Raw genomic sequence first — 57356 nt, forward strand, 5'->3', positions numbered from 1 at the left:
TTGTTGAAAAGTGTTATGTTTAGAATTAAGTCGGGATTTCTAAAGGTCACGTACATTCCAGACAATCTCACCACGTTCGTCATCCCACGTACTGTGATGACGCTTAAATCCTATCTTTTCTAGTACCCGGAGGGAAGCGATATTCCAAGCACCTACAGTCGACCAAAGTCTTTGGCGCCCAGTAGCAATCGCCGCGTCCAGTACAACAGATGCCGCCTCAGTCGCATAACCTTTACCATGAGCGCTGCGGAACAACTCGTATGCAATCTCCGGCTCTTCAAGTGTGGAACGACCGATAATCAAGCCGCAGTATCCGATGAAATCGCCTTCGTCTCTTCTTCGAATAGTGAGAAGGGAAATGCCATTTTCATCTGCCTTCTTACGCATCTCAATAAGCCGGTTACGAACGGAGTCGAGGGTCGGCATGTCCACACCACGTTCGCCAATTAATTTCCTCATCCAAACTGAATCGGATTCCTCCCACATACTCAGGTCAAGTCGTTCGGTTTTTAGCTGGAACTCCATAGTTTTAAATAAAGATGGCATAGTGGAACCTCCTAATTATGTCACTTAACTCATAATAGCTTCGCACCGCATCATGTTGAACCAATCGTTGATTCGCGAATTTATTTTCCTAACTCCCGCGAGAGTTTATAGCAACAGTATACAATAGTATTATTTTATGCATAAGCAATTCCTTTGCAAAATAGACCCTTTTCTCAAACTTTTCTTTCATTCTAAAGCCGTCCCGTTAAATACACAGGCTCCTACTATTTCTAAATGCATAAAATGGTAAGCGAAAGTATGGGGGGATACGATGTATAATTCAAATTATTATGATTGTTATAGGCAAAATGATAAGTTGATTAGTGATATTGAAAAAGCTATAAATGGAGAGTATAGCGCCATAAGCTGCTATGCAAAATTAGCGAATATGGCTCCAAATCAAGTAGAACAAAAACAAATTCTTGAAATTCGTAATGATGAAATAAAGCATTTCCACAACTTTGTACAAATTTATACGAACTTAACTGGCAGGCAGCCGAAACCACAAATTACTGAAGACTGCCCAAATACGTATTTACAAGGATTAGAGTTCGCTATACAAGATGAACAAAAAACAGTAGATTTTTATTTGGAAATTTCAGATGAGACATCCGATGTACATTTGAAAGAGTTGTTACGGAGAATAGCTGCGGATGAACAAAATCATGCAGTATGGTTTTTATATTATTTTGTAAAGTCGAAGTGAGCATTAAGAATGAACGGCTAATGTGGTGCATATATTAGAAATTATTTTAAAAGGCAGTGCAACAATTGAATGAAATATTTAAATGTAAGAAAAAGGAAACCGTTTCACTAATAGTGGAGCGGTTTTTTATGATGTACATATGTATCGACAAAATATAGTAATTACATTTCATATATAATGTATGAAAATGAATAAGTTAGGAGCAAGCATATGAAAAGAGGGATTTTTGTAGATATTCCAAATGAATACAGCAATGTACTTTGGAAAGTGTTAAACCCAATTGATATTACTGAATTTGATTGGCGAGTGAGGGATGAGGAGTCCTACTTAATAGCACGTGGTGAATTGGATGAGGCATTATTTCCAGAAGAACCAAGTGTAGTGGAAGGGTTAGCATTGAAAAAGTTAGTTAAAGACAACATATATTATCTTATTTTTGCAGATTTAAAAGCATATCCTAAAGGAGAAAAAACGATAGATATTGAAACATATGAAGAGTTTAAGGAAAGTAAGTGTGAGCTAATCGTATTAGCAGTGGATGCTCAATGCATACAAATTTATGCGAAAGATCAAAAAGCGATTGAATTGATGTATGAAAACGCACGGAATCAAGGATTTTATGTAGAATATATTACAGATGAAAATGATGGAAGGACTCGTTTGTCAGTATGGTAGCAATTTGAAAGGGGAAAGGCAATATGGAGAGCAATATAAGTAAAGAATATGCAATTCGAATTGCTACTGAAAATGAAAGTGATAGTATTATCATTTTATTAAAAGAAGTAGCACAATGGCTACAATATAAAGAAGTGGATCAGTGGCAGTATCTTTTAGGAGAGGAAGCTACGGCTGAAATACTAGAATGTATAAGAGAGAAATATACGCATGTTGTTATGAAAGAAGATGAAATAGTTGGTACGATTACAGTTTCTCCTAAACAAAATGAATGGGATGAATACATTTTTGGTAAAGAGGAAGTTTCTAATTCATTATATATTCATAGATTTGCGGTGAAACGAAAATATAAGGGGAATGGAATAGGAGAGAGGGTTTTACAGTGGATAGACGAGAATGTACAATGTGATAAAGAGTATTTGAAGTTAGATTGCGTTGGACATAATCGTACGCTGAATGATTTTTATAAAAGAAGTGGTTTTGAGTATGTTGGGAGTACAGATGGACTTAGTAAATTTCAAAAGAGAAGGGGCAAGTGAATGAATCAAATTCATACTGATTTAGTTAAAAGATTGATAGGGGAACAATTTCCTAAATGGGCACATTTAGAAGTGAAGCCTGTAAAGTTTAGTGGGCATGATAATAGAACGTTTCATCTAGGGGATGAGATGAGTGTAAGATTGCCAAGTGACGCGGCATATGCGCCGCAAGTAGAGAAAGAAAATAAGTGGCTACCTATATTAAGTAAGGAGCTTTCTTTACCGATTTCTGCACCAATTGCGAAAGGAAATCCATCTGAAGAGTATCCATGGCCTTGGTCTATTAATAAGTGGATAGAAGGAGATACTATTACGAAACAAAATGTCCGTGACCTAAATGAATTTGCGGCGGACTTAGGATCATTTTTAGTGGAATTGCAGGCTATTGATGCGAGTAATGGCCCAATAGCTGGAGCGCATAATTTTTACCGAGGCGGGCTTATATCTGTATATGATGAAGAGGCGAGAGTTGCTATTGAAAATAATAAGGATGTTTTTGACGAGGCATTATTAAAGCACCTTTGGAATGTAGCACTTAGTTCAACATGGGACCGTAAGCCAGTTTGGGTTCATGGGGATGTTGCACCTGGAAACTTACTCGTTAAGGACGGAAAGCTTTGTGCCGTAATTGATTTTGGTATTTTAGGAGTAGGGGATCCGGCTTGTGATGCAGCGATGGCATGGACTTTTTTTGATAAGAATAGCAGAAACGTATTTAAAGAAGTATTGCGCATAGATGAAGAAACGTGGAATAGAGCAAGAGGATGGGCACTTTGGAAAGCGTTAATTACATATGATGCGAATAAGACTAGTAATAAAATAGTGGCAGAAGAATCGCATCGTGTTATTCAAGTAATTGTGGATGATTATGAGAGGTAGTAGAAAAAGCCTATTTTAAAATAGGCTTTTTTTATATGATTAAATATTAGAAACTGAAAGAAGGAATCTAACATTAATATACAGAATATTTAGATAATGGGAGGTGTCGAATTTTGAGTGAAATTGAATTAAAAAGGAATGTAATTAAGACTAGGAGTGAGAAGGGGGGTATTCTCCGTTTTATACTCGCTAGTCTCGTTGGAGTGTTTATGTTTTTCGTCCCTGTTACGATAAACGGTGCATCGTCTATTATGATTGATCATATCGTATCGTGGATTAGGGCTTCGGTTCCAGGCGTAGTACCTTATTATGCATTATTTGTTATGGCAATTGGTGCGATTTATCCATTTTATACGAAGAAATGGAATGCATCTATCGTAGACATTTGTTTTTCTATTTTAAAAGTAGTTGGCGTTGTATTTGGCATATTATATTGTTTAAAAGTAGGACCAGCTTGGTTCTTTGCGCCAGATGTTGGACCGTTTTTGTATGAGAAGCTAGTCATATCAGTAAGTTTGCTCGTTCCAATTGGCTCGGCGTTTTTAGCGTTATTAGTCGGATATGGATTGCTTGAATTTATCGGTACATTTTGTCGTCCGATTATGAGGCCATTATGGAATACGCCGGGGAGATCGGCAATCGATGCAGTTGCGTCCTTCGTTGGAAGTTATTCGCTTGCTCTCCTTATTACGAATCGGGTGTATAAAGAAGGAAAGTATACGACAAAAGAAGCGGCGATTATCGCTACAGGATTTTCTACAGTATCCGCTACATTTATGATCATCATCGCAAAAACATTAGATATTATGCATTTATGGAATGTTTATTTTTGGACTACGCTTGTTGTAACATTCATCGTGACTGCTATCACCGTAAGAATCCCGCCCCTCAGTAGAAAACCAGATACATATGTAACAGAAGAAGGGTTCCCAGAGCCTGTTTATAAAGAGAAAATGTTAGAACGTGCTTGGGAAGGTGCATTAGAAGTATCAAATTCAGCACCGAGCATTATGAAAAATATTGCAGTGAATTTAAAAGACGGATTTATTATGACGATGGGAATTTTACCATCCATTATGTCAGTAGGATTAATTGGTATCGTCTTAGCGAAGTTTACGCCAATATTTGATTGGATCAGTTATATTTTCTATCCATTTACATGGCTATTACAATTACCGGAAGCAGACTTAGCCGCTAAAGCCGCATCAGTTGGTATTGCAGAAATGTTTTTACCGTCATTATTAGTAGTAAGTGCACCAATTGTGACAAAGTTTGTTATTGCAGTTGTTTCCGTATCATCTATTTTGTTTTTCTCCGCTTCCATTCCTTGTATATTATCAACAGATATTCCGTTAAAAGTATCTGAACTTATTATTTTATATGTGCAGAGAACGATTTTAACGTTACTTATTATTACGCCGATTGCTTATTTATTGCTTTAAAGTTTTAATAAGATAAAGTTATAAAAAAGAAGCCGTCTGTAAAAAGAGGGCTTCTTTTGTTTAAAAGCAGGATATTCTTATTTATTTTTCGTATATGACGTAACGCTTCTTAAGAAGATTCCTAGTCCCGCAAAAAAGAACCCTAAGCATAATAAGCTGCCTGGCGTTCCCCAAGTAATTTGATCTAGCATTTTTTATCCCCTCCCGTTTATCATTATATAGAATTTATTGGGAATTACCAAAAAATTCTTTTTTAAGGGTTACTGATGAGTCTTCCTACCTTCCTTATACGAGAAGAATATATTTGAAAAGAATTCTTCTCTCTATATTTTTATATTATTATAATACGTTTTTATTCTTATGATATAGTAACAACAAAGGGGGCTTAAAAATGGAAATTATTCACGAAAGAGCAAAGTTGCGGTTAATGGATAATACTGATGTCGAAACTTTGTTTTCGATTGTAGAAGGAAATCGGGATATTTGGGCGTATTTAATCTCTAAAATGGATAGTGTGCAAGATATGCAACAATACGTTCAAAAAGCGATAAAGGGTTACGGAAGAGGTACTCAAATACCTTTCATAGTCGTAGATCAACAGTCGAATAAGATTGTAGGAAGTACACGTTTATATAATATTTCAGTAGAAGATAAGACAGTTGAGTTAGGGCAAACGTGGTATCATCCGAGTGTACAACGTACGAGTATAAATACAGAGTGTAAGTATATGCTTCTCCAGTATGCTTTTGAAAAATTGCATATGCTGAGAGTGCAAATTAAGACGGATGCAAGAAATGAAAAAGCACAACGAGCAGTTGAAAGATTAGGCGCAGTAAAAGAAGGTGTGCTTAGAAATGAAAGAAAATTACCGAATGGTTATGTGAGAGATGCGGTGGTGTACAGTATTATCTCGAGTGAATGGCCAGGCGTAAAAGAACAATTGTTAGAAAAATTAGAGTTATATAAAGAAAAGTTATAATTCGTGTTTTGAAAGGTATATTGTTCGTGAGACATGAAAAATATACCTTTTTTCTTACAAAATGCTACTTTATTTTAATTCCTTTTGTTTCATCGTTCCCTTCTGAGAAAAAATTCGTTACAATGTAGTTGTATAGTAATAAACTTATGAATTTAAAAAATGTAATGAAAACCGCAAATGAAAATGAATTGATAATCCTCAATTTTAAATGAAAACCCTTTTATACATAAATAACAAGTAAAGTTCCTTCTTTTAAATAAACTCAAACAAAACGATTTGATATAAATGTTTTTTATAGAAGTATGGATGATGTACGGAGGCAATTACAAATGAAAGAAAATAAGACGAGTAAGAAAAGACGAATCTTTCAAGTATTTTTACTAATGATTTGTTCTGCTATTTTATATGTAAGTTATGCAGCTTACGATATTTGGAGTTATCGTTTTAAAGCAAATGATGACGTGAAAACGGATGCTGGTATCGTACTAGGAGCAGCTTCGTGGAACGGAAAACCATCTCCTGTATTTAAAGAAAGAATTAATCATGCGATTTCTTTATATAAGAATGGAAATATCAAAAAGATTATTTTTACAGGTGGTACAAAGTTCGAGGCAGAACTTGAGGAAGCACGTACTGCAAGAGTATATGCAATGAAACAAGGTGTAAAAGAGGAAGATATTTTAATTGAAACTAAATCCCTTTTCACTGAAGAAAATTTAAAAAATGCGAAGCAAGTTGGAATAGAGAACGGAATACGCACATACACGATTGTAAGTGATCCACTTCATATGAAACGCGCAATGAGAATTGCAAAACATATTAATATTGAAGCGTATGCTTCACCAACGCCGACATCAGCATATAAAACGTTAGACACAGAAATTCCATTCTTCTTTAAAGAATTATTCTCGTATATTGGATATGTAACCTCTTTGCCATTAAAGGCATTGAAAGGAGATTAACATAAGAAAAGAACCTATCCTTAAATAGGAACTTTTCTTATTAGTCAAAAACATTGTATTTTTATCGGAATAGTGAAACAATAGAGAGGTAGCTTCATATAATCATAATGAAAAAGTGAGCGGTTGATGAATCGAACATAAAGGAGATTATAGTATGGCACTCTCATTTGTTGAAACAGAAGAACAATCTTTCATTATTGCACAAATAAATAAATTGATTCCGAAGTTCATGGAAAGGGAGCATCAGCTAAGTGAATTGGGATCATTTCCGTATGAAAATATAAATGATTTGAAAGATATCGGATATACGAAATTAACGTTACCGAAGGAATTTGGTGGTAGTGCAATTTCTTTATATGACTTTGTTTTATTTCAAGAGAAAATCGCGGAAGGCTGCGGAGCTACTGCATTATCGATTGGCTGGCATCTTGGCATTGTGAAAGAGCTAGCGGAAAATCGCTCTTGGAATGATGAGATGTTCAAATGGTTTTGCGAAGAAGTACGTAATGGTGCGCTCTTTAACAGGGCAGCGACAGAACCGAAAACAGGGAGTCCGACGCGTGGCGGCAAACCAGAAACAATAGCGGTTCAACAAGGCGAGAAGTGGGTTATAAATGGAAGAAAAACTTTTACAACGATGGCACCAGTACTTGATTATTTTATTATTTCAGCAAGTATGGAAGGCCAAGAAGAAGTTGGTGAGTTTGTTATTCCAAGAAATACACCCGGTGTATCTATTGAAGAAACGTGGGATAGCGTTGCAATGCGAGGGACTGCTAGCCACGACCTTGTCTTACAAAATGTAGAGATAGAAAGTCGCTTTTTTACAGATATAAAAGGCGGGAAAGTAAAGCAAAAGGGTGTTGGCTGGTTGCTACATATACCAGCATGTTATTTAGGAATTGCACAATCAGCAAGAAATTATGCAGTTCAATTTGCGGAATCATACAAGCCAAACAGTTTAAACCATTCTATTAGTTTATTGCCGAATGTTAGAAGATTAGTTGGAGAATTAGAACTCGAGCTTATGCAAGCTCGCGTCTTTTTATATCAAATTGCGAAAAAGTACGATGAGGCAGAAGATAAACTATCACTGCAAGCAGAATTAGCAGCCGTGAAATATGCTGTAACAAATGCGGCGATATCTATAGTGGATAAATCGATGCGCATCGTAGGAGCAAAAAGTTTATCAGAAAAAAATCCGCTCCATCGTTACTATTTAAACGTCAGAGCAGGACTGCATAATCCACCGATGGATGATGCAACATTGTCTATGCTGGCGGATGCGGCGTTTCGGTCGTAGTTTTTAAATTTTACATTTTATTGTTTATGGATATTATAGTTGTTTTGAAAGCACGGGTTTGATTAGTAATCAAACCCGTGCTTTTTATGTGTATGAAGTACTTAGTTGAGATGTAGGTTTTTAATATAAATGATTATCATGGTTTTGTGATTGTTTCTTGTTGAAAAATTCTTATTGTAATGCCAGTTTGGAGGCTGTATAAACATTTTTCGTATTTAATCCCAAATTAATGGTCTTTCTAAGTTTACCATTCGTAAATATTGTAAAAATTGACCTGCATGGACCGCATCATGATAGGCAATTCGTAATAGCATATCGCCTAAATATCGTTGATAGCCAACATCGCTTCTATCAATAAGTCTTGAATCTAGATCGGCTATGCTTATTGATTGAACATATTCTATGAAGTCAGTAAAGTATGATTGTGCCAATTCAATTTCTTTTTTTACACAAGTAATCGGCTCGTCATCATACGGGATACGTATGTCGTTTATTGAACCGTTGTTTTTTATAATCATATGGTAGTAAAAAGTTGAACTCCATACATGACGAATCATCTCACCAAAAGACATAGCCTCAGGATCAGGCTTCCAATTAAGGAAATTATTAGGAAGAGAATTCCATAATTTTTCTGAGCGCCTTCTCGTTTCTTTCAAATTTAATATACTAAGATCAATTGCATTCATAATACATTCTCCTTTACTATTAAACTTAAAATAATTGTATCAATTTAATAGTTAGGGTATCATCGAAATATGAATGTATATCCGAATATCTCATATATAGCTAAACTAATTGCTGAACCTACAAGAGCAATCATATTAGATTGTCTAATGAATAATCAGGCACTACCTGCTAGTGAATTGGCTTATATGGCAAAAGTGTCACATCCAACAATTAGTTCGCATCTTTCTAAATTAGTAGAAGGGAATTTACTTACAGTTGAACAACATGGTAGACATCGTTACTATCGACTTGCTAATCAAGAAGTTGCAGAAGTGCTTGAAAAGTTAGGGACAATCGCACCAACAGTTCAAGTTCGTTCTTTAAAACAATCAGGTCAACTAAAACAAATTCGTTATGCTCGAACTTGTTATGATCATCTTGCAGGCAAACTCGGTGTAGAGATAACTGAAAAATTACTAGATAGGCAATTTATAATTTTAGAGGATGGAGAATACATTGTAACGGAACAAGGTAAGCAATGGTTTCTGAATTTTGGAATAAATGTTGATGAGGCAGATACAAAAAGGAGGGTATTTGCAAAACCTTGCCTTGATTGGAGTGAACGACGCTACCATATTGCCGGTTGGTTAGGATCTGCAATAGCAAAACTATTTTTTGAACAGGAATGGATTACAAAAACGGATAAGAATCGGGCTGTCCATCTTACAAAGAAAGGTGTAAAGTTATTGGAAGATCAATTAGGCATTGATATGAAAACTGAGGAAAGGAAAGCTTGAAATTAGAAAAGTCCGTCAAAATGACGGGTTTTTTCATTATGGTAGGAGTGTACATGAATAATAGGATGTTACCAATAATTGTTGCCAATAAAAAAATCTTTCTTTTCATTCTTCTTTTTTAAGTTTTAAAGGAGAAAGCTAGGCTTCTTATTTTTACTAATGTTATAATAAGAAAAAAGCACGAAAAGAGGTCATCTCATGCTAGAGGTTATTGCAACATGTTTAGAAGATGTAAAACGAATTGAAAGCGCTGGCGGGAAGCGGATTGAATTAATTTCATCTTATACAGAAGGTGGTTTAACACCGAGTTATGCTTTTATAAAAAAAGCGGTAGAAGCGGTAAGTATACCAATTCATGTTATGATTCGTCCGCATGCGAAGTCTTTTACATATACGGAAGAAGAAATTGAAATGATGAAAGAAGATATTATAGTTGCACAGAAGTTAGGAGCAGCTGGTGTAGTATTAGGCGTATTAAATGAACGAAATGAAGTGGATGAAGAGAAATTAGCGGACTTACTATCTGTTGTAGATGGAATAAATGTAACGTACCACCGTGCGATAGATGATATAGAAAATCCAGTAGAAGCGATGAGAACTTTAAAGAAGTTTCATAAAGTGACTCACGTTTTAACTTCAGGTGGACAAGGAAATATAGTAGAGAATATTCCGGTGCTTACAGAAATGCAAAAGGTAAGCGATGGTCAAATTCAGCTTGTAGCTGGAGCTGGCGTGACGAAAGAAAATATAAAGCGATTGCTAGATGAAACTGGAATTACGCAGGCGCACGTCGGTACAGCGGTAAGAGAAGGAAAATCATGTTTTTCTGAAATAGATCCTAATTTAGTACAAGAATTAGTTGGAATAATAAAATAAGTGCTTAAGAAAGAGGAGAAACGATGAAGGAAAATACGAAGAAAGAATTATTCTCATGGGCTAAAACGATAGGGTTTACCCTTGTATTAATTGCTATTATTCGCGGTGTTTTATTTACACCTTCTTTAGTACAAGGTGAATCGATGATGCCCACTTTAGAAAATAACGAACGAGTTCTCGTGAATAAGATTGGTTATAGTATAAGTGGATTAGATCGCTTTGATATTATCGTCTTCCACGGAAAAGAAGGTTACGATTTAGTAAAACGAGTAATTGGTTTGCCAGGCGATACAGTTGAGTATCAAAATGATGTTTTATATGTAAACGGAAAAGCGATGGAAGAACCATATTTAAAAGAGTTTAAAGAAAAAGCAGTAGGCCGTGTATTAACTCCAGACTTTACGTTAGAACAAATCACAGGGAAAACGAAAGTGCCAGAAGGCCAAGTATTTGTTTTAGGGGATAATCGTGAAGTTTCTAAGGATGGTCGCATGTTTGGCTTTATTTCAGAAGATGAAATTGTTGGAAAAGGACAAGCTGTTTTCTGGCCGTTGAAACAAGTAAGAGCGTTATAAAGTGTAGTGAAGTATGGGAGAGATATTCTTCCATGCTTTTTTATTTGCTTAAAATCTATTGATTGAATTGAAAGAATATTTTATAATTTTAAATTATATGTTTGTTTCGAAAAACGGAATTTAAGTTCCGTTTTTCGGAACGAAAGGGAGATAGAATGAGTATAAATAAAACGGCAGTTAAGACAATGGATATTTTAGAGTTGTTTTATGAGCATGAAGAGCTAAGTTTAACTGAGATGGTTCAGCTTACAAATATGCCGAAAACATCTGTTTATCGTTTAATTGGCTCGTTAGAAGAGATGGCGTTTTTACAAAAAAACGAAAAGGGGAAATATCGTTTAGGGGTCGTATTTTTACGGTTCGGTCAACTTGTTTCACACCGATTATCAGTAAGAAATATAGCAATTCCTTATATGAAAGAACTTAGAGATAGTTTAGGACAGGCAGTTAATTTAATAATTCAAGATGGTAATGACGCAATTTATGTTGAAAAGATGGAAGGTGTTCAGCCAGTACGCGTGTATACGGCAGTTGGAAGAAGAGCACCGCTTTATGCTGGTGCATGTCCAAGAATTTTACTATCGTATTTCTCTGAGGAAGAGAAACGGAGATACATAGAGGAAGTGGATTTAAAACAGTTTGCAGATGGAACAATCGTGGATAAGGAACAATTGTTAGAAGTGTTGCAAATGGCAAAAAAGGAAGGCTACACAATTAGTTATTCTGAGTTAGAAAATCATACAGCCGCGATAGCAGCACCCATTTTCGCGAGCGATGGAACGGTTGTAGCAGGCATTAGTATTTCAGGATTAGCAATTGAGTACAGAGAAAGTAACATTTCATATTTTATTGCGAAGGTGAAAGAAACAGCGCATCGCATTTCGAAAGAACTCGGCTTTTTGGCATAGAAAGAGGGAGTAGGATGAAATTTTCTGCGTTAGGGGATCAAGCAATTATTGTTACATTTGGTGAAGAAATTAAGATGGATATATATGAGAAAGTACAGCGGTTATTTCAAGCACTGCAGCAACATCCGTTTGCAGGAATGATTGAGTGTGTTCCATCGTTTACTTCATTAGCTGTTTACTACAATGTATACGAAGTATGGAAGAGAAATGAGAGAAGTGAAAGGTCATATGATTACGTTCGCCAGTATATAAAGGAACTGTGTGATTCTTATAAAGAAGAAGTAAAACAGGATGTGAAACATATTTCTATACCAGTGTGCTACGGGGAAGAATATGGACCTGATTTAGAAGAGGTCGCGCATTATCACGGTTTACAAGTAGAAGATGTGATTCGAATACATAGTGAAACTACATATTTTGTATATATGCTTGGTTTTACACCAGGGTTCCCGTATTTAGGAGGATTATCAAAAGAATTAGAAACACCTAGAAAAGAAACACCACGGTTACAAATCTCTCCTGGTTCAGTAGGTATTGGGGGAAATCAAACAGGTATATATCCGCTTGAAACACCGGGAGGATGGAATATTATCGGCCGAACTCCTATTTCATTATTTAATCCGGAAGAAGAAATACCAACATATATTCAAAGTGGTATGTATTTACGATTTATTCCAATAACGAAGGAAGAGTACGTATCACTTGAGGGGGTTAAAGAATGGATGTAGAAGTTTTGCATGCGGGAATGTTTACAACAGTCCAAGATTTAGGGCGATCTCATTATCAACAATACGGTGTGCCAGTTGGCGGGGCGATGGATCAAAGTGCACTTCGGATGATCAATATGTTAGTTGGTAATGAAGAGAATGAAGCGGGACTCGAAATGACGATTATGGGACCTAAATTGTTAATAAAGAAAACGACTTTACTTGCGATTGGCGGAGCAGACATGGAACCGTTGTTAAATGGAGAACGTATCCCATTATGGCGTCCCATTTTAGCGGAAGAAGGTAGTATGCTTTGTTTTGGAAAAGTGAAAAGTGGTTGTAGAGCGTATGTGACTTTTGCGGGTGGTATACATATTGAGCGTACAATGGGAAGCAAAAGTACGTACATACGTGCTGCGATTGGTGGTATAGAAGGAAGAATGCTGAAAAAAGGAGATTGTTTTCAAATTGGTACGTACTCAGAAATGGCGAATCGTTTCATTCAAGACTTACAAAAAGATGAGCGAATAAAAACGAAATGGGTAATTAGCAACAGCGTACTACCAAAGTATAAGAAACATCCTAAGCTTCGTGTCATAGCTGACTTTGAATACGATCAATTTACAGAAGAAAGTAGAAAGGCATTTTTTACGAAAGAGTATAAGGTATCTAATTATGCTGACCGTATGGGCTATAGGGTTGAGGGAGAAGTTTTAAATAGGATTGAAGAAAAAGAGATTTTATCGAGTCCTGTTACATTTGGAACCATTCAAGTTCCTAATGGCGGACAGCCGATTATATTAATGGCAGATAGGCAAACGACAGGTGGCTATCCGAGAATGGGAAATATCATTTCAGTAGATTTACCTCTTCTTGCCCAGCTAAAGCCGGGGGACTATGTTTCTTTTGAGAAAATTACGCTTGAAGAAGCGGAACAATTGTACATAGAACAAGAAGTAAATATGAATCTATTAAAGAAATTCATCGCTTTACGAAGCTGGAATTAGGAGGAATACATTGTGACTACAATCGATTTAAACTGTGATTTAGGAGAAAGTTTTGGAGCTTATAAAATGGGGAATGATGATGAAATTCTTCCGTTCGTTTCCTCTATAAACGTTGCTTGCGGTTTTCATGCGGGTGATCCGTCTATTATGCGTCAAACTGTTGAAAAAGCTTTGGAGTATAACGTAGCAATAGGGGCGCATCCTGGATTTCCTGATTTAATTGGATTTGGTAGAAGAAACATGAATGTTTCAGCAAGTGAAGTATACGATTATGTTTTATATCAAATCGGCGCATTAGACGGGTTTGTAAAAGTGGCTGGCGGGAAGATGCATCATGTAAAGCCGCACGGTGCCTTATATAATATGGCGGCGTCTAATCCGGAAATTGCAGATGCAATCGCAAAGGCAATTTATCATATAAATCCAAGTCTATTACTTTACGGATTAGCAAATAGCGAGGCGTTTATACAGGCTGCAGAAAAATACAATGTAACTCTCGTACAAGAGGCTTTTGCGGATCGTACGTATAAGCAAGATGGTACATTAACGAGCCGTACAGAAGAAAATGCGCTTATAAAAGATGAAGACGAAGCAATAAAGCAAGTACTTCAAATGGTGAAAGAAGGCCATGTAAATTCGATCAATGGAGAGAAAGTAGCAGTTCAGGCGCAAACGATTTGTTTACACGGTGATGGGGAAAAAGCAGTGCAATTTGCAGAAAGAATATACAGAACATTCGGACATGATGGTATTTCTATATGTGCACCGAAATAAAAAATGAGGGGAAGTGTTGGAATTGGTGAAATTAATCGGGATATTATTAGTGGCAGTGGGCTTTTTATTTAGATTAAATACACTTTTAGTAGTTATGGTTGCAGGTATTGTTACTGGTATGGTTTCAGGATTAAGTTTTTATGATGTGATCAGCATGTTCGGTAAATTTTTCATAGAAAATAGATATATGTCTATGCCAATTATATTAACTTTACCGGTAATCGGAATTTTAGAGCGTTACGGTTTAAAAGAAAGAGCCGAAGCACTTATAACGAAATCAAAAGGAGCAACAACTGGAAGAGTATTAATGTCATATTTTACGATAAGAGAATCATCAGCAGCACTAGGGCTTAATATTGGTGGGCATGCGCAAACAGTAAGGCCGCTCGTTGCACCGATGGCAGAAGGGGCTGCGCAAGGTAAATACGGTAAACTTCCTGAAAAATTAAGAGAAAAGATTAAAGCAAACGCAGCTGCTGCGGAAAATACAGCTTGGTTTTTCGGAGAAGATATTTTCATCGCAACTGGTGCTATTTTATTAATGAAAGGATTCTTCGATTCAGTAGGTATGCATGTTGGTGTATGGGATATGGCACTTTGGGGCATTCCGACAGCAATATCTGCACTTATTGTAAGCTGGATTAGATTTAGAAGGTTTGATAAATATATAGAGAAAACAATGAAGGCAGAAGGAAAAGAAGAGAAGGAGGCAATCTAATATGAACATCATCACAATGGATACAATCTATTATGTATTAGGGATAATTGTTGCTTTTATCGCTGTTCGTATCGCATTCGATCGTGAACATCCAAACAGATTCGGTTCTAGTTTATTTTGGGCATTGTTTGCAGTTACATTTTTATTTGGAAATGTAATTCCTTCGTTTTACGTTGGCTGTATCGTGCTCGCTATGGTCGTTTTAGCCTCGCTAAATAAAGTGACAAAATCAGAGGAAAAAGAAGTTCCAGTACAAGAACGTGTAAAACATGCTGAGAAATTAAAAAATAAAATTTTTATGCCTGCACTATTAATTCCTATTTTTACAATTATCGGTACGTTGACGTTAGGGAAAATTAAATGGGGAAATGTCTCTCTTGTTGATCCAGATAAAGTAACTTTAGTTGCATTAGCGCTTGGTGCATTACTCGCATTTGTCGCGGCGATGCGTATTACAAAATCGAAAATAACAACGCCTGTTCAAGAAGGAAGCAGACTATTACAAGCTGTCGGCTGGGCTGTTATTTTACCACAAATGTTAGCGGCACTTGGCGGTATTTTCGCGAAGTCGGGCGTTGGACAAGTCGTTTCTGATTTAGTCGGACAAGTGTTACCGACAGAGTATCCGTTCGTTGCTGTTATGGCGTACTGTTTAGGCATGATGCTATTTACAGTCGTAATGGGAAATGCATTCGCAGCGTTTGCTGTTATTACTGGCGGAATTGGCTTACCTTTAATAGTTCAAATGCACGGCGGAAACCCAGCAATTATGGCAGCACTCGGTATGTTTGCTGGATATTGCGGAACACTGCTTACGCCAATGGCAGCAAACTTTAATATCGTACCTGCGATGCTTTTAGAGCTAAAGGATAAAAATGCGGTTATTAAAGCGCAAGTACCAATTGCTCTTTCAATTTTTATCATAAATATGTTTATTATGTACGGCCTTGTATATCGTTTTTAATTAGGAGGATAAAACTATGAAAACAGTATTATTAACAGGGTTTGATCCGTTTGGCGGAGAAAATATCAATCCAGCTTGGGAAGTAGCAAAAGGTTTGCATGAAAAAACAATTGGAGAATACAAGATAATAAGCAAACAAATACCAACTGTATTTCATAAATCAATAAGCGTATTAAAAGAGTATATAGAAGAACTAGGGCCGGAAATTACTATATGTATCGGACAAGCTGGGGGCAGACCAGATATTACGATAGAACGTGTCGCAATTAATATTGATGATGCAAGAATTGCTGATAATGAAGGGAATCAGCCAGTAGATGTACCGGTTGTAGAAGAAGGAGCGATTGCGTATTGGTCTACACTTCCGATGAAAGCAATCGTAAAAAAACTTCGCGAAGAGGGCATACCGTCATCTGTTTCACAGACGGCAGGCACATTCGTTTGTAATCACTTATTCTATGGACTTATGCATGAATTAGAGAAACATGATAAGAAAATAAAAGGCGGATTCATTCATATTCCGTTTTTACCAGAACAAGCGAGTAATTATCCAGAGCAACCGAGTATGTCACTTTCTACTATTAGTAAGGGAATAGAATTGGCAATTGAAGTAACGATGACAGTTGAAGTAGATATTGTAGAGATTGGGGGCGCAACGCATTAAGTAAAATGAATTGTACAACACCTCCTGTAAACAACTGGTATAATAAGAATAGGAAAATACATAGAGGTGATTTTTGTGCAACAATTTGAAGAAGTACGTTTAATTTTAGAAAAAGCGAAGAAAATTACAGTATTAACAGGCGCTGGTGCAAGTACGGAAAGTGGTATCCCAGATTTCCGTTCAGCAAATGGATTGTATGCTGATGCGAATGTGGAGATGTATTTATCAAGAGGGTACTATAACCGAAGTCCGAAAGAATTTTGGAAGCATTATAAAGAAATCTTTCAAATTAATACGTTCCATCAATATAAACCAAATCGTGGACATCGTTTTTTAGCTGAGCTAGAAGAACAAGGGAAAGATATTACGATTTTAACGCAAAATATTGACGGTTTACATCAATTAGGTGGCAGTAAACATGTCATTGATTTACATGGAACACTTCAAACAGCACATTGTCCGAAGTGTAAAGCGGGATATGATTTACAGTATATGATTGATCATGAAGTGCCGCGCTGTGAGAAGTGTAATTTCATTTTAAATCCAGACGTTGTTTTATACGGAGATACACTGCCTCAATATCAAAATGCGATGAAACGTTTATATGAAACAGATGTACTTCTCGTTATGGGAACGTCATTAAAAGTACAACCTGTCGCTTCATTCCCGGAAATCGCAAAGAGAGAAGTAGGGGCAACAACTATTTTAGTAAATGAAGAGTTAACAGGACAAGAATATAACTTTGACTTTGTTTTTCAAAATAAGATTGGTGAGTTTGTTGAAGGGTTATCTTCAATGAAATAAGTTAACGAAAAAACTGAGGTATCTACCTCAGTTTTTTATTTGGGTAATCGCTGTATTAAGCAACATGAAAACAGGTCGATAATGTAGTAACCACATCTCTATAATTTATAAAAAAGGTTTTAGTCGGCAAAATAGCAGAATAGGAAGAAATGTTTTCTTTAACCAATAAACAATCGTCATAAAGTAAGCTAATATGTAGCTGTTGTAAAGGTTCTATTTCGTTTTGCTTTAAGTATAAAACTAAATCGTTAAAAAGTTGTTGCCCATATTCATCTACAGAACGTTCTAATGAAAGTTGACCTACTATGCTAGTCCACCATACTTGAAAACTACATACTAATTCTTTAAAAGAGTCTTCATTACATAATTGGGTGTTAAAAAGCTTCTCATAGAAGATATGGTTTTCTTCATGAAAAATTTGTAAATCATATCTGTCGTTAGCAGTTTGCTTACGAAGAGTCAGCCATAATTCTTTGAAATTTGTTTTAAAGTCAGTGGAGAAATGTAATGTTTTTGTTATGTAAGGAAAACGAAAATTTTCTTTTTTTCCTTTTTGATTGAGATAAATATTTTGAATGTAGATCATAAAGTTTAAACAATGTGGCGTTTTAGTATGTATGATAAACGAATCTGTCATTTTCGTTCTCTCCTTAAGTAATGTCTTTTATGAATTTATTTCTTTAGTATACAAAGAAATGTAAACTAATGGTATAAAAATAAATTTGCTCCATTTTTCTTTTAGAATAATATTCATTTTATTGTGCATTAAGGGAATGGTAATAAATAGGGTATAAAAATAAAAAAACTGAAAATTAAATCTTTTATTTCTTTTATAATTAATATAAAATTCTATATATATCATATAAATAAATTTGATACATAATGACTTTGCGTAGAAATGTTAATAGAATGAAGCGAGGGAGCGAAATGAGACAGAAAAAGGAGCAGAAAAAACTATCGAAAAAGAAAAAGACTCATATTCCATTTCGGTTAAATGTACTATTTTTTATTGTCTTTCTTTTATTTTCAGCTATTATAATTCAATTAGGTAAAGTACAAATCATTGATGGAGAAACGTATAGAAATGAAGTAAATAAAAAGGAAGATGTAACGGTAAGCACTCCCGTTCCTAGAGGGAAAATGTTTGATCGGCAAGGTCACGTTATTGTAAATAATAAACCATTGCGAACCGTTACATATACGAAAATGAGAGGAGTAGACTCGAAAGAAGTTTTACAAGTAGCAAGAGGTTTAGCTAAGCTAATTGAAATGTCGCAAGAGGACATAGACAAGTTAACAGAAACAGATAAAAAGGATTTTTGGATGCAGTTAAATGAAAAGCGGGCAGCAGCGAAAGTAACGAAAGAAGATGAGAGTAAATTTAGAAAGCAGGAGATAGAAGGGAAAGAATTAGATAAAAAAGTTGAAGAGTTACGTAGGGAAAGAATTACACAAGAAGAATTAAGTGAACTTTCAAAAGAAGACCTAGAAGTACTAGCCATTAAAAGCAAAATGAATGCGGGATATAAAATGACGCCGCAAATCGTTAAAAAAGATGTAAGTCAAAATGAATATGCTGTCGTTAGTGAAAGGTTGGCAAGTTTACCGGGGGTAGATACAACAGTAGATTGGGAACGTGAATACCCAAATGATAAAATACTGCGCTCTATACTAGGTAGCGTTTCTAATGAAAATGAAGGGTTGCCAAGAGAACAATTAGATTATTATTTAGTTCGTGATTATAATCGAAACGACCGTATTGGTAAAAGTTACATCGAAAAACAATACGAAGATGCACTACACGGAACGAAAGAACAGTCTAAAAATATTATGGATAAAGCAGGGAAGATTGTTCGCACAGAAAAAGTGACTGAAGGAAAAAGTGGAAATAACTTGATGTTAACAGTCGATATGGATTTACAGAAAAGAGTAGAGGGAAGTCTTGAAAAGAATTTACGAGCCTTTCATGCTGCAGAGCCGATGATGGATCGTGCGTTCGTAGTAATGATGAATCCGAAAAACGGTCAAATTTTATCAATGGCAGGAAAGAAAATTGTAAATAAAGATGGCGGTATGCAAATAGAAGATTATGCATTAGGAACGATGACAAGTTCTTATGAGTTAGGGTCAACTGTAAAAGGTGCTACTTTATTAACTGGATATCAAACAGAAGCGATTAAGCCGTATACACATTTCTTTGATGCACCAATGTATTTTAAAGGAAGTTCTAAGCCGAAGAAATCGTGGAAAGAATTTGGGGATATTGATGATTTAAGAGCTTTGCAAGTGTCATCGAACGTTTATATGTTTAATACGGCTTTAAAAATGGCAGGCATTAATTATGTCCCAAACAATCCATTAGATATTAAACAAGAAACATTTAATAAAATGCGCTACTATTTTAGACAATTTGGCCTAGGTGTGTCGACTGGTATTGACCTGCCAAATGAATCAATTGGTCAAGTAGGTAGAACTGATAACATACCCGGATTTTTACTTGATTACGCGATTGGACAGTATGATACATATACGCCGCTTCAGCTTGCACAATATATTTCAACCATTGCAAATGGCGGTTACCGAATGAAGCCACAAATTGTACAAGAAGTTAGAGAGCAACCGAATAGACCAGAGGATGTAGGAAAAGTCGTTCGGTCGATTGAACCAGTTGTATTAAATAGAGTGGATATGGACACTTCGTACATTAATCATGTAAAAGAAGGATTTAGAAGAGTTTTTCAAGAAGCTGACGGAACAGGTACCGGAACGTTTAAAGGTCTACCATATAAACCAGCGGGAAAAACAGGAACAGCTGAGACAGTATATGGTGGAGAAAGTGATATTGGAAGAGATGAGAACAACAACCGAAAAAAATGTTATAATTTAACTCTTGCCGGTTATGCACCATATGATGCTGATCCGGAAGTAGCTTTTTCAGTTGTTGTACCATGGGTGAATGATGATAAATCAGGAATTAATTCTGCGATTGGTAAAGAGATTTTGGATGCGTATTTTGAATTAAAAACAAATAGATCAAATACAAATTCAATTCCAGTAGAACAACCGAACAAGGCACAGTAAAAATAGTATCACTGCATGGAAACATATTGTGCAGTGATATATTTTTTGAGTTAAAAAGCGCTTTATAAGGTGGGAATGGATATGAAAAAGGAGATTAAGAGAGGCTGGGGAAAGTACATACTATTTATATTGGTGATAGTCATAGGCTACCATTCTTTTACTTTATGTAAGGTGGAAGGGGAATCGATGCAGCCGACTTTATATGAAGAAGACTACGTATTTGTAAATAAAGCAGTAGTACGTCTTTCTAATTTACAACACGGAGAAATTGTCATTATAAAGGAAGCGGATGAATCGAAATATTATGTGAAACGTGTAATAGGGCTTCCTGGTGATGTAATTAACATAACGAACGGAAAGGTATATGTGAACGATAAAAAGCAAGAAGAACCATATACAAACAAAGATTTATTTAACAACACACAAGTGTTTTATAACTTTCAAAAGACAAAAATTCCGCCAAATAAGTTATTTGTAATGGGAGATAACCGCGAAGTCAGTAGAGATAGTCGAAATGGCTTAGGATATATTGAAGAAGATAACATAATTGGCAAGGTGGAATTTGTATATTATCCTTTTTCAAAAATGAAAATAATAGAATAAGTGGGAGAGGAGCAAAACCCCACTTATTAAAGTTTCACTTTATTTTCTTTAAAAAACCTTTTGGATTAAATGATATGAAAAATTTATGTTTAGACTCGTCGATACTTGAAAATAAGCCAAATAACTCATGTGGAAAATGAAAGGAAATGATCGTATGTACAAATACACAATTTGCTTTATTAGAAAAAGCGATAAAATACTGCTATTAAATAGAAATAAAAAGCCGAATATGGGGATGTGGAATGGTGTTGGAGGAAAAATAGAAGATAATGAAACGCCATACGAAGGAATAATTAGAGAAACATTTGAGGAAACGGGCATAGAACTTTCAAGTGTAACGTATAAAGGGACTGTTGGTTTTAAAGGTAAAGATGAGCCCCAGGCTAGTGAAGGAATGTATGTGTTCGTTGCTGATTTGCCAGATGGAATGCAAATGAATACACCATTACGTACGGCTGAAGGTCTATTAGAATGGAAAGAAATTGATTGGATATTAGATGGTGATAATAGAGGAGTAGTTAGCAATTTACCAAAATACTTACCGACAGTATTAACAGAAGAAAATAAGTTAGAACATATGTTTACGTATGATAACCAGAATATTATTCATTACACAACTGCATGTTTGACAGAAGATGATGCGAACAAGCGATATGAAAAACAACTCATTTCTCAATAGAAGAGGAAAGTGAAAAATCACGTTTTTGCTCTCATCATATATGCGAGGTGATTATATGTTTCAGAAATACAATTCATTGGTCATAATTGTAATATGCATGATATAACTTTTCTTATTATGAAAGAGTAGAGAACATATGTAAACGGAGCAAAAAGGAGGTGGCTTTGCCACCTCTTTTTGTTAGCTACAAATCGCCTTAATCATAAAACGATGTTGCTTCACATCAAAATAACCTTTTTGTAAGATGATTTCATGTATACGATATAATTCCTCACAATACCTTTCAACAGTAAAATCAGGAATTTGCCACGGAATCGCTTTTAAATAATAGACGATAGCGCCAATGTCATAAAAGCGTTGGAAAGGGAATTCCTCTTTTGCATCTAAGATAGTAAATCCATTTTGCTTTAACTCACTGCATGCGGTTTCGAGAGACCAACTTGCAAATTCGCTATTTAGTGGTGAGCCAAACTGCTCATTAAGTTCCGCGCAATCAAGACCGCCAACTTGTTGTGTAAGAAAAACGCCACTTGGAGAAAGAATTCTGTTTACCTCAGAAGCAGCATACGATTCATGTTGATTTATAATTAAATTAAATTGACCATCTTGAAATGGCAAAGCAGTATCATCGGTCACTTCTACAACGGCAACCCCTAAAGGCTCTAATTTCTTTCGAGCAATTGGCACATTTGGAGCGTAGCCCTCAGTAGCGAATATAGTTGACGGGAACGGTTGTAACATAGATAAAAACTCTCCGCCAGTACCCATATCGAGCATTGATTCTGCACGTTGCATAAGCTGAAAAGCAGTACTGCCGTACGACCACGATAAAGGCTCGCTCTTCATTCGACCCGTTTCTGAAATGAAAGAAAAATCCCAACCGCTAAAATGTGTATTTGCACTTTCTAATAAAGTTAAAAATAATGGATCACGTTTCATAATTATGTCCTCCTATTTTTTTAATGGATGATATGATGAGAAAAGAAAAAGGGAGGACCTCTTATTAAAGTGGAACGGTTTTATGTTTCGTGTTCGAATAGATTCATATAAAGTTACTCCTTGTGAGAATTGTTATTTATATATTCGGGTTAATTGAGTGAAAATCCTTTGAGGGTATAAAAGAAGGCAGTTGTTTAATGAAAAAGTAAATTGAGTTATCTACTTTTATAGTGTAATTGTTCATTCATACGCATAAAAAAATTATTCTCTCCATAAAATAGTAAAATTATATTGGAGGTTGAATTATGAAAAAATTTAGTGTATTTTCAATAACCTTGATGACTTTTGGAATGTTATTATTTGGATTAAATAGGATAATAGATAGCTATTATGAGCCTATTATCCTATTAGGGTATATTTCTTTTTTAATTGGAGTGGTTCTGAGTATTATAGCGATTGCTAGACGTGAAGATGGAAGATTAAAATTCATATCACTTATCTCTTTCTTTGTTGTCCTGTTTTTCATTACTTGGTTTGAGTCGTTTCAGGTACTACGAATTATTACTTGGCTAAAAAATATCTATTAAAATTTAAATTGTTGGTAAAAATGGGAAACCTTAAATTTAGGTTTCTTTTTATTATATTCGATTATCAATATTAAAACTTATTAGAGCCATTAATAAAAGAAATAGATATATATACCGAGTGTAAAAATATTTTAATTCTTTGAAAACATTCAGCGATTTAGTATTCTTTATATATGGAATATTTTGTTTATGCGAAAAGAGGGCAAGGTGCTATATGAAAAGAATGAAAAATGTAATGTTACTATTGTTATGTTTCTTATGTTTAAGTGGGTGTAATTATAAAGATGACGATCAGGTGAAAAAATATGTGAAAAAAAAGCACGGAATTGATGTGATTGTAACACATTGGGGTGCTATAAACGAAGGAAATATGGGGCATACATATCATACTGTTCAAGCAAAAAATAACAAAAATATTCAATTTAGAGTAGAGGTAGATGGCTTCTTATATTCAAGAATAAAAGGTGATGAATATCAATACGGAAAAAAAACATATGAGGAATATAAGAAATTTAAACCAATGCTAGAAGAAATTAAAAAATTAGGTTACGTGGAACCTGAAAATAAAAATGTTTTTCAATATATAGTGGATGATGATATAGAGGAGAAACCAACGGATAAGTTATTATTAACTTTAAAAACGAGTGACAAGATTGATTACAGTCAATTTGAATCAAAAGAATTAGATCGTTTATATGCTCTAATCCAATTCATTCAGAAGAGTAATAGAAAGATAACAACACTTGAAATTGAGGATTATAATGGTGAATCTATAGGCTTGCCTTTTCAAAATGTGCAAAAAGCTATAACGAAAGAAGAACTGCTTTTAACAATGAAAAACACAGTAAGCAGTTATTGGACATATTTGGTTCAAACTGAAACAAAAGTAGGCGTAAGGTTAAATGAAATTCAAAATGATCGTTTTGAAATTGAGGATATTACTTGTCCACACCCGAAAGACGGCAATTGTCTAGAGTATGAATTGACATTAGTTTTCAATGACAGTGAGATAAAATATAGAAATGATCCATATGTAATAGATGATTTGAGAAAGGTAGTCACTATTCTTAAAGAAGAACTATATAATAAGGATTTTAACATATATTTAAGGAACAAGGATGGAACAAGTTATTCACTCTGGCTATCATCCGAAAAAATTAAGGAAAGTAATAACATAGAAGAGTTAGTAAAATAATGATATAAAGAAGAAATTTAAAGTGCTTTTTATGTTTGTTATTTCTGTATTCAAAAGGAAAACCGCTTATGTTTCATTTTTGAAGCATAAGCGGTTTTGTTTAAAATACTCAAAAACAAAAATCTTTTGGTAAAGTACCACTTTTTATTATTGTTCTTAACCCATGTTTTATAATCCAAGGTTTAATAGGATGCTGTTTATCACGTAATTGCTGTAACCACTGAAAAACGAGTTCTTTATCTTCTTTCGTAATATCGTTCATATGATTGGCTACAGATTTTTGAACATATTTAGAAGGGTCATTCATTAAAGGTTCAAGAAGCTGTAAATTGTTCTTAAAGTCACCTTTTAGAGCTCCAATTTTTTTAGCCCAAGGAAGCCTTGGTCTTGTACCTTCAGAAACTAATCTTCTAATGTGGCTGTTTTCGTCATGAATCCACTGTTGCAATATGTCTAGTGTGTCTTCATGGTATGTTTGAAGAAAAGGCCGAATGGCATATTCAGCAGTATTCCTTTTCGTTATTTCATACATGTAAATGTGCCTACTTCTGTTGTATTTTCTAGTCCTAATGTTTTCAGTAATATATGTATGGCTGCATTAAAATCTTTTTGTAAAGCATTGTGTAATTCATCTGCAATTACTTCAATACGATGCTTTAACTCTAAATTTTCAACTTTACATGTTACGGAAGATACAAAGTTTCTTTTAGAGAAAGTAGGATCGTGTTTACAAATAGAATCAGCCATTTTTTCTGCTAATTCTTCGTTAAATAAAAATTTTAACGGAACATATTTACCCATTTTTTCACCTCAGTGGTCAAATGAAAACAATTTTTATTTTTTAAGCGACAATCCATAAACTAAAGTCTCACTCGGAGTCGTAATACTAAAACCTGTCGTCTTATAATCAAGTTTCACCGTATCACCAGTGTAGTCTTTCGTGAATGAATCCATTTGTACGATAAGATCTGCATCTTCATATACAACATCATCTGCGTTATATGTATCCCAAATTAAATCGACATCAACGAAAATACTACAAGAGTTTGTCATTGTCCCTCTAATGCGAATGATCTTTTTGTCTTTACGTTCTAATCTATGTATAGCTGCTTTTGCTTCATCAGTAATGCGAATGTTCATTGTATCCCAACCTTTAATTATATTTCTTCTATTATGGCAAAAACAGGAGTAATAGGGAAGCAAAGAGGTTTGCAATAAAAAACGAGCAAACAAATTTGTTTGCTCGTTTCACTTTATTTTAGTTCACATTTATCAAGTGGAATCACTTTTGTTTTTTTCGTAAATTTATATCCTAACCATAGTACTAAGAAGAGTGGTAAACCGATGTAAGAAACGAGTACGCCGTTCCAATCGATTGATTCACCCATAAATGCGCCGTAGTTTTGTCCTAAAATTACGATGATACAAAGTGTAAATGCGAAGATTGGACCGAATGGGAACCATTTTGCTCTATATGGTAAGTCTTTTAAATCTTTGCCTTGTACGGTATATGCTTTACGGAAACGGTAATGACTAATTGCTATTCCAACCCATGCGATAAAGCCAGACATTCCAGATGCGTTTAATAACCAAATGTATACAACACCGTCACCGAATAAAGAAGCAATGAAAGCGATACTACCGACAATTGACGTTACGATTAATGCGTTTACAGGTACACCGCGGCTATCTAATTTGCCTAAGAATTTTGGTGCTTTTCCTTGGCGAGCTAAATCCCAAAGCATACGAGTTGATGCGTACATACCAGAGTTACCAGCAGATAGTACTGCCGTTAAAATAACAGCGTTCATAACAGAGGCAGCAAAGGCAACGCCCGCTTTTTCAAAAATAAGTGTAAATGGACTTACTGTTACATCACTTGCAGCAAGACTTTCAGTTGTATAAGGAATTAATAAACCGATAACGAGAATCGCAAGGATATAGAATAAAAGAATACGCCAAAAGATTGAACGAATTGCTTTTGGGATATTACGTTCTGGATCAGATGTTTCACCAGCAGCTACTCCTAATAATTCAGTTCCTTGGAAGGAGAAACCAGCTGCCATAAATACACCGATAATTGCCATGATACCGCCGTTAAATGGTGCATCTGCAACAGTGAAGTTTTTGAATCCAACAGTTTCGCCCCCCATAATTCCGAAAATCATCATAAAGCCGACAATTAAAAAGATAATAATTGTAACTACTTTAATAAGTGCGAACCAATATTCAGATTCACCAAACCCTTTAACAGATAAATAGTTTAAAAGGAAAATAATAGCTAAACATAATCCGCTCCAAATAAGAGAAGGGGTATCTGGGAACCAAAATTTCATAATTAATGTTACGGCTGCAAGTTCAGCAGCGATCGTAATCGCCCAGTTATACCAATAGTTCCATCCAAGTGCAAAGCCAAGTGATGGATCAACAAATTTTGTTGCATACGTACTAAAAGATCCAGTAACAGGCATGTAAGCTGCGAGTTCAGCTAAGCTTGTCATTAAGAAGTAAACCATAATTCCAATTGCGGCGTATGCAATTAATGCGCCGCCAGGACCAGCTGAATGGATGACACCACCGCTGGCAAGAAATAGTCCGGTACCAATTGTACCGCCGAGAGAAATCATCGTAAGGTGACGCGATTTTAATCCGCGTTTTAATTCACCTTGTCCTTGTGTAGTTTGCGTTTTAGAGGTAGATTGATTTGTTGCGCTATTCATGTTCAACACTCCTTTTCTTGTAGGTTAGGAAGGAGCGGGGGAGAAAAATACAAAAAACCGCCAAAGGAATTTGGCGGAACGTTTCACAAATAACCACCCCATCATACCCTTCCGTTAAGATAGCACCCCACGTTTACACGGTAATTTTGTAAACGTGACAGTTCTGTTCCTTTCGGAGACAGCCCCAGCTCATATTTCCAGAGAAGAAATATAAACTTCGGCAACTTTTCCTTTCAAACGGAGTCGGTGACATTCTCTGTGTCTCGTCCGTTTTACTATTAAAAGTCGCAACCTCTACCTCATCGGATTGATGAGGATTTATATATTGCTAAGATTTTTAATATATGGCAATTGTAATGACTTTCTGAATATATTGCAAGATATTTTGTTAGGAAAAGTCAAAAAATATCGGTTATTGTATAGGAAACGCTTGCAAAACTCCACCCGAACCTACTATTATGTAGCAATAAGCAAAGAAAAAATTGTTATACAAATGTTTCGCAAAAAATATTGAAAAACCCTCTAAATAAAAAGAAAATTCAGAAAAATATAATTCGACATTCATGATAAAGTCATATTATTTGTTATAATTAGAGTAACGTTTAAGCAAAAAGGGGAAATCAAAATGAAATTAGAAACAGAAAGGCTCTATATAGTGCCGTGTACAGAAGAGAGTATTCAAGTCGCTAACGAGCAAGGATATAATAGCGGTCCGCATATTGTAGGGCATGTAGAGAATGTAAAACAAGATGCGGCTTTATTACCATGGGGGGCGTGGTATGTTCTTCGGAAAGAAGATGATAGCGTTTTAGGTGATATTGGGTTTAAAGGGAAACCAAACGAGAATCAAACAGTAGAAATAGGCTATGGATTTATTGAGAAATATTGGAATCAGGGCTATGCAACAGAAGCTGTAAGAGAACTAATCGATTGGGCTTTCAAAACAGGAGAGGTAGAAACAATAATTGCGGAGACACTCCTAGATAACTATAGTTCGATGCGTGTTTTAGAAAAGTTACATATGAAGAGAGTAAATGCTACAGAAACGATGATTAATTGGAAAATAGAAAAATAAAAAATACCGCTCTAAATTGAGCGGTATTTTTTATAGTTATGGTAGCATTTGCTTCTGATCATTCGGATACTCAGCCGTTGATGCGTGAGGGCGATTGGAATGATTTCGAACAGCAATGAAAATAGAAATAATAACGACAAGACCAACTGCAACGTAAGAAAGTGAAATAACAGTTGGATCCACTTTAAATGTAGTAAGCAGTGTACGTATATTTGTAAATATAATAAGACCACCAACTAATACGCCAAGTAAATGGGGTGGAACGATGCGGACTAACCATGCAGCAATTGGAGCTGCGACAATACCGCCGAGCATTAAGGCAAATACCCAAACCCAGCTTACTTGTTCCCAGCCAAGTGAGATGAAGAAGCCGATTGTTGCAGCGAGTGAAACAGGAAATTCACTCGTATCTACAGATCCAATAACTTTTCTAGCTTCATTTCCTCTTGCTAGAAGAACGGGTGTCGTAATCGGCCCCCAACCACCGCCACCAGTTGAATCAACGAATCCAGCGAATAAACCAAGCGGCACAAGTTGTTTGGCAGACATACGCTTATTTGAAGTGACAATTTGTTTTTGAATGATGAATCGTAATAAAATATAAACCCCTAAAGTAAATAAAAATACGGAAATGTACGGTTTGATTACATCTCCAGGCAAATTACTTAAAAAACATGCCCCAATAAATGCGCCGATTGCCCCAGGTAATGTAAGCCTGGAAACTGTATATTTATCAACGTTTCCAAATTTGATATGAGATGCGCCAGAAGCTGCAGTTGTAACGACTTCAGCTAAATGAACTGATGCGGAAGCTACAGCCGGTGCAATACCAAACATTAATAATAGTGAAGTAGACGTTACCCCATACGCCATTCCGAGTGCTCCATCGATCAATTGAGCGAAAAATCCAATAATAGCAAAGACAATTAATTTCTGCATAAATAATCCCCCTGTAATAATAAATGAAAAAGACACTTTTCCCGTATGAGAAAAGTGCCTTTGGTTTTTCCAATCAGCAATAATTAAATTTGTTTCATTATAATACATATTAATCGTATAAATCAACTGGGTTTTAAAGTTTTTGAATTGAATGAAAGAAAAATAAAATATACAATAAAAGGATGGAGAGAAAGGGGAGAAAGACATGTTACGATTTGATCATCTCGTTCACACAGTTCATGGTACACCGGAGGAAGCGGCAAAACAAATGCAGGAACTGGGATTTCATACTGTATTAGGCGGAGAGCATACGAATTGGGGTACTTGGAATAGTTTAAGTTATTTTGACTTATCATACATAGAATTTTTAGCAGTTCAACATGAAGAAAAAGCGAAAGAAGCAGAAAATCCATTAGTACAAGAAACAGTGGTGAAACTACAAAATGGAGAAGGAATGCTACAAATCGCGATCCGAACAGATGCAATTGAGGAGCTAGCAGTTAACTTTAATAAGTACGGCTTACATACGATAGGGCCATTTGAAGGGAAACGTATGAGAAAAGATGGCCGACTTTTAGAATGGAAAATGTTATTCGTTAAGCAAGAAGAGAACGGACCGAAATTACCTTTCTTTATACAGTGGAATGAAACGGACGAAGAAAGAAGAAATGATTTACGTAACAGTGGGACGATTACTGAACATAAAAACAAAGTGCAACAAATTGAAACGATTCATTACGCAGTAAAAAATGTTCGAGAAACAGTACGGAAATGGAAAGAAGTAATGGGACTATCTACAAGCTCAGTTGTGAAAAATGAAAAATGGAATGCTGAGTGTCAAAGTGTATCGTTTGGTGACATTCAAGTACAGTTTTGTGAACCGGTTGGAGAAGGTCTAGTGCAAGAATACATAAAGAATCATGGCGAATATCCATTTGCAGTAGAGTTTAAAGGGGGAAATAAACGAGAGCATGAAGTGTTAGGGAGTTTGTACATATATTGATAGAGGTGAACGTTGTGGAAGAAATGCTTAGAGAGATAGAGAGAATACTAGAATGGCCTCGCATGTTAAAAGCGACTGTTATTTCAAAAGGCTTTTCATTCGATGAGAAATATAAAATTGAATTAGAGAGTGGGGCCTCGTATTTTATTAAAGTATGCGATTCATCATATTTTGAACGGAAGCAGGAAGAATATGAATATATGCAGCAGCTAGATTCTTTACATATTCCTATGCCAAAATTAATTCATTTTATTAGTCTTACTAAATTCAATAAATGTGTACAAGTTTTTGAATGGATTGATGGATTAGATGGTGAAGATATATTAAGAACGTTGTCTACAGAAGAGCAGTATAGGGCTGGAAAAAAGGCTGGAGAAGTACTAAAAAAGATTCATTTAGTTGAAAAAGAAGATAAAAGTAATTCATGGGAAATGTCTATATGGAGTAAATATGAGAGATACTTAGAAGCGTTGAAAGAATATGAAGTAGACTTTTTTCATTTAAATACAGTGATAGATTTTGTAGGAAATCATAAAGATTTATTAAAAAATCGTCCCATCGTATTTTTACATGACGATTTTCATCCGGCTAATATAATGATTGACCAAAATGAGTTTAGGGCTGTCATTGATTTTGCTAGATTCGATATTGGTGATCCTATTCATGATTTTCATAAAGTAGCACTATTTACAACGAATATAAGCAAACCATTCGCGATTGGACAAGTTCACGGTTATTGCGGAGGAGAACCTGATCTACATTTTTGGAAACTGTACTCATTATATGCAGCAATGATATTCCCGGCTGATATCGTATGGACAAACCGAAGCACACCATATTTATTAGATGATATGAAGGAAAGATTAAATGGAATTTTAGAAGATCATAATCATTTTTCATCTTATATTCCAAAATGGTATCAATCAAGCGAATTTAATAAATAAAGGAGTAATTTATATGGATAAAATAGCAGTAATTTCAGATATTCACGGTAATATTCAAGCATTAGAATCCGTGTTGAATGATATTAAATTAAGAGGAATCGAGCGCATTATTTGCCTTGGAGATTTAGTAGGAAAAGGACCTCATTCCAGTGAAGCAATTGAAATCATTCGTAAAGAATGTGAAGTAGTCGTAATGGGAAACTGGGATGATTTTATTACAAAGCCGACTGAATTTGAAGCATTGAAATGGCATCAAAAACAATTATCGGAAGAACAAAATGACTATTTAAGAAACTTACCATTTTCAATCGAGTTTTATATGAGTGGGAAATTCATTCGTATGTTTCACGCTTCACCGAGAAGTTTATATGAAAGAATTCAACCACACGCTTCAAGAGAAGAACGTATTAGTATGTTCGAAAATAGTGATCTGACGGAAAATATAGAAGGGGAAAGAAAACCAGATGTCGTTTGTTACGGTGACGTTCACCAAGCATTCGTTCAAAATTTCAGAGGGAAAACGTTATGTAATGCCGGTAGCGTAGGAAACCCACTTGAAATAACACAAGCTTCCTATTTAATATTTGAAGGAACTTACAATGAAAAAGAAGCAGCGAGCTTTTCTATTCAACTTGTACGAGTACCGTATGATATTGAATTAGCTATCAGACTAGCAGAAGAACTCGAAATGCCAGAAATTGAAGAATACAAACAAGAATTACGGACTGCTTTATATCGAGGATTTAAGGGGAAGTAAGCTAATAATATATCAACGATTTTTCAAATATATCTATCATAACTTAAAATATATCAACGATTTTTTCGAGATATCAGCGATTCGAGAAAGGATATCGATTTACCGACAAATAGTGACATGAATTATTACCTATAATTATATTATGTAAACTAATTATAAAGGGAGATATCATGAACCGAAAACAACGAATCAAAGAAATTGCAGATCATATTGTAAAGCTAAACTTAACCCATCCAATAAGAGTTGGAGTAAGCGGTATTACAGCCTCAGGAAAAACAACATTTGCAAGCGAACTAGCGGAAGAAATAAAAAAACGAGGATTACCAGTAACACGCGCCAGCATTGATGATTTTCATAATCCAAGAGTGATTCGCTATGCAAAAGGAAAAGAATCTGCAAGAGGGTATTATGAAGATGCACACGATTATACAGCTTTCAAAGAAAGATTATTAATGCCTTTAGGACCTAACGGAAATTTACAGTATGAAACGATTTCTCATAACTTAATAACGGATATGCCTGTACATAATGAGCCGCTATTGGCCACGCAAAATATGATATTAATAGTAGATGGAACGTTTCTATTGAAAAAAGACGTTGCGCATTTATTTGATTACAAAATCTTTGTAGATACAAATTTTGAGATTGCGAGAAAACGTGGTGCTAAGCGGGAAACTGAAGCTTTTGGAAGTTATGAAGAAGCAGAGAAGATGTTTTTAAACAGGTATCACGCGACTTGTAAAATGTATATAGATGAGCATAATCCGAAAGAGTGTGCGAATGTTATATTTAAGAATAGTGATTTAGGAAATCCAGAAGTTATATTTCATGAAAGAGCGTAATACATAATCAGAAATATATGTATAGCCTTTTGTTTATTGTTATAATTAAATTAATTTTATGAAGCAAATAAAAGGGGATAAGACAATAAAAAACGCAAAAAGGGGACAAGAAATATAATGAATGAAGTACTAGAACTAAAAGAAGAACTACTACAAATTAAAAATAATAATTATGCTGTACCAGAAGACGTAGATGCATATCCATATGCGCAGTGGATGCTAGATTATATCGGATCACCTGATGCTGAATTACGTGATGATTTAATTTATAGTACGCTTCACACATGGATTACAAATGATGTATTTAGACAAAAAGAGTTAAGAGGATTAATGTTACAAGCAATTAGTCCTGATTATTTATTTTATAAAATTGGTGAAAAGGGAACAGACTCTGTATTTAAACGTGCATTCTCCGTATTAATTCCACCACTTATTTTATCTGTTCATGAAAGAGAACCGTTGTTATCCGAAGAACAACTGTACAGTGTAGCAGAACAAGTGCTGGAATATGTATATTTAGAAGAAGATGTAAGAGGTTACGTAGAAGGAAAAGGCTGGGCACACTCTACTGCACACGCTGCTGATGCACTAGATGCTTTAGTGCGTACTATACAAAATCGTGAGTTTTCATATGCAATTCTTGCAGCTGTTCGTCAAAAGGTTCGATTAAGTGATTACGTATATGTACACTTTGAAGATGAGAGATTAGTAAAGCCAATTATGTCTTTACGTAACCAAAATCTTTTAACTGAAGAAGAGTGGAGCAACTGGTTACATAGTATAGCAACTGTTGAAGACATCCGACATCCGCAGCATGCTATTTTAGTACAAAATATTAGAACTTTCCTAAGAAGTTTTTATTTCAGAGCTTTAGAGACAGAAGGTAGTACAGCCTTTACAGATGATATATTGGAGACTTTGAAGGGGTTGCGTAGGTATTAAAAATTCGTTTTTCTAACAGAAAATTACATAAAACCAACACCTCCCAACCATACTAATAAAATGTTTTGGAGGTGAGTTTAATGGACAAAAAAGACTTTGAAAAAGTATATAATGATTATTTACATCAAGGGGAAGAGCAAGCTCAATTTGAAATAGCTCAGGAAGTTACTTCAGGAGCAGAACAAATTGTTGCTGTTCGTAAAAATGATGAAGGTGATTTGATTGCTTTTAAAACAAGTAGCGGGAGAGAGTTAGATTATATGACTGCTCTTAGTGAAGCAAAATCAGGGAAGTTAGCTCATGTGGACGTATTTCATAAGTATGGTAGAGATATTATACGTAGTGAACCTGATGGAATAAAAGAAAATAACTTAGATAATTTACCTTCATTTTAAAGGGTAAACCTCAAGAAGAGAATGTTCATTACGATATTCTCTTCTTTGTTTTGCGAAGTTTTCCTTGCAAATAGACGATTCATTTTTAAAGTGCGATCATACTTTTAAAGAGCTCTCTAAATTTCTCTTTATCTTCTGCTGTAAATGGTTTCGGTCCCTTTGTACGTTTACCACTTTTTCGAACCATTGCACTTAAATATCGTGTTTGTAACAATTGTTCGATGTTATCATTCGTATACTTATAGCCTTTATGGTGTAGAACGATACAGCCTTTTGCTAAAGCGAGCGAAGCAAGACCGTAATCTTGTGTTACGATTAAATCTTCTTTTTTTGCTAACTGCATAATTCGGTAATCTGCAGCATCTGCTCCGGAATCAACATAAATTGTTTCTACACCTTTAGGCTGCTGAGCATTAGAATAATGAGAAAAGCTAGTAACTAGAGTTACAGGAATTTCTGCACTCGTAGCTTCAAAAATAATTACATCTTTTACAGGACAAGCATCTGCATCAACGTAAATTTTCATTTTTACCACTCCTATAAAGTGAAACTTTAATCAGTGGGGGGATTCACCCTCCACTGATTATTAGTTGAACCAATCGGGCATTTACGGGCAGTTAATCTCCCACCTAACTTCTTTGTTACAGCTGAATTTTGAGCTGGGAGTTTTATTGCCCGTTAATGCGGGGTAACTAGGTTCGTGTTGATAATAATGGTAGATTTTTCTTTTGTCAAACGATAGAGCTTTATGTAAAGTTATTTTTCACAAACTAAAATAGCCTCACGCAAACGAGAAATACCTTCCTCAATTTGATCAATATTCACTTTTCCATAAGATAAACGAATATAACCATCTTTCGCACCGAAAATACTACCCGGCATAAACGCGATTTCTTGTTTTAAACTTTGCATAATAAGTTGTTTTTCGTTTATCGGTTCTTTTAGTTTCCCCCATATGTATATACCGCCGGTTGGGTTTGAAAAAGAGATTTTATCGTGAAGTTGCTCGTTTAGGGCGCGAACGATAACGTCTCTTTTTTCTGCTAGTTGTTTTCGTAACGGTACGATATGCGACTGAAATGGTACAGTTTCGAAAAACTGCTGCATAAGCCACTGCGGGAATATGCTCATACCTAATTCCATTTGGTGCCTTGCGTCGGATAACCTTTCTACTACGGATTGCGGAGCGACGAGCCAGCCGACTCGTAATCCTGGCGCAATCATTTTTGATAAAGAATGTACATAAATGACTGTTCCATTTTCATCAATCGATTTTAAAGTAGGGCAAGGTTGTTTCTTTTCTAGCGTAAGTAAACTGGACGGATCATCTTCAACGATTGCAATTCGTAAATCTGCGCAAAGTGATAATAGTTTTTTTCTACGGTTTGGATGAAGCATCGTTCCCGTAGGGTTTTGGAAATTTGGATTTAAAAAGATCATTTTAATACGGTGTTTTCTATATAACTCCTGTACATCATCTGGGTTAATTCCATGTTCATCGACAGGTAATGGGAAAATACGAATACCTGCTGATTGGAATAGAGGCAGGGAATAACAGTGTGAAGGACTTTCGAAAGCAACAGCATCACCTGGATTTAATAAACATTGTACGATCAGGTGAAGTGCTTGCTGTGCGCCAGATGTAATCATAATGGATTGCTCAGTTGCTTCAACTTTTAAATATTCCCTCATATATTTTACAACCGCTTGTCTCAGCGGAAGATAGCCTTGTGGATGATCATAACTTAATGAATGTGTTAACGGTTGTTCTCGTAAAATTGTTTGTAGTTGATCGTGTGGGTAGAGATTACAACCGAGTTCTCCGTTTGCGAAATCAATAATATTTTCATTTTGTTGTACTTCTGCCCGAATATGGCGAAGTAACGGTAAGTTTGGTAAGAACGTACCGCCTTCTACGAAATTTCTCCAGTTCGGCGTTAATGTTGGAGAAACGCCCCACATATGTGTACTTACACGTGTACCTTTACCAGTCGTACTTTCTACAATTCCCATAGCACGTAGTTCGTTATAAGCAGTCGTTACTGTACTTCGGTTTACATTTAACTGTGTAGCTAATTTTCGTTCGGAAGGTAGGAAGCTTCCTGGAGGAAGTTCTCCGTATGTAATACGTTTTTCAATAAAGTCAACAACTTGCTGATAAATAGGGATTTTACTGTCACTATCTAGCTTCCATTCCATACAAACGCCTCCGCATCTCTTATATACATTCAGTATAACAAATTGGCTGGGTAAAAAAACAGCCAATTGGACGGTGTTATATCCAGCCAATTTTACTATGCTAAATATGGAAGGGGAGATTCGGATGAAACGATGGCAAATGGAATGGCTCCTAGTATCTGTTGCATTAGTATGGGGAGCAAATTATACAATAGGAAAGTATGGCGTGGCATATATGTCATCCATTCAATTTAATAGTTTACGATTTTTAGTAGCATCACCGGTATTATTACTTATTACTTTTATGATGGAACGCTCATTACGTATTGAAAGAAAAGATTGGTTACGATTAGTAGCAGTCGGCATCGTTGGAACGACAATGTATCAAACGATGTTTATGCTATCTGTGAAATATACTTCAGCAACGAACGCTTCATTATTAATTGCAATGTCACCTATTTTTACAGGGATATTAGCAGTATTGCACAAACAAGAACGTTTTTCGATGAAAGTACAAATTGGTTCAATCGTAGCCTTTATTGGTGCAGCATTCGTTTTATTAACAGGACATACAGGAGGAGCTACTTACGAGTATGCGTGGCTCGGAAATATAATTGGATTAGTCGCAGCAATTGCGTGGGGATGGTATCCAATTTTAGCGCAACCACTCATTACAAAATACTCCGCAATGAGAGTTACATCATGGTCTACTTTAATTGGAATTGTACCGCTAGTTATATACTGTTTATTCAACGTAAATTCTTTAACGTGGCCAGTAGATACGCCAAGCTGGGGATCGCTTGCATATTCAATCGTCTTTGCGACCATCTTCGGACTAGCAATGTGGTATGTCGGTATTAGTCAAATAGGCTCAACAAAAGTAATGGTTTATATGTATCTCGTACCATTATTTGCAGTTATCTTTGCGGCTGTAACAATAGGGGAGCAAATTAATTTGATGCAACTAGTTGGCGGGCTTATTATCTTCATCGGTTTATATGTTGTAAAAAAAGGTGGAATGAAAAAGCCTGCTCTCAATTTGAAAAAAGTAAGTTAACAGTAAAAAGGATCTCTTTCATATAGAAGGAGATCCTTTTTGTTTTTGTAATAAAAGCGCTTGTTCAACGGCCCATTTTTGATGATCGTGCATGAGAAGCTCTATAGCATGCAATGGAGACATCCACCTTAGAACATGATCCTCCTCACAGTTTTCAGTTTGTTTCTGCACCATATTCGCAATATAAAAAAATCCATCGTTTAAATAATATATATCTTCCTTTTCTGCATAAAAATATCGAGCCGCATTACCGATATACTGATCAATTTTAATTGCCCATCCTAATTCCTCTAGTAGTTCACGGTGCAAACATTCTTCTTTTGTTTCATTACCTTCCATACCGCCACCAGGTAAAAAGTAACGGTCTCCTTTTTGGATAACAGCAATCTTTGAAGAAGATGATTGAAAAATAATCGCATAACAACTAGGCCTTAATGTATAATGAACGTTAATTTTTTTAGAGCCAAATGTGAGTTTTGAAATCATAAAACACGACCTTTCTCTATAAAATACATAAAAGGAATATTAAGGTAAACGTAGAATTGTATAAGTATAATCTTAACAGATTGGAGTGATAACAACATGATAAATCGAAAATGTTCAAGATGTAAAGAAATAACAGGTACGATGCACGGTGGTAAAAAAATTAAGGAAGAATTTCTATGTGAAGACTGTTTGCAAAAAGGAATTGAGAGCGGGGAAATCGAATTATCACAAGTGGAACAAGAAAAAAACTCGTATCTTTCTATAAAGATATTAAAAATAACGAGTGTTATTTATTTAATAGTATCAATTATAACTGCTTTTTCTGCTGGAGCATTTATACAAGATCCAGGGCTTGGTGGAATATCTTTTTCAATAACAGGTACAGTTGGTGTTATGATAATTGGATCCATATTCCAGTCTGTTCTTGTATTTTGCGGGATATGGGTATTCATCCTATTAGTAGAAACAGTCATTAAAATTTATGAAAAAATGAAGTGAGTGAGAGGGAGAAACATATGCGAGTAAGAAATATCCAAGGGGAAGATTATGTAAAGATTCATTCAGTTTTAAATGAATGGTGGGGCGGGAGAGACATGGTTGCCATGTTGCCAAAACTGTTTTTTGTTCACTTTCAAGAAACGAGTTTTATCATTGAAGAAGAGGGCGAAACGTTAGGTTTCTTATGCGGATTTTTTTCACAAACATATAAAGATGAAGCATACGTTCATTTTATCGGTGTAAATCCGAAGTATAGAAGAAGAGGAATCGCATCGACATTGTATTCTTATTTCTTTGATGTCGCTCGTGCAAATAATCGTAAAGTTGTAAAAGCAATTACGTCACCAACTAATAAAAAGTCGATACAGTTTCATCAAGAAATCGGTTTTCGAATTGAGGCTGGGGATGATGAGGTAGAGGGTGTATCGGTACATACAAATTATGATGGGAATGGTGGTAGTAGAGTTTTATTTTTGAAAAATGTATAAAAGTAGGCTAGCTTAACGTTAGCCTTTTTGTTTTGAGGAGATAAAAATATGGAGAGTAAACAAAGTAGAAATGAGTACTTACGACGCATTCATAAAGTACAAGATTATATCGAATCACACATAGATGATTCACTTTCAATTGAAAAGCTAGCGGATGTAGCAGGATTTTCAAAGTTTCATTTTCATCGGATTTTTAAGGGGATAGTAGACGAGCCATTATCACGGTATGTAAACCGATTGAAGTTAGAAAGGGCAACAAATCTACTTACATATCGCACAGATATGACGATTACACATATTGCGTATCACTTCGGATTCACAGATTCAGCAGTTTTCTCCCGTACATTTAAAAATTATTACGGAGTAAGTCCGTCGCAATATCGAAACGACAATAGCAAGAATTGCAAAGACGTAAGCGGAACTTCTCAATACAATGAGTGTAAGAAGGTTCGAGGAAATGTTGAAATTGTATCAGCGGACGATATACACGTCGCATACATAAGGCATATCGGTACATATGAAGAGTTAATGATAGCTTTTCCAAAAATGATAGAGAAATTATTTCATTACGCAGCGGGGGAAAACTATTATGTATTTGAGGATATGAAAGTATTAACCATTTACCACGATCATCATGAATTTACTGAGGACAATCATTTAAGAACTAGTTTATGCATAACAATTCCGAATGAGTCCGCAGTAGAAACGAACGACATTGGAATAATGGTAATACCTTCTGGAAAGTATGCGGTAGGTCATTTTGAATTATTCCAAGATGAATATAAAGGAGCATGGGATTTCTTATACGGTGAATGGCTTCCAAATAGCGGATATAAGCCGAGAGATTCGTATCCTTTTGAAATGTATAAAAATGACCCAAGGCAGCACCCGGAAAATAAACATATAGTTGATATATATGTACCTATCGAACCTTTTTAATCATGGATTAAAGGGGAATGAATAATGAAAATCGCTGAAAAGTTAGATCAGATTATAAAAGAAGAATACAAAAATATTAATGGTATGTTAGTAGTGCAGAGAGGTAATGTTATTTTTGAAAAATATTATAACGGTCACGGTCCAGATGATGCATTTCATATAGCATCAGTCACAAAAACGATTATTTCTGCCTTAATTGGACTATGTGTAGATAAAGGGTATATAAAAAGTGTTGATCAAAAAGTAATAGAATTTTTCCCGGAATATAACGTTCATTCACCTGAAATAACAGTAGGGCATCTTCTTACGATGACAGCTCCACATCCTTTCGTAGACTGGCAGGAACCGTTAGAAGAATTATGTACGCAAGAGGATTGGGTACAGTATACACTTAATAGAATGGGGAATGGTGGAGAAATCGGATCTTTTAAATACTCATCTGCAGGAGCTCATTTACTATCAGCAATCATAACGAGCGCAACAGGAAAAAGCGTGCGTGAATTTGCGAATGAATACTTATTTCAGCCACTTAGCATGAGAGAAATTCCAAACTACAATATGAAAGCATTTGGATTTGCTGACTTATTTGGAAAAGATGTAAAGGGATGGGTTCATGATCCAAATGGTATTTCGACGGGCGGCTGGGGACTAACGTTAACAATTAAAGATATGGCTAAGTTTGGACAGCTGTATTTGAATAAAGGTATTTATAAGGGAAAACAAATATTAGCAAAATCATGGATAAAAGAATCGACAACAATGAACCAAAATCAATATGGTTACTTATGGTGGTTACGAGAAGAGGATGGAATCTTTTCATACTGTGCAATGGGCGATGGTGGGAATGTGATTTGCTGCATACCAGAGAAGGAACTGGTGGTGGCGATTGCTTCTGAAGTCATACCGAATGCAGGGGATAGATGGAAGTTAATTAAAGAATCCATATTTCCTTATTTAAACGATTAATATGGTTATTTTTATAAAAATAAGAATAAAAGGTTTAGTTAAACTTGTTTTATTCTCTATGATAGAAAAAAGTGTTGTATTAACCAAGTTGTGCAACTAAAATTATAAAACTTCAACCCCTATACGATTATTGAATAGGGGTTGAAGTACTTAATGAGCTAATTATTAAGATACATAAAAATGAAATGTTTTTTATTGTTAACTATTTTTTAACTTTTTTTTAACTTTTTGCTGTATAAGGTACATCATGCCAAACACAATTACCAGCAAGATAAATTTAATTAATTCCATTAGGCTAATATCCCATTTTGTTTCTACTCCATCTGTTAAATAAAATACATTAAACATACCATGTAAAATTGCGGGTGTTATCACAGAATGGCTATACTCTCTCGTATACGTCAAAATTATAGATAATATAAATAATAATGAGAGATAGCTTAATATTCCTACAAGCTGAAACTGATAATTTTTATAAAAGATTGATACTGGTAAATGCCATAAAGACCAAAGCAATGCAGTAATGATTGCTGTTTGTTTTAATGAATATTTTTTTCGTAAATGGTAATGAAAATTTCCCCGCCATATGATTTCTTCTAAAAATGCAGACAAAGCAGCAATTGTAAGACCAATGAGTAGGAGAAATCCTAATTCATTACAATGATGAAATAAGAATTTTATATTATAAATATAAAAATAGAAATAGAAATGCAGACATAGACCTAGAAGTATTGGGAATAAAATGGAGAAAATTAATGTTCTTATTTTTGGACGTGAAATTCCAAATGTATGAACTATTTTTTGTTTCTTATATAATTTCTGATATAAAATAGCAGCTAAAAGCGGAATAACCATCGTAAACCCTAAATAATTACGACCATTTTCTATGTTCAGTAAGATGATATATACAAGCGATGTGAGAAAATAAATACATAATGTTGAATGATAAACTATGTTTCTATTCATATTTTTCACCTACTTACATGTATAAGTGCTTAATCAAATATCCGATATTTTAATTATATATGAAATGGAAATTACATATGTTGAACTTGCAGAAAAAATCAGACCAACCCCGTAACTTTCCACAACAAAAAATCGTTTAACAAAAGAAACAATTTTCAATCACGAATGGGGGCGAAACATGAAAATTCTAATTCTAGGTGGTACACGATTTTTAGGAAAAGCTTTCGTAGAAGAGGCTTTGAACAGAGGGCATGAAGTTACATTATTTAACCGCGGAACAAACAAAGAAATCTTTCCTGAAGTAGAGCATCTTATCGGTGATAGAAATGGTGATGTTTCAAGTTTAGAAAATCGAAAATGGGATGTTGTCGTAGATACATGTGGGTTTTCTCCCCATCACATTAGAAATATTGGAGAAGTACTGAAAGATAATATTGAACACTATATATTCATCTCAAGCCTTTCCGTATATAAAGATTGGATTCCGCATGCCATAAAAGAAGATTATATATTACAGCCCGAACCAACGGATGATCAAATAAAGGCTGTAGAGAATGGTGAAGTTTCTCCTTATGAGTATTACGGTGCGTTGAAAGTATTATGTGAAAAAGAAGTAGAGAAGTATTGGTCGGGGCGTGCTCTACACGTAAGAGCAGGACTTCTTTCAGGTATGTATGATTATACAGACCGACTTCCATACTGGATTGGGCGTGTAGCAAAGGGAGGAGAAGTGTTAGTTCCAGGAAGAAATGACCGCCCAGTGCAGGTAGTGGATATAAAAGACGTCGCAAACTGGGGACTAAACATGGCAGAAAACAATAAAGCAGGTATATTCAATGTAACAGGTCCAAGTTATGAATTGACGATGGAAGAGCTATTAAATACGTGTAAAAAGGTTACAAATAGTGATGCTGCATTCGTTTGGGTAGATGAATCATTTATGAATGAACATAAAGTACAGCCTTGGACAGAGATGCCACTATGGCTTCCAGAAACTTTTTCATTAGAAGGTGAGACGAAGCCTTGGAAAGGTGGTTTTTCTATTAGTGTCGAGAATGCTGTTAAAGCGGGACTTACTTTTAGCAGATTAGAAGATACTGTGACGGATGTGTATGAGTGGATGAAGAGTATGGAGGAATGGGAATTAAAAGCAGGGATTTCAGGCGAAAGGGAGAAGGGATTGTTAGAAAAATGGTATCAATAAATTTAGAGGAGCTCTTTGAATATAGTTGATTGCACATAAGGAGGAGAAAAGGTTATGTGGAAAGAAACCATTCATAGTATTTCATCAAACTTAAGCTTAAAAAATCCCGCTATGAAGGAAGAGCTTATTGAAATACAAAAGTGTTTACTTGTGGAATTACCGAATGACTTATCACAGCTATTACAAGAAACAAACGGTATAGCAGGTGAATACGGGGACTTTATTTGGTCTGCCTCGAAAATAAAAAGAGAAAATATGAATATGAGATATATAGTTGATTTTAAAGATTTATATATGCCTTTTGACTGTTTATTGTTTTTCGCTGATGGTGGAAATGGTGATTTGTTTGGTTATTCCATTTTGAATGGGATAGTGCAAAGAGATGATATATATGTATGGAACCATGAAAATGATAGTAGAACGTGGGTTGCTCCTTCTTTAAAAACTTTTATGGAGTGGTGGGAAAGTGGGAAGATAACAATTTAAATATAGTATCAAGAAAAAACGCTTTGTTATTAAAGAAACAAGGCGTTTTTCGCGTGTACTGTCATTGTAATATATACATATGTATTGTTGATGATGGGAAGATTCGTAAAATTGAAAACCATTGAATAAACTAGAAAAATTTAGTAATCTTATTTGTACGATAAATAATAGTTTTATAGCAATTTTTAAATGAAATATAGGAGGCAATCGTTGTGGATCTTACGTTCAAAGTTGAGGAAACATGTTTTAATTACCGAGTCGGAGCAATTTGTAAACATGATAATAAAATTCTTATTCTACAAGGTGACGGTGAAGATTTTTGGTACGTACCAGGCGGAAGAGTGAAAATGCTAGAAAATAGTGAAGATGCGTTAAAACGAGAGCTTGCTGAAGAGTTAGCGGTTCCTATCGAGATAAATAGATTAATATGGTCAGTAGAAAATTTCTTTACACTTTCTGAGAGGAAATTTCATGAAATTAGTTTTTATTATGAAGTAGAGCTTCATGAGTTACCTGCAAATGGGGCAGAGGAATATATTTTGGAAGAAGAAGGTAGAACATATTTCTTTAAGTGGGTGCCGGTAGAAGAGTTAGATACATATAACTTACAGCCAGCGTTTATAAAAGAGAAAGTAAAGGATGTATCAGTTCATACAGCACATATCGTTTTACAAAAGTAAATGTATTAGGAGGGGAAAAGGGTGAAGGGGACAAAAAAAGAGATTCATATAGAAGGAAAAGTAATTCCATATACACATATTGAAAAAGGTTCAAATAAGATATGCTTTATGTTCTCAGGTTCAGGATATAATTACGATAAACCGTTATTTTATTATGCGACGATGTTAATGTTTGAACATAAAATAGATGTAGTACATATTCATTATTCTTATGACGAACAAGTAATGAATAAATCAATGGAAGAAATAACGAAAGTAATGATGGATGATATTAATCCTATAATGAAGGAAGTATTAAAGGGTAAGCAATATAACGATACTATGTTTTTAGGGAAGTCACTTGGAACAATTCCGATTGCAAATAATTTAATGAAGAGAGAAGAGTTTTTACAGTCAAAAATGATACTACTTACACCTTTACTAACTTTTGATTCTATTTTTGAGGCGATTTTACATAGTCATCATGAAGGGATATTAGTAATTGGAGATAAAGATCACCAATATAATGCAGATCAAATTGATCAGTTGAATAAAACGAATCTAACGATCGATGTTGTTAAAAATGCAAATCATTCTGTAAATGTTGGGGAATATGAAACAGAGAATTCAATTGAGGCGATAGCAAATATAATAGAAAAACTTAAAGAAGTTATTAGTGTTAGGAGATAATAAAGTTGTTTAATTTACAATAAAGTCCTTTGAAAAATAATATAGTTGTTTAATTCTTATTGAACTAACGGTGCAGGATAGTTAAATAAGGATGATGATATAATTAAGAGGAAATTTACTTTATTTTATAATTTATGAGGTGGAAAATGGACTCTTTAGAATTAAATAAATCTAAATATATTGTCTCTAATATCAAAGAAATTTTGCATAAAAAGCTTATTCTTGATAAACCGTTAACTAAAGATGAGGTGAAAAAATTAAACCTAGTTAATCCCCCTGTATACGAAAATGAAAAGTATCTCATTCAAAAACGGTGGTGTTATAGTATTAATATCGGAGAATGGGAAGATGTGGATATTATTATTCAGGGGAATAATGAAAATCCCGATGTGGAGATTATCGAAATGGCAGAAAAAACATTCGATGAACTCCATCTACATATAAGCTGTGCATTAAAATATTTACAGAAATTCTTCCCAAATCAAGAAATGAAGAACTACTATCTATCCACAATATGTTTTGGAAAGATGGTTAATTTTGACGATTATATATTTTCTGGGTTTAGTTTAGCTTTTATTTATGATGGTCACTTTGAGTTTCAGTATAAAGTAAAATTTAAAGTCGATGGATGGCCTATTGGTTTTGAAGGTGGGCCACTTTAATAATAATAGATAATTTTTTCTAATTGAACTAACGGGTGATTTAGTTGAACAAGATTTAAACAACTTTATTATTAATTTTTGTCTACAAGCACATTTAAATGCTTAGAAATTAAACAACTTTAAAGAGCTTTACTACAATATGATTTGTAGCCAGGCTCTTATATTTTTAAATCAGAATTAAATAACTTTATTATCACTTTACAATTAGGACAAACTAACCTATCAATACATGCAAAAGAGGTGCAATTTGCACCTCTTTTTTACTTAATAAGCCCTCAAAACATGAATTAAATAATCCTTACGATTCAGCGGATTATAATCAACACGTTTTCGAGTAGGAAAGGGAGCCTTCAGTTCTTTGTAACCAGATGGCTTCATTGTAAATATTCCTTCTCCTTCAGTGAATGAATGGAGTATTCGCTTAAAATTCTCTGTTTTCGCAACAGGTAATGAGCCTGTTAACTGGTAAGAATCATTGTATAATTTAGGTTCGCTAAAAGTTGCTGGAATAGCAGCTAATTTATACATCGCGGTACTAATTGCGTACTCCGGTACATTCAATTCAAACTCGTTTACTGGTTCATATACATATGTTTCAGCTTGAATTAAAGCATCCATTAAAACGAGTGGTGTTAAGTTCCTAAAGTCACTCGCTGTTGTAACAGGACTAGCATAACCTGTATGTGTTAACGTGACGATAATGTCCGTAACTTCCCATCCGTATAAACCTTGTTTTAACGTTTGAAATACAGTATCTTCAATTGCTTTATGAAATGCTAATGGAAGTGATCCCAGTTCAACACCTAACTTATATGTTACGCCAGAATTAAGTTCATCACGTTCGATTTTAAAACCAATTGTTGCGTAAAATGGATTCGCTTTTTCGCCCATTACTTCAACACTTTTCCCTATGCCAATGGGTTTTTCAATACATACGACACGCGTATTTGAGAAAGTAACTTGCAAATTATATTTCTCATAAAGAGTTGTTTCAATTACTTCTTTTTGAACTTCACCGAAAAGGCGAATATATAGTTCATTATGAATATCATCTTTCCACACTTTAATAAGCGGATCTTCTTCACATAGCTCCATAAGTGCAGCGTATAGATCATGAATACGTTCTTTTGGTAATGCTTCAATAGCAGCTTCCATTTGTGGTTCGGCAAAGTGAATATCTTTTATATAATCAGTCCGTTCACCGATAATATCACCAATTTTAATATCACTAAGTCCCCACACTTTGCAAAATTCTCCGCTTGGAACGATAGCGGTTTGAATAGCATCTCCGTTATGAAATACACATAATTTCTTAATCTTTTCTTTATGTGCTAGAGATTCACTACGTTGTATATGAACATATTTTCTAACGTGTAAATGACCAGAAAAAACTCTTACATATGCAATCTTTTCCCCAGAAGGCTCACGTTCAATTTTAAACACAACACCGGATAATGTTTCATTTTCTGCCGACTTTTTAGCTGGAAATAAGACTGAAATATTTTCTAGTAGTTCAGTTACGCCCATGCCTGTCATGGCTGATCCGAAAAAGATTGGATACACATTTGCTTGCTGTATTTGTTGCTCTAGCTCTTTTCTTAATAATGCGTCTGGTATTATTTCGTTATTTACATATGATGCAAGCAATGATTCGTTATATGGTACTAATCGTTCTATGCAATCGTCATATGATTTGTATTCAATAATCCGGGCTTCTTTCGTTCCTTCGTTTAGAGCAGAGTAGAAGGGGAACGTTTCATTTGAAAGAACCTCTTTTATTTGTTTCATAACTTTTTTAGTGTTTGCGCCACTACGATCAATTTTATTAACGAATAAAATAGTCGGTATGTTTAGTTTCTGTAATGTTCGCATTAAAATTTTTGTTTGTGCTTGCACACCTTCTACGGCAGAAATAACTAAAATTGCACCGTCTAAAACGCGGAATGACCGCTCCACTTCAGCGATAAAATCAGCGTGTCCAGGTGTATCAATGACATTTACTTTTAAGTCATTGATGTAGAAAGAAACGACAGATGCTTTAATCGTAATGCCGCGCTGTCTTTCTAATTCCATTGAATCGGTTTGTGTATTACCACTATCTACTCGGCCAATTTCTTTAATCACATTCGTTTCATAAAGAATACGCTCAGTCAAACTCGTCTTGCCAGCGTCCACGTGCGCGACAATCCCTATATTTATTGTTGTCATTTGTGAATATCCTCATTTCATTTTCCATTTTTATTTCCTCATTTCTATTTGTGTATTGCCGCATTACAATCACTCTCCAGTCATTTAAATTATTACTATTATAATGTAATTTACATTTTTTGTAACGCCAAAAAGCGCCTTAATTTGGAAAAATAAAAATGAAAACAAAAAGCTTGCATTCTAAATAGATATAGATTATATTAATTGACATATCAACTATTGATGCATCAAACGTTTTTATTTTGTGTATAAAGGAGGGATAGTTTGACAAGTTCATGCTCAAAAGAAGCGATTATTTTATATAAATTACACTTTCTAAATAAAGAAGTAAGTTCGAAGTTTGAAGGTTGTACGGGTATGAGCCAGTCCCGATTAGAGCTTATACTTCAGTTATATGAAGTAGGTGAAATTAGTCAAAAAGCACTTCAACAAGAAGTGAATATTGATAATGCTGCGATAACGAGGCATTTAAAGCAGCTTGAGGCTAATGAAATGATTGTAAGACGTAAAAATCCAGCTGATAACAGAATTACGTTAGTTTCTCTAACTGAAGAGGGACGGAATAAAATTCAGGCATTTCAAGAGGAAAAAGAACGTTTTGCAGCATCTGCATTTAAAGGATTGAGTGAAGAAGAGCGCGATAATCTTTTAAATATGTTAAATCACATTCAAGAAAATATAAAAGAATTATAAAAAAGGGAGAATACAACTATGACTAACTCAGTAAAAACAAATGATTTTAATGAAATTTTAACAGGACGTCGTTCAATTCGTAAATACGACACATCAGTGAAAATTAGTAAAGAAGAAATGACAGAAATTCTTACAGAAGCAACACTTGCACCATCATCAGTAAACATGCAACCATGGAGATTTTTAGTGATTGAAAGTGACGAAGCGAAAGCAACACTAGCGCCACTTGCAAAATTCAATCAATCTCAAGTAGAAACATCTTCAGCAATGATCGCTTTATTCGGTGATTTAAACAACTTTGATAACGCAGAAGAAATTTACGGTACAGCAGTAGAGCGCGGTTTAATGCCAGCAGAAGTAAAAGAAGATCAAATGAAAAAACTTTCAGCTTACTTCTCAACGGTTACACCAGAAGTCATGAAAGATACAGTATTAATTGACGGTGGCCTTGTAGCAATGCAATTTATGCTAGCAGCTCGTGCTCACGGTTATGACACTTGCCCAATTGGCGGATTTGAAAAAGACCAAATCGCAGAAGCTTTCGGATTAGATAAAGAACGTCACGTACCAGTTATGTTAATCTCAATCGGAAAAGCTGCTGACAGTGGTTACCAATCAGTACGTCTTCCAGTTGAAAAAGTTGCAGAGTGGAAGTAATTTCAAAGAAAAAAGTGGAATATGAGAGGGGAAACACCATGATTATTATTCACGCAATATTTCAAGTAGACTCAGCAAATCAACAATCATTTTTAGAAGAAATTCGTCCGCTCATTCATAGTTCAAGAGAAGAAAGTGGAAATATTTCGTATGACCTTTATAAAGATACAGAAAATGAAAATGTATATACGATGGTAGAAGTATGGAAAGATGAAGCAGCAGTTGCGAGTCATAATACGAGTGAACACTTCACATCTTTCGTTAGCAAAGTAAAACAGTTGTTAACTGCTCCTCTTGATATAAAAGCTTATAATGGAGAGTTAGTGAAATAATAAGGTAGAGAAAGATGACTTTAGCGAATGGCTGAGGTCATCTTTTTTTGTATAAGTAGAATCCACTTTGGATCCAGTTATATTGATAGGTGAGTGTTGCTCGATCCTCAGGAACAGTGGTTAATTGTTTATTGAATTCGAACATTCGGTTTATTAGAATATTTTTCCATGTTATAATTTTCTTGAAAATATAAGATAGAGGGGAGTAAGTGATGGGAGAATTTCAAAGTAATTTGCATAGAGCAACGCAACTTGCAACGAAAATGAGAAATGCTTCAGATAGGATGCAAAGTGCTACTAGTCGCTCTATAAATAAGGCAACGCGTACGACACTATCTGTGAACTTCAAAGCACAAGAAGCAAATCAACAAAATTTACAAATCACGAAACAGTTTTGCGCTGCTTTTCAACAAACGATTGATAATATCCATTCCGTAGCAAATGAATTTGAGAAAATGGATACCGGACTTCAAAAGACTTTTCAATAATGTAACAACCTACGTAAAGGAGAAAAGGTAGGGAGAAAAGATGAGTCAAGAAATTGAAACGAGAATCAGTCAATGTAATCAAAAATTACGAATTATATTTGAAGAACAAAATGAAAACCGAATCGCGCTGCAAAATCAAGAACGAGCTGAGGCTAGTTTTCATGAATGGAAAAATAGAAATAATCGTTTATTTAACCGAATACTAGAAACTTGGTATGGTGACAAAGAAGCATTTCACCTTTTTACGAATATGCGGCAAGAGATCGGGCAGTACGAAAGAAAACTTACATTCGAATTAGAAAACGAAAAAGAGACGTTGCTTAAAGAAAAACGGCATCTCAGTGAGAAAGAAAACGACCTTTCCTATGAACAGCAGCAACTACAAAGGGAGGCCAATACATGAGTTTAAACATGTATTTGGGAGAAGTACAAAGTCAAACGCAAAGTATGAACGCTATATGTAATGCTACGATTCAAAGTATGGAACAAGCCATTCAATCTATTGATGCATTTGCGATAGACACAGTATTACAAGGACAAACATACAGTAGTGCAAAAGCCTACCTTGTCCAAACATTTCGGCCATTAGCGCAAGGAATCATATGCTTATGTGAAGAATTAATTCGCCAAAATGGAGCATTTCCAAATGAGTTCCAAGCGAAAGTTGCTTCGACAGATGTGATCGAACAAGAAATAAGAGAACAAATACGGGGAATTAATCAATCGATTACAAGTATAGAAGCAATAGAAGTACTTACACCAATGCCTGGAGTAGGTGCAATTGTAACGGTATTAGGAGCAATGAGAAAAAAACTGGAAGAAAAACTAGAGCATTTATATGAATTCAATCATTCATCCAGCAACAACTACAGCACCGCCCTCCAATTAGCGGCTAGCATCACAGCCGGACTCGCTGAAGTGCAAAGCGGGAAAGGATTTAGTCCTGTGAGTGGGACGTTTAGTACACAAAGGTTGAATATGGATTGGGTGAGTTCGATTCAGGGGATTATAGAAGAAACAGCTCGAAAAAACGATCAGTCAATTAAAGATATAGAAACAAATAACATAATTGAGGAGAAATCTCCGGTTAGAAATGCTTGGGACGATGCGGCAGACGGTATAGTTAGCACGTTTGAAACAGCGAAAAAGATGTGGGAAGCTATTCAAAGAGGATCGGGGAAAGCTATTGGTGATGAAATCGAGTCCGCAATAGCTTTAAGTAATATGGACATAGGAACTTTTATTAATGTAACCTATGCACTTTTCCATTTGGATGAAACTGCAAAAAATATGTGGCATGCATTTTCAAATAAAATAAAACGAGATATGATAGAGGGAGATGCAGAGAGTCGTACAGAATTGACTACCTATGGATTAACACAAATAGCTACCACAATATTAGGCGATAGGGCACTAAATAAAGTAGGCCATATCACAAAAGGAGCAAAAGCATCAAGTGGAGTAAGTACATTTGCTAATGCAGTAAAACTAGCAAAAGAATTGCAGCCTACGCTTGAAATGTTACAATCATTTAAGAGAGAGGCTTCCTATGCATTCTCTAGTGTTGGTGGAACTATCATAACCAAAATACCACAAGGTGAATTGATAGAAGCTTATTATAAGTTTGCGAAGTCTAAAGATGGTGGTAAGGGTAAACCTAGCAGTAACAAAAACACAACTGTAGATAATTTTGATGCAAAAACAGCTACAAATAAGCAAAAAGGGAATTATGGTGAAATAAAATCTAGTGACAATTTATTGAATAATCAAAGTTTAAAAGAAGCTGGATTTGATTTAAAGCCAGTCGGAAAAAGTGCACCATCAGGCATAAATGATAAAATAGTAAAAGGAATTGATGGATTATACGAAAATACAAATGCAGAATCAAAGATCAAATATGTTATTGATGAAGCTAAATTTGGTAGTTCACAATTAGGGAAAACTAAAGATGGACGACAAATGTCAAATGATTGGTTGAACGGTTCTGAAACTGGAAAAAGTAGAATATTGAAAGCTGTTGATGGAGATGAAGTATTAGCAGAAAAGATTGCTAATGCATTGGAAGATAGTGAAGTTGAAAGAGTATTATCAAAAGTCGATAGTAGTGGAAAAGTAAAAACATATAGGTTAGATGAAGAAGGAAACAACATCGGAGAATGGCCATAATTTAGAAGCTAGGAGGAATTAAATAGAATGAGAGATCAATTATGCATAGAAGAAAAATGTAAAAAAGGAATAGAATTCCATAAAAAGTTTATTGAAGATAATAGAGAGGAGATTAGAGGTTTAGAAGAAGATGAAAAGAATGGTATACAAAGAAAGCCTAAAGATAATATAAGTATTATAAAAGGAAGATATTTAAGGAATTTTATACATGAGATGAACGATATTAGAGCAATGTATTCTTTAGGAGAAGACATTAGCTCAATGGAAGTATATTTTTATAATGCAATGGATGATTTAGAGCATACAGGGACTAGCAAAGTGGGTTATATATATATGCTTTGGATAATTTCTTTAGGAATTTTGTTAGAAACGGATAAAAAGAATATAGAAAGATTAAAAAAGATAGTTGATAAAAAAAATGTGAATGATGCAGTAATCGATTTCCTCTTATGCGCTAGTGATATCGGATACACAAAAATGACGAATGTTTATTTTAAAGAAAATCCATATGCAAAAACGAGAGAGATTATAGAACTTGCACAAACAGATAAAAAAGAAGCGTCTAAAAGATTGCAAACGTATATGGAGAAAGAATGGTTTAAAGGCCATTATGATTATGAATGGAAAAATGCCCACAAAGAACCTGGATATGTGGGGTATTGGAGCTTTGAGACAGCTGCAATAGTAAAGATACTCGGACTTGATGATACAAGTTTAAAAGATAATAATCATTATCCATATGATTTGGCACATTATAAAAATGAAATGAAATTCAAGCATATAGACCTAAGTGAATATCACTATGAAGATGAGACAGAAGAAATCGAGGATATAGTAAAAGGAATTGAACATAATCCTGCATTGGAAAATATTATTCCTCCAAGATGGCATTCATTGGTCAATGAATTAATACATGATTATGAGAATATGGATGATAGTAGTTTTTATAAAAAATACAAAAAAACGATAGGAATAGGTCAAGTGTGGTTCTTACCACAAGAATATGAAGAAGAAAATGAGCAAAAAAATCTATTAGGAAGTTTAATTGTGTTTGCCCTGACGGTAAGAGATTATATATTACAACTGGACTATAAAGAAGATTTAGAAGACTACATTGATAATCTTAAAAATTTCTGGAATGGATCAGAAACAAAGTTAATTCAATTTATGTTAGAGAATGATCAAAATTATTATGCATGGGTACCAAAAGAAGCAAACATCCCAAATATGTATGAAGTGAAGATTGAGAGTGTCGATGTAGAGGAAGTTCTATAATAAGCAAATTAAAACATTGTGTATCATGAGTAATGTTGAAAAACTAATTTATACGGAATTTAATGAATTAAGAGGTTAAAAATAGTGGTAGTTTGGAGAATCCAACTGCCACTATTTTTGTGTTTACGAATGGTTCTGTAAATTAAGTAGAGTATTTCAGAGTGTATATATTATGTAGGAGAAGTAAATAAGTTAAAGGCGCTAAATAAAATCGGTCATATCGCAAAGACATCAAGTGGAATAAGTACATTTGCTAATGCAGTAAAACTAGCAAAAGAATTGCAGCCTACGCTTGAAATGTTACAATCATTTAAGAGAGAGGCTTCCTATGCATTTTCTAGTGTTGGTGGAATTATCATAACCAAAATACCACAAGGTGAATTGATAGAAGCTTATTATAAGTTTGCGAAGTCTAAAGATGGTGGTAAGGGTACAGGTGATGGTGGCCAGGGAGCCAGTGTAGCAGGGAACATTGGAAAAAATGATAAACTAGCAAGTCAAGGACATGTTGATGCTGGCGTTTCAGGGGCTCCAAAAGTTGATGCAGGAAAACAAGGTAAACATGTTCCTGGTCATGGGAATAATGTCTCAACCAAATCGCAGTGGGGAGCAGGGAAGAATGGAGTAGTAGAGACACAAGAAGCATGGGTGAAAGGAACACCAGTAAAGCCAGATGGAAGTGTTAGAGTACATGATTTTGGAAAACCAATAGGTCCAAATGGAGAAACGAGGGTAAAGGTTCATATGGATGGTAAAGGAAATATACATGGATACCCTGTACAATAAAGGAGAATAATTATGAGTGATGAGATACTAAAAGTTGTTAATAAATTATATAAACAAGGTGATTTCCAATATGTTTTGGGGAAATTTGTTGATAAACATTTCTGGGATGGAGAAATTAATAAAATATCAAATATAAACGTTGATAATATTACTGATTTTAGTTATTCATCATGTTTTTCTTACATTCTTCTACCACTAGATGTGAAATTTCGTTTTGGTAGTGTAGAATTCAGTGAGTATGTTCGGAAGCAATCAGAAATTAATTGTGTAATGCTAATGATTTCGGCAATCGCGCCATATGCAGTGGTTAAATATTTAAGATATAGATACACTAATGGTACAATCGAGCTAGTTGAAGAGTCCTCGCCATACAATGATGAATCTAAGAAAATAGGAAGTAGTATTTTAAAATTATTAGATAGTAACGGAATAAAGAATCTTGATAAAGAAACGTTAAGTATTGAAGTGGAGGATGTTTCGTTAGAGTTAAAGGAAACAGGTGTTACTATATATAATTGTTTATTTGAAGATGAGTATTAAAAAGAAGCATTAATGATTGTCCAGAAACCAAAGAAGGGATACAAATAATAGAGGTAGATTAGTAGTTGTTAAGAAGTGATTACAGTTCGAAAATATAGCTGGTTATTTGAAAAGCCATTTAAAAGTCTGATTAATGTTATTTTGTGTAATGATAATACAAAATTTTGTGAATTCATGAAAAAATACTTGTTAGGGCAATGGTATGTTGGGCATAATAATATGGTATGGTATGAATGCCATAAACATTAAGAAAAATTATATTTTGGTTATTGGAGTTTTGAAAGTGGAGCAATTATGAAAATTTTAGGATTAGATGATAGTATATTAAAAGATATTTCTTATTATCCTTATGACATGGTTCATTTTAAAAATGAATAAATTCTCTATGCGAAAAAATAATATTAGTACAAAGAGATAATTATTGTTAAAATAATCAAAAAATATTTAATTACGCTTGTAACAGAAATATGTACTTATAGCACTTGATTGTCGACTAAAGGCAACAAGTGCTTTTTATTTAGGGTATGGTTCAAGTTGATAAAGTAGCAGAGAGCATTATGTTGCTAGAAACTTAAATGAACATCAATTAAAAGTTGTAGAAGCCAAGAAAAATATTATGAAAAAAAGAAAAAAAGGGAATTATGGTGAAATAAAATCTAGTGACAATTTATTGAATAATCAAAGTTTAAAAGAAGCTGGATTTGATTTAAAGCCAGTCGGAAAAAGTGTACCATCAGGCATAAATGATAAAATAGTAAAAGGAATTGATGGATTATACGAAAATGCAAATGCAGAGTCAAAGATCAAATACGTTATAGATGAAGCTAAGTTTGGTAGTTCACAATTGGGGAAAACTAAAGATGGACGACAAATGTCAAATGATTGGTTGAAAGGTTCTGAAACTGGAAAAAGTAGAATATTAAAAGCTGTTGAGGGAGATGAAGTATTAGTTGAACAGATTACGAAAGCCTTGAAAAGAGGTAAAGTTGAAAGAGTATTATCAAAAGTTGATAGTAGTGGAAAGGTTAAAACATTTAAGATAGATGCAAAGGGTAACATCGTTGGAGAGTGGCCATAATCTAGAAGCGAGGAGGAATTAAAAAGAATGAGAGATCATTTATGTATAGAAGAAAAATGTAAAAGGGGAATAGAGTATCATAAAGAGTTTATCGAAGAAAATAGAGAAGAGATTAAAAGTTTAGAAGAAGATGAAAAAAATGGTATTCAAAGATATCCTAATGATAACAAAAGTATTATATTAGAAAATTATTTGTCGAATTTTATACATGAGATGAACGACATTAGGGCAATGTATTCTTTAGGAGAAGACATTAGTAAAATGGAAGTATATTTTTATAATGCGATAGATGATTTAGAGCATACAGGGACTAGCAAAGTGGGTTATATATATATGCTTTGGATAATTTCTTTAGGAATTTTGTTAGAGACGGATAGAAAGAATATAGAAAGATTAAAAAAGATAGTTGATAAAAAAAATGTGAATGATGCAGTAATCGATTTCCTCTTATGCGCTAGTGATATCGGATACACAAAAATGACGAATGTTTATTTTAAAGAAAATCCATATGCAAAAACGAGAGAGATTATAGAACTTGCACAAACAGATAAAAAAGAAGCGTCTAAAAGATTGCAAACGTATATGGAGAAAGAATGGTTTAAAGGCCATTATGATTATGAATGGAAAAATGCCCACAAAGAACCTGGATATGTGGGGTATTGGAGCTTTGAGACAGCTGCAATAGTAAAGATACTCGGACTTGATGATACAAGTTTAAAAGATAATAATCATTATCCATATGATTTGGCACATTATAAAAATGAAATGAAATTCAAGCATATAGACCTAAGTGAATATCACTATGAAGATGAGACAGAAGAAATCGAGGATATAGTAGAAGGAATTGAACATAATCCTGCATTGGAAAATATTATTCCGCCAAAATGGCATTCATTGGTCAATGAATTGATTCATGACTATGAGAATATGGATGATAGTAGTTTTTATGAAAAATACAAAAAAACGATAGGAATAGGTCAAGTGTGGTTCTTACCACAAGAGTATGAAGAAGAAAATGAGCAAAAAAATCTATTAGGAAGTTTAATTGTGTTTGCCCTGACGGTAAGAGATTATATATTACAATTGGATTATAAAGAGGATTTAGAGGACTATATTGATAATCTTAAAAATTTCTGGAATGGATCAGAAACAAAGTTAATTCAATTTATGTTAGAGAATGATCAAGACTATTATGCATGGGTACCAAAAGAAGTAAATATCCTAAATATGTATGAAGTGAAGATAGAGAGTGTTGATGTAGAGGAAGTTCTATAACGAACATATCGAAATATTACGCATCATGAGTAACGTTAAAAAACTAATTTATACGGAATTTAATGAATGAAAAATTAAAAAATAGTGGTAGTTTGGAGAATCCAACTACCACTATTTTTGTATTTACGAATGGTTCTGTAAAGTAAGTAGCGTGTTTAATGAATTCAATCAATCATTCATCCAGCAACAACTACAGCACCGCCCTCCAATTAGCGGCTAGCATCACAGCCGGACTCGCTGAAGTGCAAAGCGAGAAAGGATTTAGTCCTGTGAGTGGAACGTTTAGTATACAAGGATTGAATATGGATTGGGTGAGTTCGATTCAGGGGATTATAGAAGAAACAGCTCGAAAAAACGAGATGAAAGAAATTACTTTGCAAAAACAAG

At 34.6% G+C, this 57356-nt stretch carries 63 protein-coding genes, 5 pseudogenes and 1 riboswitch (1 of these 69 running past the window's edge); of the genes and pseudogenes, 54 read left to right on the plus strand and 14 right to left on the minus strand.

All coding sequences use genetic code 11. The features are described 5' to 3' along the window. Positions 1-39 precede the first annotated feature (39 nt). Complete coding sequence (locus B9A45_RS14070; RefSeq protein WP_001139531.1) at positions 40-546, minus strand: GNAT family N-acetyltransferase; 507 nt, start codon at positions 544-546, stop codon at positions 40-42. A 271-nt stretch (positions 547-817) separates the two neighbouring features. Between B9A45_RS14070 and B9A45_RS14075 the strand changes: the two genes are divergently transcribed. From B9A45_RS14075 to B9A45_RS14110, 8 genes are all read left to right on the plus strand, one after another. Continuing rightward, on the plus strand, positions 818-1252 hold the full coding sequence (locus B9A45_RS14075; RefSeq protein ID WP_000282817.1) for a ferritin-like domain-containing protein: 435 nt from the start codon (positions 818-820) through the stop codon (positions 1250-1252). A 210-nt stretch (positions 1253-1462) separates the two neighbouring features. Further along, complete coding sequence (locus B9A45_RS14080; protein ID WP_000820157.1) at positions 1463-1927, plus strand: DUF2691 family protein; 465 nt, start codon at positions 1463-1465, stop codon at positions 1925-1927. A 23-nt stretch (positions 1928-1950) separates the two neighbouring features. Then, on the plus strand, positions 1951-2466 hold the full coding sequence (locus B9A45_RS14085) for a GNAT family N-acetyltransferase (RefSeq protein WP_084064159.1): 516 nt from the start codon (positions 1951-1953) through the stop codon (positions 2464-2466). Continuing rightward, positions 2467-3345 (plus strand): aminoglycoside phosphotransferase family protein, encoded by an 879-nt coding sequence (locus B9A45_RS14090; RefSeq protein ID WP_084064160.1) that lies wholly within the window; start codon positions 2467-2469, stop codon positions 3343-3345. A 113-nt stretch (positions 3346-3458) separates the two neighbouring features. After that, positions 3459-4787 (plus strand): YjiH family protein, encoded by a 1329-nt coding sequence (locus tag B9A45_RS14095; RefSeq protein WP_084064161.1) that lies wholly within the window; start codon positions 3459-3461, stop codon positions 4785-4787. A gap of 391 nt (positions 4788-5178) precedes the next feature. Continuing rightward, the gene (locus tag B9A45_RS14100) at positions 5179-5766 is read left to right on the plus strand and encodes a GNAT family N-acetyltransferase (protein WP_016110262.1); all 588 of its coding nucleotides are present in this window, start codon (positions 5179-5181) and stop codon (positions 5764-5766) included. Between the two features lie 329 nt (positions 5767-6095). After that, positions 6096-6728 carry a YdcF family protein gene (locus tag B9A45_RS14105; RefSeq protein ID WP_084064162.1) on the plus strand — a complete coding sequence of 211 codons (633 nt, stop codon included), beginning with the start codon at positions 6096-6098 and terminating at the stop codon, positions 6726-6728. Positions 6729-6882: 154 nt separating this feature from the next. After that, complete coding sequence (locus tag B9A45_RS14110) at positions 6883-8031, plus strand: acyl-CoA dehydrogenase family protein (RefSeq protein ID WP_001218345.1); 1149 nt, start codon at positions 6883-6885, stop codon at positions 8029-8031. Positions 8032-8246: 215 nt separating this feature from the next. On the opposite strand, the gene B9A45_RS14115 is transcribed toward B9A45_RS14110, so the two are convergent. Beyond that, on the minus strand, positions 8247-8717 hold the full coding sequence (locus tag B9A45_RS14115; RefSeq protein WP_000991282.1) for a DinB family protein: 471 nt from the start codon (positions 8715-8717) through the stop codon (positions 8247-8249). A gap of 69 nt (positions 8718-8786) precedes the next feature. Here B9A45_RS14115 and B9A45_RS14120 point away from each other — a divergent pair, with 69 nt between their 5' ends. The 11 genes from B9A45_RS14120 to B9A45_RS14170 all read left to right on the plus strand — a co-directional run bounded on the left by B9A45_RS14120 (position 8787) and on the right by B9A45_RS14170 (position 17491). After that, positions 8787-9494: an ArsR/SmtB family transcription factor gene (locus B9A45_RS14120; protein WP_016110261.1), complete on the plus strand. Its 708-nt coding sequence runs from the start codon at positions 8787-8789 to the stop codon at positions 9492-9494. 198 nt (positions 9495-9692) lie between these two features. Beyond that, positions 9693-10370 carry a copper homeostasis protein CutC gene (locus B9A45_RS14125; protein WP_016110260.1) on the plus strand — a complete coding sequence of 226 codons (678 nt, stop codon included), beginning with the start codon at positions 9693-9695 and terminating at the stop codon, positions 10368-10370. A gap of 23 nt (positions 10371-10393) precedes the next feature. Then, positions 10394-10945, plus strand: a complete 552-nt coding sequence (gene lepB, locus B9A45_RS14130) for a signal peptidase I (protein WP_016110259.1) — start codon at positions 10394-10396, stop codon at positions 10943-10945. A gap of 155 nt (positions 10946-11100) precedes the next feature. After that, the gene (locus tag B9A45_RS14135) at positions 11101-11853 is read left to right on the plus strand and encodes an IclR family transcriptional regulator (RefSeq protein WP_016110258.1); all 753 of its coding nucleotides are present in this window, start codon (positions 11101-11103) and stop codon (positions 11851-11853) included. A gap of 14 nt (positions 11854-11867) precedes the next feature. Further along, complete coding sequence (pxpB, locus tag B9A45_RS14140) at positions 11868-12581, plus strand: 5-oxoprolinase subunit PxpB (RefSeq protein WP_000672265.1); 714 nt, start codon at positions 11868-11870, stop codon at positions 12579-12581. After that, on the plus strand, positions 12572-13567 hold the full coding sequence (locus B9A45_RS14145; RefSeq protein ID WP_016110257.1) for a 5-oxoprolinase subunit C family protein: 996 nt from the start codon (positions 12572-12574) through the stop codon (positions 13565-13567). The genes pxpB and B9A45_RS14145 overlap by 10 nt, the downstream gene beginning before the upstream one ends. A 12-nt stretch (positions 13568-13579) precedes the next feature. After that, positions 13580-14341: a 5-oxoprolinase subunit PxpA gene (pxpA, locus tag B9A45_RS14150; RefSeq protein WP_016110256.1), complete on the plus strand. Its 762-nt coding sequence runs from the start codon at positions 13580-13582 to the stop codon at positions 14339-14341. 22 nt (positions 14342-14363) lie between these two features. Further along, positions 14364-15059, plus strand: a complete 696-nt coding sequence (locus tag B9A45_RS14155) for a DUF969 domain-containing protein (protein WP_000239809.1) — start codon at positions 14364-14366, stop codon at positions 15057-15059. A 1-nt stretch (position 15060) separates the two neighbouring features. Beyond that, positions 15061-16023, plus strand: a complete 963-nt coding sequence (locus B9A45_RS14160) for a DUF979 domain-containing protein (protein WP_001021658.1) — start codon at positions 15061-15063, stop codon at positions 16021-16023. Between the two features lie 16 nt (positions 16024-16039). Beyond that, positions 16040-16687 carry a pyroglutamyl-peptidase I gene (gene pcp, locus B9A45_RS14165; protein ID WP_016110255.1) on the plus strand — a complete coding sequence of 216 codons (648 nt, stop codon included), beginning with the start codon at positions 16040-16042 and terminating at the stop codon, positions 16685-16687. A 75-nt stretch (positions 16688-16762) separates the two neighbouring features. Further along, on the plus strand, positions 16763-17491 hold the full coding sequence (locus tag B9A45_RS14170) for an NAD-dependent protein deacylase (RefSeq protein ID WP_001183779.1): 729 nt from the start codon (positions 16763-16765) through the stop codon (positions 17489-17491). 55 nt (positions 17492-17546) lie between these two features. Here the strand turns inward: B9A45_RS14170 and B9A45_RS14175 are convergent, their stop codons facing one another. Continuing rightward, positions 17547-18128, minus strand: coding sequence for a hypothetical protein (locus tag B9A45_RS14175; RefSeq protein ID WP_016110254.1), 582 nt, complete (start codon positions 18126-18128; stop codon positions 17547-17549). A gap of 290 nt (positions 18129-18418) precedes the next feature. Between B9A45_RS14175 and B9A45_RS14180 the strand changes: the two genes are divergently transcribed. Beyond that, positions 18419-20572 carry a peptidoglycan D,D-transpeptidase FtsI family protein gene (locus B9A45_RS14180; RefSeq protein WP_001249185.1) on the plus strand — a complete coding sequence of 718 codons (2154 nt, stop codon included), beginning with the start codon at positions 18419-18421 and terminating at the stop codon, positions 20570-20572. Between the two features lie 81 nt (positions 20573-20653). Then, positions 20654-21175, plus strand: coding sequence for a signal peptidase I (gene lepB, locus B9A45_RS14185; protein ID WP_001986493.1), 522 nt, complete (start codon positions 20654-20656; stop codon positions 21173-21175). 34 nt (positions 21176-21209) lie between these two features. On the opposite strand, the pseudogene B9A45_RS14190 reads toward lepB (B9A45_RS14185), so the two are convergent. Beyond that, positions 21210-21278, minus strand: a pseudogene (locus B9A45_RS14190) (cephalosporin hydroxylase); the annotation flags it as partial. 51 nt (positions 21279-21329) lie between these two features. Here B9A45_RS14190 and B9A45_RS14195 point away from each other — a divergent pair. Further along, the gene (locus B9A45_RS14195) at positions 21330-21854 is read left to right on the plus strand and encodes an NUDIX hydrolase (RefSeq protein ID WP_084065593.1); all 525 of its coding nucleotides are present in this window, start codon (positions 21330-21332) and stop codon (positions 21852-21854) included. 180 nt (positions 21855-22034) lie between these two features. On the opposite strand, the gene B9A45_RS14200 is transcribed toward B9A45_RS14195, so the two are convergent. Next, positions 22035-22793 (minus strand): class I SAM-dependent methyltransferase, encoded by a 759-nt coding sequence (locus tag B9A45_RS14200; RefSeq protein WP_084064163.1) that lies wholly within the window; start codon positions 22791-22793, stop codon positions 22035-22037. A 305-nt stretch (positions 22794-23098) separates the two neighbouring features. On the opposite strand from B9A45_RS14200, the gene B9A45_RS14205 reads away from it, so the two are divergent. Both B9A45_RS14205 and B9A45_RS14210 read left to right on the plus strand, forming a co-directional pair. Beyond that, the gene (locus B9A45_RS14205; protein ID WP_084064164.1) at positions 23099-23380 is read left to right on the plus strand and encodes a hypothetical protein; all 282 of its coding nucleotides are present in this window, start codon (positions 23099-23101) and stop codon (positions 23378-23380) included. A 214-nt stretch (positions 23381-23594) separates the two neighbouring features. After that, the gene (locus B9A45_RS14210; protein WP_000827148.1) at positions 23595-24575 is read left to right on the plus strand and encodes a hypothetical protein; all 981 of its coding nucleotides are present in this window, start codon (positions 23595-23597) and stop codon (positions 24573-24575) included. A 109-nt stretch (positions 24576-24684) separates the two neighbouring features. On the opposite strand, the pseudogene B9A45_RS31645 reads toward B9A45_RS14210, so the two are convergent. The 3 genes and pseudogenes from B9A45_RS31645 to B9A45_RS14230 form a co-directional block, all read right to left on the minus strand. Then, positions 24685-25376 (minus strand): annotated as a pseudogene (locus B9A45_RS31645) (DNA alkylation repair protein). Between the two features lie 33 nt (positions 25377-25409). After that, positions 25410-25715 (minus strand): iron-sulfur cluster biosynthesis family protein, encoded by a 306-nt coding sequence (locus tag B9A45_RS14225; protein WP_142263060.1) that lies wholly within the window; start codon positions 25713-25715, stop codon positions 25410-25412. Between the two features lie 113 nt (positions 25716-25828). Next, complete coding sequence (locus tag B9A45_RS14230) at positions 25829-27295, minus strand: amino acid permease (protein WP_001083389.1); 1467 nt, start codon at positions 27293-27295, stop codon at positions 25829-25831. Positions 27296-27407: 112 nt separating this feature from the next. Beyond that, a riboswitch (Lysine riboswitch) is annotated at positions 27408-27600 on the minus strand. 320 nt (positions 27601-27920) lie between these two features. Between B9A45_RS14230 and B9A45_RS14235 the strand changes: the two genes are divergently transcribed. Continuing rightward, complete coding sequence (locus tag B9A45_RS14235; RefSeq protein ID WP_000764631.1) at positions 27921-28370, plus strand: GNAT family N-acetyltransferase; 450 nt, start codon at positions 27921-27923, stop codon at positions 28368-28370. A gap of 36 nt (positions 28371-28406) precedes the next feature. Here B9A45_RS14235 and B9A45_RS14240 read toward each other — a convergent pair whose 3' ends face one another. After that, entirely contained in the window at positions 28407-29309 is a 903-nt protein-coding gene (locus B9A45_RS14240) for a sulfite exporter TauE/SafE family protein (RefSeq protein ID WP_042890741.1), read from the minus strand. A gap of 205 nt (positions 29310-29514) precedes the next feature. Between B9A45_RS14240 and B9A45_RS14245 the strand changes: the two genes are divergently transcribed. The 6 genes from B9A45_RS14245 (at position 29515) to B9A45_RS14270 (ending at position 34192) form a co-directional block, all read left to right on the plus strand. Beyond that, positions 29515-30312: a VOC family protein gene (locus tag B9A45_RS14245; protein ID WP_000943371.1), complete on the plus strand. Its 798-nt coding sequence runs from the start codon at positions 29515-29517 to the stop codon at positions 30310-30312. 14 nt (positions 30313-30326) lie between these two features. Continuing rightward, on the plus strand, positions 30327-31256 hold the full coding sequence (locus B9A45_RS14250; protein WP_016110239.1) for an aminoglycoside phosphotransferase family protein: 930 nt from the start codon (positions 30327-30329) through the stop codon (positions 31254-31256). A gap of 13 nt (positions 31257-31269) precedes the next feature. Beyond that, entirely contained in the window at positions 31270-32013 is a 744-nt protein-coding gene (locus B9A45_RS14255; protein WP_000357653.1) for a metallophosphoesterase family protein, read from the plus strand. Positions 32014-32183: 170 nt separating this feature from the next. Beyond that, a complete protein-coding gene (locus B9A45_RS14260; protein WP_084064167.1) occupies positions 32184-32855 on the plus strand; it encodes a nucleoside/nucleotide kinase family protein in 672 nt (223 codons plus the stop codon). A gap of 117 nt (positions 32856-32972) precedes the next feature. Beyond that, positions 32973-33797: a DUF2785 domain-containing protein gene (locus B9A45_RS14265; RefSeq protein WP_084064168.1), complete on the plus strand. Its 825-nt coding sequence runs from the start codon at positions 32973-32975 to the stop codon at positions 33795-33797. Between the two features lie 80 nt (positions 33798-33877). Next, positions 33878-34192: a DUF3892 domain-containing protein gene (locus B9A45_RS14270; protein WP_000358163.1), complete on the plus strand. Its 315-nt coding sequence runs from the start codon at positions 33878-33880 to the stop codon at positions 34190-34192. A gap of 85 nt (positions 34193-34277) precedes the next feature. On the opposite strand, the gene B9A45_RS14275 is transcribed toward B9A45_RS14270, so the two are convergent. Both B9A45_RS14275 and B9A45_RS14280 read right to left on the minus strand, forming a co-directional pair. Continuing rightward, positions 34278-34718, minus strand: coding sequence for a YaiI/YqxD family protein (locus tag B9A45_RS14275; protein WP_000708774.1), 441 nt, complete (start codon positions 34716-34718; stop codon positions 34278-34280). Between the two features lie 230 nt (positions 34719-34948). Further along, positions 34949-36391 (minus strand): MocR-like pyridoxine biosynthesis transcription factor PdxR, encoded by a 1443-nt coding sequence (locus B9A45_RS14280; protein ID WP_053512504.1) that lies wholly within the window; start codon positions 36389-36391, stop codon positions 34949-34951. 124 nt (positions 36392-36515) lie between these two features. Here B9A45_RS14280 and B9A45_RS14285 point away from each other — a divergent pair, with 124 nt between their 5' ends. After that, positions 36516-37427, plus strand: coding sequence for a DMT family transporter (locus B9A45_RS14285; protein ID WP_084064169.1), 912 nt, complete (start codon positions 36516-36518; stop codon positions 37425-37427). Between the two features lie 18 nt (positions 37428-37445). Here B9A45_RS14285 and B9A45_RS14290 read toward each other — a convergent pair whose 3' ends face one another. Then, positions 37446-37913, minus strand: a complete 468-nt coding sequence (locus tag B9A45_RS14290) for an NUDIX hydrolase (protein ID WP_000624000.1) — start codon at positions 37911-37913, stop codon at positions 37446-37448. Positions 37914-38009: 96 nt separating this feature from the next. Here B9A45_RS14290 and B9A45_RS14295 point away from each other — a divergent pair, with 96 nt between their 5' ends. From B9A45_RS14295 to B9A45_RS14310, 4 genes are read left to right on the plus strand one after another with little or no spacing between them, the layout of a single operon-like run. After that, positions 38010-38411 (plus strand): DUF3980 domain-containing protein, encoded by a 402-nt coding sequence (locus tag B9A45_RS14295; RefSeq protein WP_084064170.1) that lies wholly within the window; start codon positions 38010-38012, stop codon positions 38409-38411. A 17-nt stretch (positions 38412-38428) separates the two neighbouring features. Then, the gene (locus B9A45_RS14300) at positions 38429-38899 is read left to right on the plus strand and encodes a GNAT family N-acetyltransferase (RefSeq protein ID WP_001266069.1); all 471 of its coding nucleotides are present in this window, start codon (positions 38429-38431) and stop codon (positions 38897-38899) included. A gap of 48 nt (positions 38900-38947) precedes the next feature. Further along, positions 38948-39838 carry an AraC family transcriptional regulator gene (locus B9A45_RS14305; RefSeq protein WP_084064171.1) on the plus strand — a complete coding sequence of 297 codons (891 nt, stop codon included), beginning with the start codon at positions 38948-38950 and terminating at the stop codon, positions 39836-39838. A 24-nt stretch (positions 39839-39862) separates the two neighbouring features. Further along, positions 39863-40804, plus strand: coding sequence for a serine hydrolase domain-containing protein (locus tag B9A45_RS14310; protein ID WP_084064172.1), 942 nt, complete (start codon positions 39863-39865; stop codon positions 40802-40804). Between the two features lie 198 nt (positions 40805-41002). On the opposite strand, the gene B9A45_RS14315 is transcribed toward B9A45_RS14310, so the two are convergent. Further along, a complete protein-coding gene (locus B9A45_RS14315; RefSeq protein WP_084064173.1) occupies positions 41003-41779 on the minus strand; it encodes a CPBP family intramembrane glutamic endopeptidase in 777 nt (258 codons plus the stop codon). Positions 41780-41948: 169 nt separating this feature from the next. Here B9A45_RS14315 and B9A45_RS14320 point away from each other — a divergent pair, with 169 nt between their 5' ends. From B9A45_RS14320 to B9A45_RS14340, 5 genes are all read left to right on the plus strand, one after another. Further along, positions 41949-42974: an SDR family oxidoreductase gene (locus B9A45_RS14320; protein WP_084064174.1), complete on the plus strand. Its 1026-nt coding sequence runs from the start codon at positions 41949-41951 to the stop codon at positions 42972-42974. 54 nt (positions 42975-43028) lie between these two features. Then, positions 43029-43460, plus strand: a complete 432-nt coding sequence (locus B9A45_RS14325) for an SMI1/KNR4 family protein (protein ID WP_084064175.1) — start codon at positions 43029-43031, stop codon at positions 43458-43460. Between the two features lie 212 nt (positions 43461-43672). Beyond that, on the plus strand, positions 43673-44140 hold the full coding sequence (locus B9A45_RS14330) for an NUDIX hydrolase (protein ID WP_000366233.1): 468 nt from the start codon (positions 43673-43675) through the stop codon (positions 44138-44140). Between the two features lie 21 nt (positions 44141-44161). Then, a complete protein-coding gene (locus B9A45_RS14335; RefSeq protein WP_084064176.1) occupies positions 44162-44809 on the plus strand; it encodes an alpha/beta hydrolase in 648 nt (215 codons plus the stop codon). Between the two features lie 146 nt (positions 44810-44955). After that, complete coding sequence (locus B9A45_RS14340; RefSeq protein WP_084064177.1) at positions 44956-45471, plus strand: hypothetical protein; 516 nt, start codon at positions 44956-44958, stop codon at positions 45469-45471. A gap of 264 nt (positions 45472-45735) precedes the next feature. Here B9A45_RS14340 and B9A45_RS14345 read toward each other — a convergent pair whose 3' ends face one another. Next, entirely contained in the window at positions 45736-47679 is a 1944-nt protein-coding gene (locus B9A45_RS14345) for an elongation factor G (RefSeq protein ID WP_084064178.1), read from the minus strand. 264 nt (positions 47680-47943) lie between these two features. On the opposite strand from B9A45_RS14345, the gene B9A45_RS14355 reads away from it, so the two are divergent. From B9A45_RS14355 to B9A45_RS32715, 13 genes and pseudogenes are all read left to right on the plus strand, one after another. Next, positions 47944-48372 (plus strand): MarR family winged helix-turn-helix transcriptional regulator, encoded by a 429-nt coding sequence (locus B9A45_RS14355; protein ID WP_048656356.1) that lies wholly within the window; start codon positions 47944-47946, stop codon positions 48370-48372. Positions 48373-48390: 18 nt separating this feature from the next. Beyond that, entirely contained in the window at positions 48391-49029 is a 639-nt protein-coding gene (locus B9A45_RS14360) for a nitroreductase family protein (RefSeq protein ID WP_084064180.1), read from the plus strand. A gap of 38 nt (positions 49030-49067) precedes the next feature. Next, positions 49068-49361, plus strand: coding sequence for a putative quinol monooxygenase (locus B9A45_RS14365; protein ID WP_084064181.1), 294 nt, complete (start codon positions 49068-49070; stop codon positions 49359-49361). A gap of 212 nt (positions 49362-49573) precedes the next feature. After that, positions 49574-49849, plus strand: a complete 276-nt coding sequence (locus B9A45_RS14370; RefSeq protein ID WP_001988920.1) for a TIGR04197 family type VII secretion effector — start codon at positions 49574-49576, stop codon at positions 49847-49849. Positions 49850-49889: 40 nt separating this feature from the next. Next, positions 49890-50252 carry a DUF3958 family protein gene (locus B9A45_RS14375; RefSeq protein ID WP_044584584.1) on the plus strand — a complete coding sequence of 121 codons (363 nt, stop codon included), beginning with the start codon at positions 49890-49892 and terminating at the stop codon, positions 50250-50252. After that, positions 50249-52015, plus strand: coding sequence for a T7SS effector LXG polymorphic toxin (locus B9A45_RS14380; protein WP_084064182.1), 1767 nt, complete (start codon positions 50249-50251; stop codon positions 52013-52015). Before B9A45_RS14375 ends, B9A45_RS14380 begins: the two co-directional genes overlap by 4 nt. A gap of 27 nt (positions 52016-52042) precedes the next feature. Then, positions 52043-53290: a PoNi-like cognate immunity protein gene (locus B9A45_RS14385; RefSeq protein WP_084064183.1), complete on the plus strand. Its 1248-nt coding sequence runs from the start codon at positions 52043-52045 to the stop codon at positions 53288-53290. A gap of 195 nt (positions 53291-53485) precedes the next feature. Beyond that, positions 53486-54076: pseudogene (locus B9A45_RS32710) on the plus strand (hypothetical protein); the annotation flags it as partial. A gap of 12 nt (positions 54077-54088) precedes the next feature. Continuing rightward, positions 54089-54616 carry a hypothetical protein gene (locus B9A45_RS14395; RefSeq protein ID WP_001278747.1) on the plus strand — a complete coding sequence of 176 codons (528 nt, stop codon included), beginning with the start codon at positions 54089-54091 and terminating at the stop codon, positions 54614-54616. A gap of 75 nt (positions 54617-54691) precedes the next feature. After that, positions 54692-54994: pseudogene (locus B9A45_RS32190) on the plus strand (PoNe immunity protein domain-containing protein). A gap of 238 nt (positions 54995-55232) precedes the next feature. Next, positions 55233-55694 (plus strand): hypothetical protein, encoded by a 462-nt coding sequence (locus B9A45_RS14410; RefSeq protein WP_087986231.1) that lies wholly within the window; start codon positions 55233-55235, stop codon positions 55692-55694. 27 nt (positions 55695-55721) lie between these two features. Further along, on the plus strand, positions 55722-56969 hold the full coding sequence (locus B9A45_RS14415; protein ID WP_084064184.1) for a PoNi-like cognate immunity protein: 1248 nt from the start codon (positions 55722-55724) through the stop codon (positions 56967-56969). Between the two features lie 170 nt (positions 56970-57139). Beyond that, a pseudogene (locus tag B9A45_RS32715) lies at positions 57140-57356 on the plus strand (polymorphic toxin type 50 domain-containing protein) (its annotated part continues 827 nt past the right edge of the window); the annotation flags it as partial.

This window comes from Bacillus sp. JKS001846, assembly GCF_900176455.1.
In the GTDB taxonomy this organism is placed as follows: domain Bacteria; phylum Bacillota; class Bacilli; order Bacillales; family Bacillaceae_G; genus Bacillus_A; species Bacillus_A cereus.

What these genes read in the sequence shown, in the direction of transcription:
- B9A45_RS14365 (WP_084064181.1), top strand. Translation starts at nt 49,068, where the DNA reads ATGATTATTATTCACGCAATATTTCAAGTAGACTCAGCAAATCAACAA.
- pxpB (WP_000672265.1), top strand. Translation starts at nt 11,868, where the DNA reads ATGAAATTTTCTGCGTTAGGGGATCAAGCAATTATTGTTACATTTGGT.
- B9A45_RS14090 (WP_084064160.1), top strand. Translation starts at nt 2,467, where the DNA reads ATGAATCAAATTCATACTGATTTAGTTAAAAGATTGATAGGGGAACAA.
- B9A45_RS14135 (WP_016110258.1), top strand. Translation starts at nt 11,101, where the DNA reads ATGAGTATAAATAAAACGGCAGTTAAGACAATGGATATTTTAGAGTTG.
- B9A45_RS14345 (WP_084064178.1), bottom strand. Translation starts at nt 47,679, where the DNA reads ATGACAACAATAAATATAGGGATTGTCGCGCACGTGGACGCTGGCAAG.
- B9A45_RS14410 (WP_087986231.1), top strand. Translation starts at nt 55,233, where the DNA reads ATGAAAAAAAGAAAAAAAGGGAATTATGGTGAAATAAAATCTAGTGAC.
- B9A45_RS14300 (WP_001266069.1), top strand. Translation starts at nt 38,429, where the DNA reads ATGCGAGTAAGAAATATCCAAGGGGAAGATTATGTAAAGATTCATTCA.
- B9A45_RS14240 (WP_042890741.1), bottom strand. Translation starts at nt 29,309, where the DNA reads ATGCAGAAATTAATTGTCTTTGCTATTATTGGATTTTTCGCTCAATTG.
- B9A45_RS14295 (WP_084064170.1), top strand. Translation starts at nt 38,010, where the DNA reads ATGATAAATCGAAAATGTTCAAGATGTAAAGAAATAACAGGTACGATG.
- B9A45_RS14225 (WP_142263060.1), bottom strand. Translation starts at nt 25,715, where the DNA reads ATGAACATTCGCATTACTGATGAAGCAAAAGCAGCTATACATAGATTA.
- B9A45_RS14290 (WP_000624000.1), bottom strand. Translation starts at nt 37,913, where the DNA reads ATGATTTCAAAACTCACATTTGGCTCTAAAAAAATTAACGTTCATTAT.
- B9A45_RS14270 (WP_000358163.1), top strand. Translation starts at nt 33,878, where the DNA reads ATGGACAAAAAAGACTTTGAAAAAGTATATAATGATTATTTACATCAA.
- B9A45_RS14305 (WP_084064171.1), top strand. Translation starts at nt 38,948, where the DNA reads ATGGAGAGTAAACAAAGTAGAAATGAGTACTTACGACGCATTCATAAA.
- B9A45_RS14100 (WP_016110262.1), top strand. Translation starts at nt 5,179, where the DNA reads ATGGAAATTATTCACGAAAGAGCAAAGTTGCGGTTAATGGATAATACT.
- B9A45_RS14285 (WP_084064169.1), top strand. Translation starts at nt 36,516, where the DNA reads ATGAAACGATGGCAAATGGAATGGCTCCTAGTATCTGTTGCATTAGTA.
- B9A45_RS14070 (WP_001139531.1), bottom strand. Translation starts at nt 546, where the DNA reads ATGCCATCTTTATTTAAAACTATGGAGTTCCAGCTAAAAACCGAACGA.
- B9A45_RS14255 (WP_000357653.1), top strand. Translation starts at nt 31,270, where the DNA reads ATGGATAAAATAGCAGTAATTTCAGATATTCACGGTAATATTCAAGCA.
- B9A45_RS14320 (WP_084064174.1), top strand. Translation starts at nt 41,949, where the DNA reads ATGAAAATTCTAATTCTAGGTGGTACACGATTTTTAGGAAAAGCTTTC.
- B9A45_RS14200 (WP_084064163.1), bottom strand. Translation starts at nt 22,793, where the DNA reads ATGAAACGTGATCCATTATTTTTAACTTTATTAGAAAGTGCAAATACA.
- B9A45_RS14260 (WP_084064167.1), top strand. Translation starts at nt 32,184, where the DNA reads ATGAACCGAAAACAACGAATCAAAGAAATTGCAGATCATATTGTAAAG.
- B9A45_RS14380 (WP_084064182.1), top strand. Translation starts at nt 50,249, where the DNA reads ATGAGTTTAAACATGTATTTGGGAGAAGTACAAAGTCAAACGCAAAGT.
- B9A45_RS14370 (WP_001988920.1), top strand. Translation starts at nt 49,574, where the DNA reads ATGGGAGAATTTCAAAGTAATTTGCATAGAGCAACGCAACTTGCAACG.
- B9A45_RS14210 (WP_000827148.1), top strand. Translation starts at nt 23,595, where the DNA reads ATGAAAAGAATGAAAAATGTAATGTTACTATTGTTATGTTTCTTATGT.
- B9A45_RS14085 (WP_084064159.1), top strand. Translation starts at nt 1,951, where the DNA reads ATGGAGAGCAATATAAGTAAAGAATATGCAATTCGAATTGCTACTGAA.
- B9A45_RS14280 (WP_053512504.1), bottom strand. Translation starts at nt 36,391, where the DNA reads ATGGAATGGAAGCTAGATAGTGACAGTAAAATCCCTATTTATCAGCAA.
- B9A45_RS14195 (WP_084065593.1), top strand. Translation starts at nt 21,330, where the DNA reads ATGTACAAATACACAATTTGCTTTATTAGAAAAAGCGATAAAATACTG.
- B9A45_RS14080 (WP_000820157.1), top strand. Translation starts at nt 1,463, where the DNA reads ATGAAAAGAGGGATTTTTGTAGATATTCCAAATGAATACAGCAATGTA.
- B9A45_RS14145 (WP_016110257.1), top strand. Translation starts at nt 12,572, where the DNA reads ATGGATGTAGAAGTTTTGCATGCGGGAATGTTTACAACAGTCCAAGAT.
- B9A45_RS14175 (WP_016110254.1), bottom strand. Translation starts at nt 18,128, where the DNA reads ATGACAGATTCGTTTATCATACATACTAAAACGCCACATTGTTTAAAC.
- B9A45_RS14115 (WP_000991282.1), bottom strand. Translation starts at nt 8,717, where the DNA reads ATGAATGCAATTGATCTTAGTATATTAAATTTGAAAGAAACGAGAAGG.
- B9A45_RS14385 (WP_084064183.1), top strand. Translation starts at nt 52,043, where the DNA reads ATGAGAGATCAATTATGCATAGAAGAAAAATGTAAAAAAGGAATAGAA.
- B9A45_RS14205 (WP_084064164.1), top strand. Translation starts at nt 23,099, where the DNA reads ATGAAAAAATTTAGTGTATTTTCAATAACCTTGATGACTTTTGGAATG.
- B9A45_RS14415 (WP_084064184.1), top strand. Translation starts at nt 55,722, where the DNA reads ATGAGAGATCATTTATGTATAGAAGAAAAATGTAAAAGGGGAATAGAG.
- B9A45_RS14160 (WP_001021658.1), top strand. Translation starts at nt 15,061, where the DNA reads ATGAACATCATCACAATGGATACAATCTATTATGTATTAGGGATAATT.
- pcp (WP_016110255.1), top strand. Translation starts at nt 16,040, where the DNA reads ATGAAAACAGTATTATTAACAGGGTTTGATCCGTTTGGCGGAGAAAAT.
- B9A45_RS14105 (WP_084064162.1), top strand. Translation starts at nt 6,096, where the DNA reads ATGAAAGAAAATAAGACGAGTAAGAAAAGACGAATCTTTCAAGTATTT.
- B9A45_RS14310 (WP_084064172.1), top strand. Translation starts at nt 39,863, where the DNA reads ATGAAAATCGCTGAAAAGTTAGATCAGATTATAAAAGAAGAATACAAA.
- B9A45_RS14125 (WP_016110260.1), top strand. Translation starts at nt 9,693, where the DNA reads ATGCTAGAGGTTATTGCAACATGTTTAGAAGATGTAAAACGAATTGAA.
- B9A45_RS14110 (WP_001218345.1), top strand. Translation starts at nt 6,883, where the DNA reads ATGGCACTCTCATTTGTTGAAACAGAAGAACAATCTTTCATTATTGCA.
- B9A45_RS14340 (WP_084064177.1), top strand. Translation starts at nt 44,956, where the DNA reads ATGGACTCTTTAGAATTAAATAAATCTAAATATATTGTCTCTAATATC.
- B9A45_RS14180 (WP_001249185.1), top strand. Translation starts at nt 18,419, where the DNA reads ATGAGACAGAAAAAGGAGCAGAAAAAACTATCGAAAAAGAAAAAGACT.
- B9A45_RS14325 (WP_084064175.1), top strand. Translation starts at nt 43,029, where the DNA reads ATGTGGAAAGAAACCATTCATAGTATTTCATCAAACTTAAGCTTAAAA.
- B9A45_RS14360 (WP_084064180.1), top strand. Translation starts at nt 48,391, where the DNA reads ATGACTAACTCAGTAAAAACAAATGATTTTAATGAAATTTTAACAGGA.
- B9A45_RS14235 (WP_000764631.1), top strand. Translation starts at nt 27,921, where the DNA reads ATGAAATTAGAAACAGAAAGGCTCTATATAGTGCCGTGTACAGAAGAG.
- B9A45_RS14395 (WP_001278747.1), top strand. Translation starts at nt 54,089, where the DNA reads ATGAGTGATGAGATACTAAAAGTTGTTAATAAATTATATAAACAAGGT.
- B9A45_RS14120 (WP_016110261.1), top strand. Translation starts at nt 8,787, where the DNA reads ATGAATGTATATCCGAATATCTCATATATAGCTAAACTAATTGCTGAA.
- B9A45_RS14075 (WP_000282817.1), top strand. Translation starts at nt 818, where the DNA reads ATGTATAATTCAAATTATTATGATTGTTATAGGCAAAATGATAAGTTG.
- lepB (WP_016110259.1), top strand. Translation starts at nt 10,394, where the DNA reads ATGAAGGAAAATACGAAGAAAGAATTATTCTCATGGGCTAAAACGATA.
- lepB (WP_001986493.1), top strand. Translation starts at nt 20,654, where the DNA reads ATGAAAAAGGAGATTAAGAGAGGCTGGGGAAAGTACATACTATTTATA.
- B9A45_RS14230 (WP_001083389.1), bottom strand. Translation starts at nt 27,295, where the DNA reads ATGAATAGCGCAACAAATCAATCTACCTCTAAAACGCAAACTACACAA.
- B9A45_RS14375 (WP_044584584.1), top strand. Translation starts at nt 49,890, where the DNA reads ATGAGTCAAGAAATTGAAACGAGAATCAGTCAATGTAATCAAAAATTA.
- B9A45_RS14245 (WP_000943371.1), top strand. Translation starts at nt 29,515, where the DNA reads ATGTTACGATTTGATCATCTCGTTCACACAGTTCATGGTACACCGGAG.
- B9A45_RS14275 (WP_000708774.1), bottom strand. Translation starts at nt 34,718, where the DNA reads ATGAAAATTTACGTTGATGCAGATGCTTGTCCTGTAAAAGATGTAATT.
- B9A45_RS14265 (WP_084064168.1), top strand. Translation starts at nt 32,973, where the DNA reads ATGAATGAAGTACTAGAACTAAAAGAAGAACTACTACAAATTAAAAAT.